This window comes from Frankia sp. CgMI4, assembly GCF_001756285.1.
Lineage (GTDB): Bacteria > Actinomycetota > Actinomycetes > Frankiales > Frankiaceae > Frankia > Frankia casuarinae.
Genome location: NZ_MAQZ01000053.1, coordinates 1 through 57,671, shown reverse-complemented (window position 1 = coordinate 57,671; position 57,671 = coordinate 1). Strand labels below are relative to the sequence as shown.

Genomic DNA, 57,671 nt, shown 5'->3' with positions numbered 1-57,671 from the left:
GCCGATGTTGAACGGCAAAAAGTGCGTCTTCTCCCCCTCCAACCTGGTGGTCATCGCCGCCAGGTCGTTGGAGACCGCGAAGTGCACCAGCGCCCGATGCCCGAACGACAGCAACGGCTCCGCCCGGCCGTTGGTGACCGGGCGCCGGTCCTTGCGGTASTGGCTGATCGCCTCGTCCAGCGACTGCGTGAAGTCCGTCTTCAGCTCCACCGTCGCCACCGGCAGCCCGTTGACGAAGAACACCAGGTCGATGCTGCGCTGATCGGCGGTGGAGAAGCGCACCTGCCGCATCACCCGCACCCGCATCGCCGCATACTGCGCCACCGTCGTCGCGTTCAGGCTGGTCTCCGGCCGGAACTGCGCCAGCTTCAACCGGCCACCACCGATGTAGACGACCCCGTTGCGCAGGATGTTCAACGTCCCGCCGCCGTGCTCCAGCGGCCTGTCGAGCGCCGTGGCCAGCACATCGAGGAACTTCGCCGCCGACCCGGCCGCCTTCAACGCCTTCCCGTACGCCGCCGGCTGAGTCTCCTCCAACCAGCCGAACACATCCGCGGGGAAGAGCGCCCGCTCACGGTCATACCCGGAGTCGCCCGCCGAGTACAGCCACCCATGAGCCTCCAGGTACGCGCAGATCTCGGACTCGAAGACGACCTCGTGGTAGTCGGCCATCAGACCATCCCCCGCACATCGACCTGCCCCGTCACCGCCGCCGTGATCAGCGCCGCGCGCCGCTCCTTCGAGAGTTCGATGAACCRCTCGGTCTCCGCAATGAGAATGTCGACCTTCGCCGCTTGATCGTCAAGATACGCTGCGACGCGATGCTGCTCGTCGAGTTCGGGCAGCCAGATCGGCGTTGTGCGCAGAACCGGAAGCCTGACGTTTGCGACCGTCGATCCGTTCGCCGAGAGTCGGAAGTGGTCTTGYACGCGGTCCGAGTAGATCTGCCAAAGCAGAAACCTGCCGACACATTCCGCGCGATCAATCCGCAACAGCACCATGCGCTGACCGAGACAGATCTGATCATGAGGGACCATACATGCCTCACCAGCAGGGGCTTCGCGCGTGAACAGAACGTCGCCAACGGCTGGCGCTCCTCCAGCGTTCCGGTCCTTCCAGGTCTCCCTACTGATGGGCAGCCCGTTCCCAGGGCGGAACTTTCCGTTCCTGACCGAGGCGGTTCGGACGGCTTCGTACTCGCCGTCGTCCAGTACCTCAGGAGTCGTGTGCGGACAGTCGACGACGTCGATACAGGCATTCTGAAGTCGCGAATTAGGCACCTGCATGTCGAAGACGCCGTCGATAAGCGAGTGGCGCCGCTCACGGAGCATTTCGATCAGACGCTGCTGTTCCTCGATAAGCGTGTCGATGCGGGCGGTCTCGCGGTCGAGGTAGTCGGCGATGGCGCGCTGCTCCCCTAGCGGCGGGAGCAGGATCGGCATCAGCCGGAACTCGTCGTTGTCGATCTCGGCCTGACCAATGCGCACGCCGCGCGAGAGCAGTGCGTAGCCGTTGGTGTAGGTAGTCGAGCGAAGAAGCCARTTGAGGTAGCGGGCGTCCTCACTATGGCGCGGCGCGAAGCAGATGTAGTGACCGGAAACGATCCCGCGGAGCGAGGAGATGCCAACCGAACCTTGCCATGCCTTCATCCGGTTGGCGACCAGCCAGCCTGGGTGGACGAGCTGGTAGATGCTGCGGTTCTCGGCAGTCTTGTTGATGTTGTCGCGCGAGTCCTTCGCCACGACGCCGTACTCGCGAAAGACGGACAGCATCTGCTCTTCCGGATGGTCCACATCCTTGATGCGTTCGAACATGGACCACAGTGGCTTTGTGGTCCAGTGCGGCGGGACCTTCCCGAGCCAGGACACACCGGAGTCGACGAGGTCGAGCCTCTCAGCGATCACCCTCGACCTCCCGCAGGAGGTCGAGGATCTTGGCGATCTGCTTGTCCAGGTCGGCGTCGATCTCGGCGAGGGGGCGGGGTGGGACGTACCTGTAGAAGTGGCGGGTGAAGGGGATCTCGTAGCCGGTCTTGACCTTGGCCCAGTCGATCCAGGCGTCGGGGACGTGCGGCTTCACCTCGGCGTCGAAGTAGGCGTTGATGACGTCGAGCTTGCCGGCCCGGCCGGCGGTCGAGYCACCGTAGGTGAAGGGGACGTTCTCGGTGTCGCGCTTCTTCGGGTCGGGCTTGCGCYGACCCTTGCGGTCGACGACCGGCTTGCCGTCCTCGCCAAGCAGGGGTCGCTCGACGGTGATGGTCCAGTAGCCGAACTCGTCGTTGCTCAGCACCTTGGAGTAGTCGGGGTCGGCGTCGAGGAAGTCGACGTACAGGCTGACGACCTTCTCGCGGTCGGTGTCGGAGATCTCACGGCCCTTGGAACCGAGGTTCTTGCGCATCTTGGTCCAGAACGAGGTGCCGTCGATGATCTGGACCAGGCCCCTGGCGTCGGGGTGCTTGGTGTTGTCGAGGATCCAGATGTACGTGGCGATGCCGGTGTTGAAGAACATGTTGGTCGGCAGCGCGACGATCGCCTCGACCAGGTCGTTCTCCAGCAGCCACCGGCGGATCTCGGAGGGGCCGGACCCGGCGGCGCCGTTGAAGAGCGGCGAGCCGTTCATGATGATCCCGACCCGGCCGCCGCCGTCCTTGGGCGCCCRCATCTTGTGGGCCAGGTGGAGCAGGAAGAGCATCTGCCCGTCCGAGGTCGCCGGCAGGCCGGGGGCGAACCGGCCGTACGGGCCCGCCTCGTCGCGCTCCTCGGTGACCTTCTTGGCGTACTGCTTCCAGTCGACGCCGTAGGGCGGGTTGGACATGCAGAAGTCGAACTTCCTGCCCTTGAAGGCGTCGTCGGTGAGCGTGTTACCGAAGGCGATGTTGGTCGCGTCGTGGCCCTTGGCGAGCAGGTCGGACTTGCAGATCGCGTACGACTGCGGGTTGTACTCCTGGCCATACAGGCTCAGGTTCGCGTCCGGGTTCTGCGCGAGCAGGTGCTCCTCGGCCAGGGCGAGCATGCCGCCGGTGCCCGCGGTCGGGTCGTAGAGGGTACGCACGATGCCGGCCTCGGACAGGTCGGCCTCCTTCTCGGCGAAGAGCAGGTCGACCAGCAGCCGGATCGCGTCGCGTGGGGTGTAGTGGTCGCCGGAGGTCTCGTTCGCGGCCTCGTTGAACTTGCGGATGATGTACTCGAACGCATCGCCCATGTCGGCGTTCGACACCACATCGGGGTGCAGGTCGATCGCCTTGAACGAGGTGATGATCTCGCGCAGGAGCCCCGCCTTCTCCAGCGCGAGGATCTCCTTCTTGAAGTCGAAGTACTCGAAGACATCCACGTCCGTCGAGAACCGGTCGAGGTAGTCGGCCAGGTTGTCCGCCAGCCCGTCGGCGTCGGCCAGGAGGTTGCTGAATCCGTAGTTGGAAGTGTTGTAGAACGGCCTGCCGGTCGCCTTCTTCACCTCGATCTTCAGCCGGATCGGGTTGTCGAACGTCCGCGCGAGCTCGCGGACCGTCTCCCGGTCGGGCTCGAGGATGCAGTCGAGCCGGCGCAGGATCGTGAGCGGGAGGATCACGTTGCCGTACTGGTTGGGGCGGTAGGGACCCCGAAGCTGGTCGGCGATCGACCAGATGAAACTACCGAGGGTGCTCACAGGGCTCCTTGAGGGGATCTCACGCGAAGACGGGATGCCGGATGCCCGCGTCCGGGCCATGGGCTACCGACGCCGCCGTGCTCGGGGCCGAAGTTCCTGGCCAGCCCGTACCAGCAGCCGAGCGGTCTGGCGGAATCGTCGACTCTGATCTCAGCCGATCCCGATGTCACTCACCCCGCCACGGCCAGGCCAGGCTGTCCACTGCCAGACCTCGGAGAACCTCTCGGTCCACCCCGGGTCGGCCTCCAGGTACGCCTTGATCAGCGGCTCGCACATGTCGCCCTCGTCCCGCTCCTCCGGCAACGCGGCACGAAGGTCGCCCGGCAACTCGCGAATCTGATCCCCACGGACGATAGTCTGCCGCACAGTTCTGACGATCATGCCAAGACCCTCGTGACACGGTCCRCACCCGGCTACAGACCGCCCTACACTGCGGCGGCCAGGTCCGGAGCAAGGCCCCAGCGAATGGCCGGTTTCCAGCCGGGCCAGAGGCCGGCCAGCAACGCCTTGTCCTTCTCCACCTGGTGGCGGCGGGTTCCCAGCCACGTGGTGAGGCCTGCCGGCTGGTGATCGACCATGACGCCAACGCCGCGTTCGACCTGGGCGGTTCGTCCACCGCGAGTACGCCAGCGACGTCAATCCCGCCCGTGGGAGARCGTCCGGCGCCGAGGCACAGCGAACATGACCCGACTGACAGTGTGGAGCGGTGCGTGAGGTTATGCCCCGTTGATCCGGTCAGCCCCCGCTGCAGGGCGCGGTCTGTGCGACAGCGATGAGCAGCAGGTGCTGGGCCGCAGCCCCGGTCCGCGTGTTGGCGGCTGCCGTCAGCTTGAGGCGGTCCAGGCGGGCTACTGAGTTTTAATCCGCGAAGTTGTGTGGAAGCACGATTATCCTTCACCTTATTGTGATCTCTGGGTGAGTGGTGCGCGTTCTGTTCGGGTAGCCGGCTGGTACGAGGTACGCGACGGGTGGCGGGCTGACCGCCACGGAACGGGATCGCCGGGAACCGGTCCGGAGGGACGCGGCCGAACGGTTCGCCCGGGACGAGCCGGTCGCACAGGTTGAAGCGGACCGGTGAAACACCGGGGCCGCCGCGACGAGCCGAAGTCGTTCTCCTGGCGGGACTATCCGGGATCTGGTCGTGGCCGTGCACAAGCGGCTGGGCCGGCCGGTCGTGCTGGTCTGGGACAACCTCAACCGGCACCTGTGCGCGGAGATGGCCGCTTTCATCGCTGCGAACACACTGTGGCTGACTGTGGTGGCGCTGCCCTCGTACGCGCCCGACCTGAACCCGGTGGAAGGGCTGTGGTCGGTACTCAAAGGCGGGCAGATCGCCAACCGGGCCTTCGACGACGTCGATCTGACCTTGAAACCATCATGATCCACGAAGTCATGATCCGACGACATCACGCATTAAAAATCAGTATTCCCGTCCACGCGGCCAGCGACCGACCACGCACTGCCGAAACCACACCGCCCGACTCTCAGCCCCGCGAGGGAGCTACCAGAGCCGCCACGCTTCGTAGTCGATCAATGCTGATTTGCTACCTCGCCGCAGCCCTGGGCCCCGGCCCACCCGCGCCAGGGGTCGGCGCGGGGCCCGTCCGGACCGGCGCTACCCGCCGAATGCGGCGAGCGCCTCGTCGATAACCGCATGACGATGGTGCAGCCCCGGCTCGTTGCGTCCGAAGACAAGCTCGGGCCGCACCCCCGACGCCATGTTCTTCTGGATGTCGATCGCCATGCGGTAGTCCTCGTCGCGCACCGTGGCGTGCGCGTACTCGAAGATCTCGTCCGCGGCGGTTCGCGTCGCCTCGTCCGTGAGATCCATCGGCGACGCGTTCTGGTGATAGGTGATCGAATGACCCGGTCCGCTCCCGGGATAGACCCGGAACACCTCGCCGTTGGCGACAGTGACCGACAGGACGATGTTGGGGAACAGTGCGTAGATCACCACGAGGTTGTGCAGTGGTTCCCATTCTTCCTCGGGCTTGTCCGCGAGGTCCGTGATGTGCCGCATCGGGAAGACCAGCCGATGGTGCGGGCCGAAGGAGTCGAACAGCGCGCAGTTGCTCTTGGTGATCAGCGCGAACGTGTCCCGGTGCACCGTGGCAAAATSATAGTTCTCGGCGAACGTGTCGAGCGCGAACTTCCAGTTGATCGGGAAGTCGAGCACCTTCTCGCCCACCGAGGCCCAGCTACCGATGTCCCAGGACGCGAGTTCCGGACCGAGCTCTCCCAGGTGGGCATCGATGTCCAGGGGACCGCTGTCCGGCTGGAGACCGACCCACAGGAATCCGGAATGCTCCGCGGCGGGCAGTTGCGTGAGACGGGGCTTCCCGGCCATCGTCGAGGGGAAACCTTCACGGCCGGGTCCGCCGACGAAGTCACCCTGGGCGTCATACACCCAGGCGTGATACGGGCAGACGAACCGCTCTGCCGCGCCACAGCCCTCCGCGACTGGCGCCTGGCGATGGGCGCAGACGTTYTGGAAAGCCCTGACCGTGCCGTCCTCGCCCCGGGTCAGAAGCACGGGAACGCCCATGACGGTCTTCGTGCAGTAGCTTCCGGGGGCCGGCAACTCAGAGCGGTAGCCGACAAGCTGCGGAGAGCGCAGGACAAGCTCGCGCTCGCGCTCGAAGCGTCCCTGGCCCGTGTACGCCAAGGCCGRCTGGCGGCGCTCCGCGGGCACCATGTCGGTCGTCTTGTCCATCGCGATTTTGAGCGCCCGTCGAGTGAGATCGATGAGCTCGTGGCGGTCGATCTGAGGCCTCCTTGATACGGCAGTCCTGATGCGGCGGTTACGTCATGCCGAGAGCACCGAAGTATCGGCACAAGATCGCATATGACGTGATAGCGGAATCGTATGTGCCTTCGGCCAAACGCCGTTGAGCCGGCATCGTCGAATTTCCAAAAGGAGCGACGGCGTCACTCTATGTGCAATATCTACAGTCATCCCGGAATGAATAGGCACCCTATGTCCTGGATATATCACCCTGCGTAGACGACGTCCGAGCGGGTGGTCAAGCCACGCGGGTGGTCAGGGCGTGCAGGTGCTGCCGGGCTGGCCGAAACCCGGYCGGGAGAGATCGAGGTCGATCCTGCTGTCCGGGCCGAGGACGCGCGGGCGTTCCAGGACGCATTCCCGATGCGTCGCGGTGTCGGTGACGGTGATGCGCTGCGGGCCGGCGTAGAGCGCTCCGCTGCTCCAGTCGGATGACCCGGTGCTGGTGCGGACGGCGAAGGAGGAGATCGGATAGCCGGTGGAGGAACGGGCGTGGCCGCCGAAGATGACGATCCGCACCCGGCCCGGTGCCGGCGGCCGGCCGCGGTCGGTCAGCTGCCCGCTGATCCGAGCGGTTCCGGGGTCGCCGAGGGCGGTGAGGGCGATGCGGCCGATGGCGACGGAGTACGTCCAGCCGTGTGTCCAATGGTCGAACCGGTCGATGTAGAAACGCGAATGGACGATCTCGGCGTCATGCGCCTGATCCGGGTAGAACTCGAACGACAGGCCGGCGGTGCGCGCTCCCCAGCCGGTCCGCAGCAGACCACCCCGGACCAGGTCGGGCTGGCTGTTGCTCATGAAGTAGCCAGCCGGGAAAAGCAGGCCTCCGCCGGGAGGGAAGCGGGAGTAGGTGGTGTAACTTCCCCGTTCCTGGCAGGCGTTGACGAAGGCGTCGCCCGTACGGGCCCGCGGGTCGTAGTTCTGGCAGGGAAGGTACGGTCGGCTGGTCGACCCGAGCACCAGGTCCACACCGACCGCACCGCCGATCGATGTCGGGCCCCCGTTTCGATCCGTGAACCCCTCGAAGGGAACCGCGACGCCCTCGCCGCGGGTGGGACCGCCGGCCGCCCTGACCGGCGACGATGTCGCCATGGAAAGTAAAATGATTACGGCCGCGAGCAGGAAAGCTCTCCTCCCGTCACGTGTCCTCGCGCTCCGGACCCGGGTACGAGCCAGCCCGCGGATCATGTCGACGTCCTCTCACCTGGGGAGCCTCTGCCATCAAGCCGATGACACACGCAGGGAGGGGTCGCGCCGGCGGTGCTTTCCATAACCGACACGCAGTCGTTGCGAAACCGCAAGGAGAATGTCCGCTCGTGATCAGCCTCCTGGAGCCCCTCGATACCCTCTCCGGCACGCGATTACGGCACGCGATTACGGCACCTGGGGAGCCGATCAGATGACGCATATGGGATGAGAGGGATGAAATGACCGGTCGGATTCCGACGGCAGTGCGGCCGCCCAGGTCAGCGGCCGGCGGAGGTCTCCGCAAGCTCCGAGACGAACGGACGGCCCTCCCGCCACGCGGCCACCTGCTCCGGCCGGCCGAAGACCTTCAGGTAGTTCTCGACGTTGGTCTCGTCGATCTCGCCCAGGACAACGGGCTCGAACTCCGTGCCGTCCTCCCCGACGAAGGCCGGCAGCGGTTCCAGCACGGTGTCCAGACTCGGATGGTAGAAGATCCCGGTCGACTGCCGGGTCGCACTGCCGCCGGCCACGACCCGGTGGCGGACGGGCCGGAACAGACCGTTGGTCCAGCGGGTGAGGATTGTCCCCGAGAACACCTGCAACGCCCCGGGCACGACGGGCACCGGAATCCAGGTGCCGTCGGCCTGTTGCGCCTGGAGCCCGGAGTACTCGCCGTGCTGGTGCAGGATGGTCACCGCCGAGCCGTCCGTGTGCTCCAGCAGGAGAAGCTTCTCCTCCTCAGCGACCGTGTCCGGGTAGGTCCAGGTCGGGTAGTCGTTGACGATCATGTTGATGTGGTGCGGCTCGGCGTCCGGGAAGCTGCCTGCCGGTAGTCCGAGYAGCCGCTCGTACAGGCCGAGCACCCGCTGGGCCAGCACCACGGCCGCCTTGGCGTAGGCGAAGGTGACCCCGCGCAGGTCGGGGTCCTCCKGCGGCCAGACGTTGCCGTGTTTGTAGAGCCCGAGCCACCGTTCGGACACGCCTGCGGCGGCGGCATCGGCCGGGTTGTCGAACTGGCCCACGGAATACCGTTCGAGTTCGAGGCGGCCGAGGTCRTCGGGCCACTGCCGCCAGCCCCGGAAGGGGTGTCCGGTGGGKCTGGCCAACTTCGCCTTCTCCGGCCGCGGCAGACGCAGGACGCGCTCGACCCGACGCTCGAAATCCTCGATCAGCTCCAGCGGAACGCCGTGGTTGACCACCTGGATCAGGCCGATCCGCTCGGCCGCCTCGCGCACGCGCAGCAGCAGGTCCGCGGGCGCGTCCTCGGCCAGCGCCGCTTCCAGGTCGATGGCGGGAATCTCGTCGGTCATGGCAGGGGCGTCCTCTCCGGTTTCTCCGACATCAGACATTCTCCTTCTCCGCCATCACCCCGGTGCCCGCCGCCGGCAGTGGCGGGAGCACAGGCAGATCGGCGGCGTCCAGATGGCAGTGCACCGCGCGGCCGCCGGGGGAGTCGGCGACGGGGGCGAGCGGCGGCTCGGACGCATGGCACACCTCGTCGGCGAGCGCACACCGGTCGGCGAAGGTGCAGCCCACCGGCCGGTCGGTCGGCGGCGGCGGTTGCCCGGGCACCGCCGGCATCCTGCGTTCCCGCCTGCTCACCCCCACCCGCGGGACGGCGGCGACAAGGCCGGTGGTCGGCTCGTCCAGGACGAGCAGGCGGGGGCTGCCCGAGGGCCGCTGCGATGCCGACCCGCTGCTGCTGGCCCCCGGAGAGTTCGTGCGGCCAGCGTCGCGCGATCGTCGCGGGCGCTGGCAGCCGCACCGCGCCGAGCAGCTCGACGGCCCGGGACCGGGCCTCGGCCCGGGATAGCCCCGCCAGCCGGCAGGCCTCCGCCACCTGCGCGCCGACCCGCACGGTGGGGTCCAGGCTGCTGCTCGTGCCCTGGTGGACCATAGCGAAGGCGTCGGCCCGCCACCGCCTGCGCTCCCGGGCGGACAGGGCCCGCACGTCCATCCCGTCGAGCACGATGCGGCCGGCGTCGATGGCACCCCCGCCGGGCAGCACGTCCGCGAGCGCTGCGGCCAGCGTGCTCTTGCCGCACCCCGACTCTCCGACCAGGCCGTAGGTCTCGCCGGGTCGGACCCGCAGGCTGACGCCGTCGACCGCAACGGCCGGTCCGCCGGACGATGGGTAGCTCACCGTCAGTCCATCGACGACAAGCCCCCCGGCGGCCACGGCCTCGCCCACCACCGGGCCGCCCACCGCCTGGCCATTCATCGCCTGGCCATTCATCGCCGCGTCGCTCATCGCCGGGTCTCCTGTTCCCGCAGGGTGTCGGCGATCAGCGCGACACCGATGACGAGACTTCCGACGGCGAGCGCCGGGAACAGCACCGTCCACCAGCCCTGCTGGAGGAAGACCCGGTTGTCGGCCACGGAGGCCCCCCACTCCGGGGATCCCGGTGGCTGGCCGAGTCCGAGAAAGGACAGGGTCGAGGCGGCGAAGACCGCGTCGCCCAGCGACGACGGCGCCTCGACCAGCACGGTTCCGGTCACGTTGGGCAGCACCTCCCGCCACAGCAGCGACCAGAACGGCTCGCCGCGCAGCCGGGCGGCCTCGACATAGGGCTTCTCCCACTCGACCAGCACGGCCGCCCGCACACTGCGGGTCACGATCGGGACGAAGAACGTTCCGATGACCAGGACGAGGGTGGTCGTCGAGCGGCCCACGAGCGCCACCACCACCACGGCCGCGACCAGATTCGGGAAGACCGCGAGCACGTCGACGACCGCGAACGACGGCCGGCGGACGAGCCGCCGCTGGTCTAGCGATCCGCGCCGTCGGCGGTGCGTCGGATCCGCCGCCGACCGGCCCGGCGCACCGCCGACCGCGGGGCCAGCCGCGACGCTCGCCGCGGAATCCACCGTGATGTCGTTCACCGCGCCCTCCCCACCCGCACGCGCGGATCGAGCGGCGCGTACACCAGGTCGGCGACGACGTAGATGCCCATTCCCACCGCGCCGAGCACGATCGCGCCGGCCTGCAGGGTCGGCACGTCCTTGCTGGTCGCCAACGACAGCAGCTGGTCGCCGACGACAGCAGCAGGTCGCCGACGACAGCAGCAGGTCGCCGATGCCCTGGTAACCGAACAGCAGCTCGACGGTCACCAGTCCCGCGAGCAGGAACTGCAGCTGCACGGCGAGCGCGCTCGTCGCCGGCACCAGCGAGTTGCGCAGCACGTGCCCTCGCACGAGCTGCGCCTCGGACATGCCACGCACCCGCATCGCCCGGATGAACGGGCTAGCGAGGACCGCGGCTGTACTCGCCCGCACGTGCCTGGCGACATAGCCGGTGCACAGCAGGACCAGGCAGACCGCGGGCAGCAGCAGATRCCGGATCGAGGTCAGCGGATCAGCCCCCGGCGGTGCCTGCGCCGACGAGGGCAGCCAGTGCAGCTTCACGCTGAAGACCACCAGCAGGACGAAGGCGAGCAGGGCAAGCGTCGCGCTGTCGAGCAGACGTTCGATCACCAGCGGGCGAACGTCGACCCCGAGCGTGTAGGAGCGCCCCCAGTCACCGGTGACGAACCCACCCAGCCAGTGCAGGTAGCGGGGCATCAGCGGCTCGTCGAGACGCAGCTGGTGGCGCAGCGCGTCCACCGACGCCTGGCTGGCCTCCCGACCCAGCACGACGCGCGCCACGTCGCCGGGGATCAGTTCGGTGGCGATGAACACCAGGAAGCTGACCGCCAGCATGGTGACGGGGATCGCCGCCAACCTCCGGGCCAGGAAACGCACCATGCCGGATCAGGCCCGGCTCACGGTTGTCAGGTCGAGGAAGGCCGACGGGTGGGCGCGTAGCCCCCTGACCCGGTCGGACCGGTAGGCCCGGACGGCCCCGGACCACACGGTGATGATGACCGGCACGTCCTCGTGAAGGGCCCGCGCGATGATCTCGGCCTGCTTCTTCCGCTCGGCGGGGCCGGTCGCGGCGTCGTAGGCGTCGGCCGCGGCGTCCAAGGCGGGGTTGGCGTATTTCGAACCGTTCCAGACCCCGTGGCTCTTCACCATCGGGATGATGAACTGGCTCGGCGTCGGGCGGCCCACCCAGCCGACGAGGTTCGCGGTGGTGAACAGCCAGGGGGTGTCGGTCTCCTGATTGCCGCCGTAGAACACGTCGGAGGTCTGCTGGTCGAGATCGACGGTGATCCCCACCTGCTTGAGCTGGTCCTGGATGACCAGCGCGTAGGCCTTGTTCGGGGCGTCGAAGCTGAGGGTGAACCGCAGATTCTCGACCCCGCGGCGGACAGCAGCGACCGGACCTTCGCCGCGTCCTTCGCGCGTTGCGCGAGGTCCTTCGGTGCGGCCGCGAACGCGGGCGCGAGAAGGTGGTCGTTGCCGATGACGCCGACCCCGTTGTAGACGGCGGTGAGGACACCCGGCCGGTCCAGCGCGTAGGAGATGGCCTGCCGGACCTCCTTCTTCGTGAACGGCGGCCTGTCGACGCGTAGGGTGAACGCGGTCAGGCTGGTACCRCTGGCCTTGTCGACGGCGATGGAGTTGCTTCCGGCGATCGGGACGACGAGGTCGGCCTCGGACAGGATCTGCGCGTCGATGGCGCCGCTCTGCAATGCCAGTAGGTCGGCCTGGGCGTCCTTGTGGAAGGTCACCTTGACGCCGTCGAGGTACGGCTTGCCGGCGTCCCGGTACTTCGGGTTGCGGCGCAGTGAGGCTCCCTGGCCGACGTCGTAGGAGTCGAGCCGGAACGGCCCGGTGCCGATCGCCTTCGTGGCGAACGTGCCGACCTTGTAGTCGCTCTTGAGCACGACCGCGTTGTAGTTGCCCGCGGAGACCAGGTAWGGGAAGTCGGAGAACGGCCGCTCGAGGTGGAAGACCACCGTGTCCGCCCCCGACACBGCCACGCCGCCGGCCTTGAGGACTGACGCGAAGGCGGACAAGGCGGCGGACTTGTTCGCCGGGTCCAGCAGCCGGTCGAACGACGCCTTCACGGTCGGCGCGTCCAGCGGGGTGCCGTCAGRGAAGAGCACGCCCTTGCGCAACGTGAACGACCAGGTGCGTCCCGCGGCGCCTGACGCGCCGGCCGCGCCCGTGTCCGCGCTGGATCCGGAGCTGCCGCAGGCCGCGAGGAACGCGGCGATACCGCCCGCGCCGCTAATAGCCGAGGGTCGGGCACAGTGCAATGACACGTACCCATACAACCTTAAGTACACGAGCGATATACGTTCCGTATGCCATGCTCGACCGATCGCTACGTCGCTACGCTAAGACCGCGGTGTGCGCACTACGATTGACCTACCTGACGATCTTCATCGGCAGGCGATGTCGATCGCGCGAGACACATCGCGGACCTTGAGCGAGACCGCCGCCGATCTCATGCGCCGCGGGCTGGGGCAGGGCCGGCCCACCCATGCCTACCTGCCCTTCGATCTGACCGTTCCCCCGGACACGCCACCGCGCGAGGTKCTCCAGGTCATCACCGCGTGCGGTGGACTGCTCAGCAGCGCGCTGGCCACCGCCGACCCCGCAACGCAGGCCTGGCATTGGGGGCCATGCGATCCCGAAGGCTTCGCGGCGATGGGCGTCGCCGAAATCCTCCTCCATACCTGGGACATCGCCGCGGGGCTGACGGTCCCCTGCCGGTTCCCAGCACCCCYGGGCATACGGGTGCTTCGCCGTCTGTTCCCCGATGCACCGGACGGAGACCCGGCTCAGGTGCTGCTGTGGTGCACCGGCCGGAGTGAGCTCGACGGCCGGCCTCGACGCACTTCTTGGAGGTGGGAGGCGACCACCAGCGCACGGCCGTTCCAGCAGCCCGCTCCACAGGTCTGACCCGGTTCAGCGTCCTGTGAGCGGTCCACCGGCCTGCCCGCGAGGTGGGCGGATCCGCTCCACTCGGCCAACGGTTTCCGGCGGCCGGGTCTGGTCGCTCGGCCGGCTGGCGGAGTTCCGTGCCATCGCCGACTCCGCCGGCGTGACGCTGCACTGCGACGGCGCGCGGCTGTGGAACGCCGCGGTCGCAAGCGCCGTCCCGCCGCGGCGCCTCGCGGCCGCTTTCACGACCCTGTCGGTGTGCCTGTCCAAGGGGCTGGGCGCGCCGGTCGGCTCTCTGGTCGTCTGTGATACCGGCCGCGTCGGCACCGTCCGGGAGTGGCGCCGCCGGCTCGGCGGCGGGATGCGCCAAGCCGGCGTGTTGGCCGCGGCCGGCCTGCACGCGCTGCACCACCATGTCGACCGGCTCGCGGAGGACCATCAACGCGCTGCCGAGCTCGCCGCGCTGCTGGCCGACGCCGCACCCGGCCGCGTCGACCCGAAGGCGGTGGAGAGCAACATGGTGCTGGTCCAGGTCACCGACGCCGGGGCCGACGGTAACGGGCCAGCCCTCGGTTCCCGCAACGACAGTGCCGTGCCCCAGGCACATCCGCGGCGGGAACCAGGCCGGGCGGGTCAGCTCGCGGCGGCGGGGGCGGGCTCAGACTTGGTCGGGCCGACCAGCTTGAACACGGCGCCGGTTGGGTCGGCGGCGACCGCGAGGCGGCCGTAGGGGGTGTCCTCGGCGGGCAGCACCACCGACCCACCGAGTTCGGCGGTCTTCGCGAGCGCCGCGTCGGTGTCCCGCACGGCGAAGTACACCGACCAGTGCGCCGGGACGCCCTCGGCCAGGAAGCCCGCCGCGTCCATGATGCCGGCAAGCGCGCCCTCGTCCTTGCCGAAGGTCGCGTAGCGGAACTCCGGGGTGTCGCTGACGACGTGAACGTCCCAGCCGAACACGTCCCGGTAGAAGCCGACAGCCGCAGCGTAGTCGCGGGTGAGCAGTTCGAACCAGCCGGGGGCGCCCGGCTCGGCAAGCACCCCGAAACCACGGTGCAGCCCCGGCTGCCACATGCCGATCGCCGCGCCGGCAGCGTCGGTCACGACGGCCATGACGCCGAGCTCTCCGACGACCATCGCCGGGACGATCACCTGACCCCCGTGGTCCACGGCGGCGGCGACGGTCTTCTCGGCATCCGGCGTGGCCAGGTAGACCRACCAGCCATCCGGGACGGCCTCGTCCGGCTTGGGYATACAGCCGGCGACCTGGACACCGTCCTTCGTGAAGGTGAAGTACCCGCCGAACTCCTCAGCGGGATCCTCCGCCGTCCAGCCGAACAGCTCGCTGTAGAACGTCCGAGCCCGGGCCGGGTCGGAGGTCATCAGGTCGACCCAGCAGGGCGCTCCGGCCGGGGCGGTCTCTCGAGTGGGCATGATGTGCTCCTTCGTGTCGTGCGGACCCGTATCAGGCGGACCGTGCCACATCACCTTGGACCCCGGCACCGACAAAAATTCCTCGGCGGCCCGCGGCGCTTCTCCGAGCTCCAAGTGCTGCCGCGTGGCATCACGCCCAGGGTGCTCACCGAGTCCCTGCGCGGCCTGGGACGCGATGGCCTCCCCACCGGTCCACATATGTGGAGGTACCCCCGCTGTGGAGGTACCCCCGCGGATCGAGTACACACTGACCCCCCGCGGGCACTCGGTCGTCTTCGGCGGGTTCGCCCCCGCGCCCGGCGCCCGGCTCAGTGGTGGAACGATGACTCGCCGGGCCGGTCGCCCGCGGTGCGCCGGCCCGGATGGGCCAGCCGGTTCACCACCCGGCGCAGGTCGGCGATGAGCAGCCCGGCGAGGTCCCGGCTGAACTCGTGACGCACGACGACCCGCAACACCGCGAGATCGGTCAGCCCCGGCGGGAACCGGTAGGCGGGCACCAGCCAGCCACGGGTGCGCAGCAGCTCGGAGACGTCGAAGACGGTGTAGTCCGTGATGTCGTCACGGAGCTTGAACGCGAACGCCGGAATGCCGCTACCGTCGGAGACCAGTTCGAACGGCCCCATCGCCGCCACCTCGGCGGCCAGCCAGCGGGCGTTGTCCCGACACGCCTGGGCCACCCGGYGGTAGCCCTTATAGCCCAGTTGCAGCAGGGTGTAGTACTGCGCGACGACCTGTGCGCCCGGCCGGGAGAAGTTCAGCGCGAAGGTCGGCATCGTCCCGCCCAGATAGTCCACCTGGAAGACGAGTTCGGCCGGTAGATGCGCCCGGTCGCGCCACAGCACCCAGCCCACCCCCGGATAGACCAGGCCGTACTTGTGCCCGGAGGTGTTGATGGACACCACCCGGTCGAGCTGAAAGTCCCAGACCAGATCGGGGTCGCAGAACGGGGCGATGAACCCGCCGGACGCGGCATCCACGTGTACCGGAACATCGGGCCCTCCGGAGGCGGCGAGGTGGTCCAGCGCGGCCACGATCCCGGCGACCGGCTCGTAGCTGCCGTCGAACGTCGAGCCGAGGATCGCCACCACGCCGATGGTGTTCTCGTCGCAGTGCGCCACGGCCTCGTCGGCGGTCAGATGCGTGCGCCCCGGCGCCATCGGCACCAGCCGTGCCTCCACGTCCCAGTACCGGGCGAACTTCTCCCAGCACACCTGCACGTTGACACCCATGACGATGTTCGGCCGGTCGGCCGGGGCGCCGGCGGACCGGCGACGCGCCCGCCAGCGGCGGATCATGGCAAGCCCGGCGAGCATGYACGCCTCGGACGACCCCGTGGTCGAGCAGCCGACCGCGTGCTCGGCGTCGGGGGCGTGCCACAGGTCGGCGAGGATGTTGACGCAGCGTTCTTCCAGCRCCGCCGTCTGCGGATACTCATCCTTGTCGATCATGTTCTTCGGGGCGCACTCGGCCATCAGCCGGTCGGCGTACGAGTCCATCCAGGTGGTCACGAACGTGGCCATGTTCAGCCGCGCCTTGCCGTCGAGCATCAGCTCGTCGTGGACAATCTGGTAGGCCGTCTCCGGCGCAATCGACTCCTGCGGCATCCGGAACCGCGGGACTACGACCTCCTCGCCCAGCGGGGCCAGGTGCGGCCGTACGTCGACCGTCTCCTCCGCCCGATCACCACTCGCCTGACGATGTAGAGCCATCCTGGATAAAYCTCCTAGCCGCGCCGCTGCGATACCGGTTTCAGGCCATGGCCCCCGAGCGGCGCAGCGAGCGGAGCACCTGCTCCTGCTGATGYGGGAGCAGCGTCGGATCGCGTGCGCCGAGCGCGCGCCGCAGCAGGTCGTCCGCTCGAGTGTCCTCGCCGGCGGCCGCGCCACATCAGCGGCACGCCACCGGACCGGACCACTATCCGGCCCGTCCGGCAAGGCGACCGTACCGGCCGCGACCGGCACAAAGTAGCTCGACKGGCACGCTCGATGTTGCCAGCGGTGGACCACTTTCGACTTCTCTCCGCTGCCGACCAATCCGAAGGTTCCCCACGGTGTGTTTCTCGTATGGATCACCTACACCGATGGGGCGGTGAATCTCAGCGGCGAACGCTGGATCAACCACCCGGACGGCTATGCCATGACGAATCTCTCCGTGCGGCCCCGCGCCGGCCATCCCGATCAACTGATGGGCCGGGTTCATCTGCAGGGATGCAGCGGTTACGCCGTCGACCCGATCTTAAAACCCGGCCGGTGACCGAACCACCGAACGCCAGGATGGGTGACTGCCGCGGGTTCAGCGCTCCAGGCCGTTACCTTCCGGCCCGGTGAACAGGCAGGATCGATCTGTGCGGACACGGCGGGCATCAGAGGAGGACTGGGGCGCGATCTGGCCGATCTGGCGGGCCGTTGTGGTCGAGGGCGAGACTTGCGCCTGGACACCGGACACCGACGAGGAGGTCGCGAAAAGCGCGTGGATGCTGCCCCCGCCGGCCGAGGTTCTGGTGATGGAGGAGGACGGCCCGGGCGACACCTCGATCGTCGCGACCGCGCTGCTCACACCGAGTCAGCCGGGTCTGGGAGATCATGTCGTCCAGGCGATGCTGCTCGTTGATCCTAAGCGGGTGGATCACGGGGCTCCGCGCGGCGGGGCCGGAATGTACCGGGGCTACGGGCCGTACGGGGGACGTAGCTACTACGGCGGCCGGGGAGCCGAAGGCGACCGCTGGGAGAGCGTCAGCCGGCAGGCCGCGGAGCAGATGATCGAGTACGCGGCCGATCTCGGCTACCGGGCGATGCAGCTCAACGCCGTCGTCGCAGCCAATCCACGGTTGGTCGCGCTGTGGCGCTCGCTGGCGTTCCGCCTCGTCGGGACCCTTCCGGCGGCCTTCCGCCATCCTTGGCTCGGCGACGTCGACCTCCACGTGATGTACCGCTTCCTGCCCCCCCGGGAACATTGATCTAGCGACAACTGCTACGAACACCGGCGTCTCCACGTAGGCGGGGCGATACCCCAGGTCCGCCAGCGACACACTCCCATACCCCTTCCGCACCTGGACGAACGATTCTACAGCAGGAGCATCGCCTCCAGTCCCACTTTCGTCGCCGTGAATGGGTKGCRGTCGCATTCTGGTCCGCGTCGAACTCGACGTGTTCCACCACGGCCGGCTCGGCGCCGAGCAGTTGACACCATATCTTGCAGACCCGCGTACCTTTCTTCCCTGCCAGGTAGCTATTTTCAACGAGACACAATCTGGCGACGGAGGACGGCGTGTTTCCGCGAAGGACCCGTTCGTGTCACGATCACACCTATGGCGACGCCGGTAGAACCACGTTTTTCTTGTCCGCACCACACGTCTATATTCGTGAACGAAGTCGGATGGGGACCCACCGCAATCGTCCGCCCCACCCTTCAGGCAGACGTGATTCGGATCACTTCATTGGATCTGAATGTTCCGGGCAGACCAACCCCATGCATGTGACTGCTACGCCCTCGCTGCGACTGCCATCGGAGCCCTGCGCTGGGCCMCGGCRCGGGGAACGGCAACCGGGCACACTGTGACCCGGACCCGTATCCCAGGCCGACATCGAGCCTTTTCATCCCTGACCATGGCCCAGGACGAGKAGCCTGTCTGTGCGTCTGAGCGCCGCGCCCGATCTGTCCTTCTCCGACATGCAATCGACCGTCGCCGTCCTGACGATCCTGGGCGGTGCGGTCCTGCTGGCCCTGGCCGTCTCCGTATTGCTGCACCGCATGGCCAGACGGATCGGCCGCCATTCGGAGATCGTCGCCGATCTCGCACAGCGCGGTAAGCGGCCGACGCGACTCACGCTCGTGCTGGTGGCCCTGCTCGTCGGCCTCACCTCCACGGCTGAACAGACCTGGACCGGGGCAGCCCTGCGAGTGTCTAATGTCGCCCTTATCGCTGGAATCGCCTGGTGCGTCACGGTGCTCGCGTTCGCCTTCGAGGACCTCGCGCTCGCCCGCTACCGAATGGATATCGTCGACAACCGGCATGCCCGCCGGGTGCGCACCCAGGTCACCCTGCTCCGACGGATCACGGTGGCCATCATCTCGATCATCGCGGGCGCCTCGATGCTCATGACGTTCCCGAGCGTCCGCGTCGCCGGCGCCAGCATCTTCGCCTCGGCCGGCGTGGTCGGCATCGTCGCGGGGTTGGCCGCCCAGACCTCACTGTCCAACGTCTTCGCCGGACTCCAACTGGCCTTCACCGACGCCATCCGGGTCGACGATGTGGTGGTGGTCGAGAAGGAGTGGGGCAGGATCGAGGAGATCACTCTCACCTACGTCGTCGTCCACATCTGGGATGACCGGCGGATGGTCCTTCCGTCGACCTACTTCACCACGACACCGTTCCAGAACTGGACCCGCAAGGAGTCCGCGGTCCTCGGTGCCGTCGAGCTGGACCTGGACTGGGCAATCCCGATCGACGAGATGCGGGCCGAGATGCACCGGGTCCTGGACGCCACGGACCTGTGGGACAAGCGAGTCTGCGTCCTGCAGGTCACCGACGCCATCGATGATCACATCCGCATCCGCGTCCTGGTCAGCGGCAAGGACGGACCGACCGTGTTCGACCTGCGCTGCCACATGCGCGAGGCACTCGTCCGATGGGTCCAGCACAACCATCCGACAGCTCTGCCCCGGACCCGCATCGAGTTCGACGCCTCCGCGCACCTGCTCGGTCTGCGCATCCCGGATCAGGGCCGGGCCGATGACCGCGACGGCCGCCACCCCGATCCGTCCGGCAACGGCCGGCACAACTATCTCCACGGCCGCGACCATCCCCACGGCGACCATCCCGATGGAGACCATCCCGACGGCAGGTCCGACCGGCTCCGCAAGACGAACGGCATCCGCCGCGGCGAAGAACCAGCGCGGGCGGTTCCCGTCCCAGTGCAAGGTCTCCTCTCCCCCACGATCATGGATGCCACGAACTCGGCCGCGGTTACCGCCGCCGGCAGCGCGAGCCGGGAGGCGGAGACCGGTACGGACGGCGGGACGAGCACCGCGCCCACGGGTGCGCCTGCCGACGCCGCCGAGGACGCCCGGCTGTTCTCCGGCGCGAGTGCCGACGCCGCGGAACGGGCGCGGAACTTCAGCGAGACCAGCGAGACCAGCGAGCATGACAGCTCCGCTTCTTCTCCACCGCCCCGCGACGACGACGACGATGACGACGCGGCGCAGCCAGGGGAATCGACCCGACGCCAAACGACACCGCAGGCGCCAAACGACACCACAGGCGCATAACGACACCACCGAAGGCTCCGGCCCAGCTCCTCCGCAGGTGGAGGACCCAGGCCGAAGCAGGCGTCGGGTCAGAGCAGGTGCTCTGTGTGCTGCTGACCGGATCGCGGTCACCCGGTCGCCGGCGGGTATCGCGATTACCGGCGGGCGTAACGACGGCTGCGGGTCGACCCCGACCGGCCGCCGTGGCCCCCCACGTTCCGCCACACCAGGAGAACCAGGATGGCACCGATGATGGACCCGAGAATGCCGGACGGCTGCAGAGCGCCTTCGCCGACATCCTTATTGAACAGGACGTAGCCGAGGAATCCTCCGACGAAAGATCCGATGATTCCCACCACAATGGTGCCGAGAATCCCGATGGGATCCCGGCCGGGCAGCAACACGCGTGCRACGGCCCCGGCGACAAGTCCGAGCAGAATCATGACGACGATGAAGGTGATCATTAGTTTTCTCCCTACGAGGTGGTTGGATTACTCATCCCCGGCGCCGCCGTCCCCGCCGGACCACCAGCAGCAGCACCACCGTGCCGGCCAGGACCCCACCCGTGGCCTTCGGGTTGCTCCGCATCCGCTGCCCGACGGACCGCGCGGCTTTCCCGCTGGTGGCGAGGGTCTTCTCGGCCGCCCCCTTCGTCTTCTCGGTGGCGACCGACACATGGGGAGCAAGGGTCTGGACGGCCTCGTTGACCTTCTGGCGCACCTCGGCGGCTCCGCCGGCCACTCTGGCCCTGGCGCCCGGGGTGGTCATGTCCGGGCCGGCCAGGTCCGGGCCGCTGACGTTTCCCGGCTCCCTGACGTTTCCCGGCTCCCTGACGTTTCCCGGGCCGGTGACGTTTCCCGGGCCGGTGACACGTGAGGCGGAGGTGGTCGCGGCGATGACGTCGGGGCTCGGCGCCGGGGAAGCGTGACCGTTCAGGCCGGGTGCCGGGCCGGCACCTACCCTCTCGGTACCGGTCGGGACCGGGGGGACCGGAGGGCACGCGAACGGAGCCGTGGTCGTGTCGTCGGCGGGAAGCGACGCGGTCCGTGCGGGCTCCGGCATCACTGAACTCGGGTCCATTGGCATCGTTCGGTTCCTCCCTGGAAGGTGTCGGTGTCTGACCTGGAGACCGGGTCCGATCTGGAATCAACGGCTGAGCTGGTCAACGGCTGAGCTGGTCAACGGCTGAGCTGGTCAACGGCTGAGCTGGCATCACGCTCGGCCCGTCCGACCGGGACCGACGCGGACCACCTCGCCGAGCCACATCTGCGATCAGGCCACATCTGCGATCAGACCTGCCGCCGGCTCCCCGTGACTCGCGGAGAAAGCCGACCGGGCGGGATGTTCACTAGCCGTACTTCTCATCGTCATACCCGGAATCAATGCGGATAACCCGATGTAGACGCCCTGACAGGACACGGGGCCGCGTCACCGATGCCCAACACTATCCACAAACACATAAATGCCACATAACGGCTAATATATCGATCATGGCTCATCTCTCCCCAACCTGCCCACAGCAGGGGACAATGGGAGGTATCAGGCGATCGACGGTGCGGACGACCCGGCGTCGGCTACGGTTCGGACAGCAGCCATGAGCGTCAGGGGGTGGCTGATGTCGGATGTGCCCACAATGCCCTCCGCAGCCGACCGGAACGGTCCGCTCGAAGGCATCCGCACACTGGCCGCACGCCTCGCCTCCGGCGAGATGACGTCCCGCGAGCTCGTCGAAGCCGCGTTGGCCCGGACAGCGGCGACCCAGGCCACCCTTAACGCCTTCCGCTGGGTACGGGCCGAGGCGGCCCTGACAGAGGCCGAGGCGGCGGACGTCGCGCTCGCCGCCCGCCGCGGCCGTCCCGGCCGGGACGGCCGCGGCGGCTGGTGGAGCACGCCGGGATGGCGACCGCTACTCGGCGTGCCCATTGCGATCAAGGATGACACCGACCTGACCGGTACCCCCACGGCCTTCGGCGCCATGGGGGAGTTCCCCCCCGCGGTCCGGGACAGCGAGATGGTGCGACGGCTGAAGGCGGCCGGTGCCATCATCATCGGCAAGACCAACACCCCCGAGTTCGGGCAGTGGCCGTTCACCGAGGGCCAGGCGTTCGGGGTGACCCGCAACCCGTGGGATCTCGACTACTCTCCCGGCGGTTCCTCCGGAGGCGCGGCGGCCGCGGTGGCCGCGGGGCTGGTACCGGCTGCGATCGGTTCGGACGGGGCGGGCTCCGTGCGCATCCCCGCCGCCTGGACCCACCTGGTCGGGATCAAACCGCAGCGGGGGCGCATCTCGAGCGCCCCGGTCCGCGAGCAGTTCAACGGGCTCACTGTCTACGGCCCGCTAACCCGAACCGTCGCCGACGGGGYCCTGCTGCTCGACGTCCTGTCCGGCAGCCTGCCCATCGACCGCGCTCGACCGCCGGCGCCGGCCGAGCCGTTCCTCACCGCCGCCGGCCATCCCCCTCCCCGCCTGCGGATCGGGCTCTCCCTGCACCACCCGTACAGCGGGATGCCGGTGGCCCTCGATCCGGCCGTCCGGGCCGCCGTGGAACGGATGGCCGAGATCCTGGCCCGCTGCGGGCATGACATCGTGCCGGTGGAGCCGCCCTACGGCCTGCTTGGCACGATTTTCCTGCCGCGGTCCATGGACGGCATCCGCGACTGGGCCGGGCGGGTGCCCGATCCCACCCTGCTTGACCCGCGGACCATGGCCAACGCGCGGACCGGACGGATGCTGCGCCCGTTCCTCCCGCTGACACGCGCCGCGGAACCACTGGCCCGGCTCAACATCGGCCGCGTCTTCCGGCGGGTGGACGTCATACTCGCCCCGACGACCGCCACTCCGCCGCCCCGGGTGGGCGAGCTCAACCGGGAGAGCAACTGGGCCACCGACCAGGCGATCGTGGCGGCGTGTCCCTACACCTGGCCGTGGAACGTCCTCGGTTGGCCGGCCGTCAACGTACCGGCCGGACGCACCGCGGCGGGACTGCCCGTCGGCGCCCAGTTGATGGGGCCGGCGAACAGCGAGACCCTGCTGATCTCCCTCGCGGCGCAGGTGGAGGACAGCGAGCGCTGGCACCTCCATCAGCCGGGAGAACGCTCGGCCCACGCGATCTGACGATCTGACCCGACGGGCACCCGATCCGACCTGGTCCACGGCCCGACCTGGTCCACGGCCCGATCTGACCTTACGGGTAGCGGGATGTTACCGAATAGCCGAAATGCGAGGCCCTCTCACGGGATCCCGATCCGGCCGGGACAATGACCCATGCGAAGACGTCGTTCAGGCGCTGGCGGACTCGGCGGACTCGGCGGACTCGGCAGGGTGGAGGGGCCCGGCGGATTAGAGGGGCTCGGCGGGGTGGAGGAYGTCCGTCCCCTCATAGCCGGAACGCTCGTCCTCGTCACGGTCGTCATCCTCGACGCGACGCCCGGGCTGATCCTGGTCGGGTACTTCGGTCTCGGGCCACTGATCATCGCGGCGGCCAGTCCACCCCGGGTCACCGCCGCGGTCGGAGCGCTGGCAGTGATCGCRGCGCTCCTCTCCGGCTTCTGGGATCATTGGTTCGGGACCGGTCCGCATCTCGCCGCAACCACGCTGGTCGCCCTCCAGTCCGTGATCGCGGTCTGCATCTGCGTGTGCCGGGAACGGCAACGCTCACAACTGCACCAGGTCAAAGCGGTCGCCGAGGTCGCGCAGCGGGCACTGCTACCGGCGGTCCCGAGCCGGCTCAACGGGGCCGGTTTCGCGGCTCGGTACCTCTCCGCCGCCCAGGAGGCGTCGGTGGGTGGCGATCTCTACGAGGTCGTCTCCACCTCGCAGAGCATCCGGATGATCATCGGCGATGTCCGCGRCAAGGGCCTGCCCGCGGTCCGGCTGGCCTCGATAGTGCTCGGTGCCTTCCGCGAGGCGGCAGTGACCTGGCTCGACCCGGAACAGGTGGCCGCCGCCTGCGCCCGCGCGGTGGGTCGGGAGGCCGAACCCGAGGACTTCGTGACGGCGCTCATCGTCGACATCCACCCGGACGGTCGGCTGGGCCTGTGCTCGGCCGGGCATCACCCGCCACGACTGGTCTCGGCGGACGAGTGCACCACGCTGGAACTGAAGTCGCCGAGTCCGCCGCTYGGGCTGGCCGAGCGTTTCTCCGTCACGATGGCGAGCTGGGCGGTCGGCGATCGGATGCTGCTGTTCACCGACGGTCTCACCGAGGCCCGGGACGGCCGGGGGCGGTTCTTCCCTCTGGACGATCATCTGGACCTGCTGCGGGGCGGCAGCCAGGACGACGCGCTCGACCGTCTCGCCGGGGCTCTGCGCGCCCACGTGGATGGCAGGCTGCAGGACGACCTCGCGGTGCTGCTGGCCGAGCGGGAGGCGGGACCGAGTGGCGGGATGGGAGCCGGGACAGGAGCCGGGACAGGAGTCGGCGTCCTGAGCTCTTGAGCCCGRCGGGACCCGGCGGCCCCTCGACCCGAGATCCGACTCCCATCCGGCGTGCCGCTGTCCCTTSGAGCCCGTCGCGATCCGCTACGGTCACCCAATGCGGAGGGATTCCGTGGCCGCCGCCCGATACCGACGCCTACAGTTGTGCTCACGGGTATTCACTCCAGGTATCGATATACCGGACGGTCGGAGACGGTCGTGAGCGTTCCGGTGGATTCCGGTGACCGTCGCACCGTGCGGCTGCTCTTGGCCCTACTCGTCGTCGTGAGCGCCGTGGCCGCGTTCGCCGTCGGYGGTCTGATCGCGACGTCCGGGTTACGGGTGAGCTGGGGACGCGCCGAGGGCGCCGCGGCAGCGGCCGACCTCGCCATCGCCAAGGACGGCTCGCTGCYAGCGGCGATCGGCAGGCTGGGCATCGGCGGCGGCTCGGATCCCTCGTCACTCACGGATCCCTCGTCACTGACGGCGGGCCCCTCCCTGAAGAGCGGGCCTTCGTCGGCCACCGCGTCACCGACGCCGACGGAGGTGGGCGGGGCGAAACACCCGGTGCCAAGCCCGGTGCCGAGTGGCGAGTATCCGCCTACACCCACGGCACCGAGCCCGCGACACAGCTGCACGGCCCCGGCCACCTCCGCACCCGGGGGGTCGGGCGCCCCCATCCTCATCTACCCATTGTGCTGATATCCGTTGTGTCGATATCCCTTGTGCTCTTGTGCTGATATCCGTCGTGCCGAGCTATCCGCCGGATCCGGGCCGCCAGTCGGGCGAGCGGCCGGTGAGGGCCAGCAACCTCGTCCACTCGTCGGCGTCATCCGGGACCGGCACCGGGCGGGCGAAGATGCCGGCCGCCCGCCAGGCGTCGATCTGCGACGCCAGCTGCTCGTGGACCCGGTGCACGAGGTCCCGGTCAGAGCCGACACCCGCCACCGACGAGGTGTCACCGGCCCGCCGGCCGTGCATGTCGATCGCCCGCGCCAGATCCCAGCCGTGGATCAGTAGATCGGCGGTCAACTGGAAGGCGTACTCGCTCGCCGGCGTGGGGCCGAAGGAGAGGACCGGCACCGACGCCCAGGCTCCCGGGCGGTTCCAGGAGTCCCGTGCCCCACGGGCCGCCGCCGTCCAGCTCGCCACGGGATGCGCCCCTGGCGCGGACGCTCGTCACGATCGCAGGTCTCATTAGCGCCACATCGTGAGGCTGCAATCATCTCCCTTCATGARGGGTCACCCCCTGCCGTCGCATCCCGTCAACCGGGACGCCACACGCCCGATGCCGCTCGTTCAGCCCTGTCGCCGGCCGGACGACGCGTGAGGGAACTTCCCCTCCCGCCGGGCCCCACCGATGATCCGAACGCGCCGATCCGCCCTGCGAGGAGCGGACCGGCCTCAGGTACCGATCCTGCCGGGGCCGGTACCGCCGGGGCCGGTACCGGCCTGGTCGACGTGCCAAGCATGCTGGTGGTCGCCGACAAGTTCCCCCCGGTGCTCGGCGGCATCCAGACGTTCGCCTACCATCTCGCGGCCGGGCTTCCGGCTGACCGGGTGGTGGTCGTGGCGCCGGCAGCCCCCAGCGCCGCCGCCTTCGACCGGACGCTGCCCTTCCCGGTGATCCGCATGGACGAGAGGATCCTCACCTCCCCCGGATCCCGGCGCCTCCTGCGATCGGTCGTGCGGTCCGAGCACTGCGAGGCGGCCTGGTTTCCCACCGCGGCGCCGCTCGGCCTGCTCGCCCCGACGCTGCGAACGGCCGGGATCTCCCGGGTGGTGTCGTCGAGCCACGGGCACGAGGTCGCCTGGTCCCGGCTGCCCGGCGGGTGGTCGCTCGTCCGAGCGGTCGCCGCCCGGGCCGACGTCCTGACCTATCTGACGGCGTTCACCCGGCGCCGGCTGCTCGCCGTCGCCCCGCCGGGCACGACACTCGCGCGGCTGACCGGCGGGGTGGATACCGGACGGTTCCGGCCGCGGGTCGGGGGCGAGGAGATCCGCCGGCAACACGGCTGGTCGGACCGACCGGTCGTGATCTGCGTGGCCCGCCTGGTGGCGCGCAAGGGGCAGGACATGCTCATCCGAGGCTGGCCGGTGGTCCTGCGACGTCATCCCGCCGCACGGCTGCTGCTGGTCGGGCAGGGTCCCGCCGCGGACCGGTTGCGACGGCTCGCCACCCAGGTGGGCGTCGCCGACGCGGTGCATTTCGCCGGCGCGGTCACGGAGCAGGATCTTCCGGCCTATCTCGACGCCGCCGACGTCTTCGCAATGCCGTCCCGCACCCGCCTGCTCGGCCTGGACCTCGAAGGTCTCGGACTGTCCGCCCTGGAAGCGGCGGCGAGCGGCCTGCCGGTCGTCACCGGTGCCCAGGGYGGGGCACCCGACGTCGTCCTGCCCGGTCGCACCGGCGTCGTCGTGGACGGCCKCGACCGGCACGCCGTGGCGACGGCCGTCGCCGACCTGCTCGACGACCCCGAGAGATCCGCCCGGATGGGCCTCGCCGGACGGGACTGGATGTGCCGGAACTGGAACTGGGGTGAGTTGAGCCGGCGGCTCGCCGGACTGCTCGCGGGCGGGCCAGATTCCGATCTTGAGGGTGTCGCGGGACACTCTTTCGGATCCTCGGCGGCGCATCGGGAGGTCCCGGATGGCGTCGTCTCGAGCAACATCGGGCCCAGCGGCATGATTTCGGACGACATCGTTCCAGACCGGATCGATGTGAGCCAAGGCGGTTGAATTCCATGGCGAGACGGCGGATGGGATACATCCGGGCGAAGGGGGTTGCAGCCGTGGCCGCGCCGCTGCTGGCGGTGGTCTGGCTCGCGCGTTCGTGGACAACGGTCGAGAGCGGTGTCGACGCGTTGACGCGCGCCCACCCGTCCTGGCTGGTGGGCGCGGTCGCTGTCGCCCAGTTGACCTGGATCGCGGGAGCGGCCTGCCAGCAGGGCACGGTGGCCCGGCCCCTGCCAGTGGGTCCGCTGCTCGCGGTCCAGGTCGCCGGCAGCGTCGCCAACCACGTGCTGCCGGCGGGCTTCGGGGTCGGCGCGGTGAAGCTTCGTTTCCTGCATCGTGCGGGGCTGACCCTGCGGGAGGCGGTGACGGCGGTGGGCCTCGACACCGCCGCCGGTGTCACCACGCACCTGGCCGTGCTGATCATGCTCCTGGCGGGGGGATTCCTGCCGGTGGACGTGGCACGCCTACCCCGCGGCGAGCCGGTGGCCATGGTGGTCCCGGCGGTGCTCGCCGGGCTCGCTCTGCTCGGCCTGCTCGGCTGGCTGATCGCCCCGGTCCGCCGGGCGGCCCGCCGGGCATGGGCGGGCGTCGTCGACCACCTACGGTCGATGAAGACCACCCTGCAGTCGCCGAGCCGGGCGGCCCTGCTGTGGGGCGGCTCGGCCGCCATCCCGATGCTGCACGCCGCGACCCTGTGGGCGATCATGCGTGCGCTGCACCTTCCGCTCGGGGTCGGCGCGGTATTCGCGATCTACTTCGCGGCGAGCGCGGCCTCGGCCCTGGTGCCCTCGCCGGGCGGCTTCGGCTCGCTCGACGCGGCCCTGACAGCAGCGATCATGGCTGCCGGCCAGTCCGCCGCCATCGCGCTCGCGGCGGTCCTCGGCTACCGGATGATCACGGTATGGCTGCCGATGGCCCCGTCGGCCTGCGTCCTGGCCCTGCTGGTCCGCCGCGGCCACCTCTGACCCGCGCACTCACCCCCGCACCTCTGACCCGCGCCACTCACCCCCGTCGGGGGATGGTCCCGCACCACGTCAGGCCCACTCGTCCCGTCCGGGTGGACCCGCGGGCACCGAACCCAATGGTGATTACTCTTCGAATCAATGGGAATGCACAACGTCAGGATGCACAACGTACAGCTAGTTCTCGTGCGTGCACCGTCATCTACCCATGCCATCCACCCGTCGGTCAGGGCCGCACCCGCGGTCCTCAGAGGGGGGAGACTTCATGAACTGGTCCCGTACATCACGTCGGTGCGCCTCGCGCGCCTTCGTCCTGACCGCCACGCTGGCAGCAGCCCTGGCCGCGCCGGGGCTGCTCAGCTCGGTGGCCGAGGCGGCAGCACCGACCGGCAGCCCGACGAGCAGATGCCCGTCGCTGCCCCAGATCGCCGGCCCACTGCAAAGCTGGGAGACGGTTACCGCCCTGCCGACTCCCCGTGTCCATCTCGCGGCCACCACGGGATGTGACGGACGAATCTATGCGATCGGCGGCCAGGCCGCCGAGACGGGCGCCGGCGGCGGCGCCCCGGGATCGCCTACGGGGACGCCCGGCCCGACCGCGTCACCGACTACACCCACTTCACCAACCACCACACCCACTTCGCCAACCGCACCCGCATCACCGACGCAGTCGCCGGCCCCCACCGGGACGCCCGGAAGTTCCGCGACGACGACATCGACGGTGGGTCCGGCGAGCCTGACCCGGAAGCCACTGGCCGGTCCGCTCGGCCCGTCAACCGATGACCCGACCACCAGCCCGACCACCGACCTGCCCACCGCGACGTTGACCGGATCACCCGGCGCGAGTCCGACCGGTTCACCGACCACGCCCGGGACACCGACGGGCACCGGCTCACCCACGTCACCGCCGGGCGTCGCACCCCTGACGCCGGTGGGGACGGTCCAGGTCTACGACCCGCGGAAGAACGCCTGGACGGACGCGCCCGATCTGCCGACCGCGCGTACCCACCTCGCCGCCGCGACCGACCTCGATGGCCGGATCTACGCGATCGGCGGCCGGTCCGGCAGCTCGAACCAGCCCACGGACATCGTCGAGGTGTACACCCCGTCCAGCGGAAGCTGGTCGACGGGGAAGCCCCTGCCGAGCGCCATGGGTGACCCGAGCGCGGCCCGCGGCACCGACGGCAGGATCTACGTTCTCGACGCGAAGACCCTGGCGATCTACGACCCCGGCTCGGACAGCTGGTCGACGGCCGGGGCGCCGCCATCCGGGAACAGGGCTCCGGTCCTGACGGCCCTGCCGGACGGCCGGATCCTGGCCGCCGGCGGCATCGGGGCTGGCGGCGGCTCCGCAGCGCGGGCAGCCACCGACGTCTTCGCCTATACACCGGGTTCGAAAGCGGCCGAGAAGGGTTCGTGGGCCCAGATGTYCGACCTGCCGGACGGCGTCGCGGGTGCCGCCGGGGCGACCGGCCCCGACGGCCGGGTCTACATCATCGGCGGGCGGGACAGCGCCGGGAACGTCACCGGGGCGGTGCAGGTATACACCCCGAAGGACGACCGGTGGGCCGCCGGACCGACCAGCTCCCCCTCGACCCGGGCCGGGCATGCCGCGGCGACCGGTGGTGACGGCCGGGTGTACGTGCTGGGTGGAACGTCCAGCTCCGGCAAGACGCTGAACACCGTCGCCGCACTAAGCAAATAGCGAATAGCGAATAGCGAATAGCGAAACAAGTAACGAACAACGCCGTCAGCCGGGCGCCGGCCGTCCTGTCCCATGAGGCCGGCCCCGGCTGCTGGCCGCGTTTACTGAGGTCAGTCCCGCTTGAATGCCTCCCGGCGCAACATCTGAAATAGCGTCGGGGCGCCTTCGCGGGTCGTCACGGCGACCGCCTTGTGTACGAACCGTACCTCGATCGCCTGTTCGAGCAGGCTCGCGGCCAGGTCCGCGCGGCTGGTGAAGATACCCGGCGCCTGGTCCTCGTGAAGCTCGTAGCTCGTCACGGCGGGCGCGTCGAACAGACCCGAGGGACGCATGATCGTCCAATCTAGGTTGCTATCGCGCAGAAGTTCCTCCATGCGGCGCATATCGCGGTAGGTCGTCTTGCCGATCGTCGCGGTGATCAGCGGCTGGAGGACCCGATTGAGCAGGAAACCGCCATCGGCATGATGATGCGGCTCGGTGGCACTCGAGCTCACCACGACCACTCGCTTGACCCCGTGCCGGAACATCGCCGCAGTGATGTTCCGGATTCCGTCGCTGTAGATGTTGATCGGTTCGCGCGTAAACGGCACGCCAAGCGTCGACAGCACCACGTCGGCTCCTTCGACGGCCCGATCGACGGCCTGGGCGTCGTGCACGTCGGCCCCCACGACGTCGAGCCGTTCGTGCGTGATCGGGAATTCCGCCGGGCGCCTGGTCACCGCGACGACGTCGTAACCGGCGGCCAGCGCCTGCTCGGTCAGCAGCCGGCCAGTCGGCCCGTTCGCTCCGAACACGACAATCCTCATTGCTGCGCTCCTCCTGACCCGCGGGTACGCGGATCACCTGCCTGTCGGATGTCCGTCGGATGTCTGTCGGATCCCGCCGGACAGATGTGACCGCCRTGCCCACCGGCCACCGGCCACCAGCCACCAGCCGTCCCCCGGACCCGGACGGGTGGCGTCGTCACATCGGCGGTGCCGCGTTCGTCAACTGCTCAGGAGAGGCTGGTTCGGCGGGGTGCAAGCGAGAGGTGYAGGCAATGGAGGATGCGACGTGGCAGGCCGAGCAGTTCGAGCGCCAGCGCCCGCGGCTGCAGGCGGTCGCGTACCGCATGCTCGGTTCGCTCAGCGAGGCCGAGGACGCCGTCCAGGAGGCATGGCTGCGGCTGAGCCGCTCCGGCGACGAGGCGATCAACAACCTCGGCGGTTGGCTGACGACGGTCGTGGGTCGGGTATGCATCGACATGCTGCGTGCCCGCCAGGCGCGCCGGGAGGACTTCGTGGGCACCTGGCTGCCCGAGCCGATCGTCAGCGCCGAGGACGGTGACGGCCCGGAGCAGCAGACCGTGCTCGCCGACTCCGTCGGCCTGGCGCTGCTCGTCGTGCTCGAGACGCTCACCCCGTCCGAGCGGCTCGCGTTCGTCCTGCACGACATGTTCGCCGTGCCGTTCGAGGAGATCGCCCCGATAGTCGACCGGACCCCCGCCGCGGCCCGCCAGCTCGCCAGCCGCGCCCGACGGCGGGTGCGAGGCGCCCCGACGGTCCCGGACCCCGACCTCGCCGCACAGCGCAAGGTCGTCGCCGCGTTCCTGGCCGCAGCCCGGGCCGGCGACTTCGACGCCCTCGTCGCGGTGCTCGATCCCGACGTCGTGTTCCGCGTCGACACCGGCTCACGCACCCGGCTCATGCCCACGCTGCTCACCGGCTCCGCGGACGTCGCACAGCACACCGCCATCCAAGGCCCCCGCTTCGCGCGGCACTGCCAGCCAGCCCTGGTCAACGGCACCGCCGGGATCGTCGCGCGCGCATCGACCGGTGTCATCGCCGTCGCCGGCCTCACCGTGCGCGACGGCCGGATCGCCACCATCGACCTGATCCTCGACCCTGACAAACTCCACCGCCTGGTTCTCGCCGACTAGGGGTGTTTTTGACCGGGGTGTTTTTGACCGACCCGGAGACAGTCTCGGATGTGTCAGTCTCGGATGTGTCAACCTCGAATGATGTCAACGGCCGGTGGGAAGATAGGCGGCGGTGATCGCGGTGGCCAGCGCACGCTGCCCCTGGCCGTTGGGGTGGAACGCGGCGGAGAACGGCGTTCCGAGGAGGTCGACGTCGGGAGGGCTGCCTGTACTGCTGCAGAACTCGTGCCCGGCGAAGGCGTTTTCGGTGTCCACGTAGGTCACGCCGGCCGCCCTCGCGGCGGCGCGGATCGTGTTGTCGAGGTCGTGGACGGTCTGGTTGAACCAGGCCGCGTCGGCCGGCTGGATGCGTACCCCCAGCTTCCCGAGGACGCTGACCGGGCAGGGTGCGTCCAGAGCGTCGGGGAACAGCCGGGGATAGCCCAGGACGAGGATCCGTGCCCCGGGGGCGAGGCTGCGGGCCCGTCGGACAGCCCGGTAGGTCGCGGTGAGTTGTGGCTGCAGGGTGTTCAGAGCGGCCCCCACGGCCGGTGCGGAGTGGTCCCGACAGGACGGGAGAAGTGTGGTCACGTGCAGTGCCGCACAGTAGACCGCGATGTCGGCGAAACCGATGTCGTTGCCGCCGACGGTGAGGGTGACCAGTCCGACGGTGTCGGCCGACCCGTCCAGATAGGTGTCCTGTGGTGGGGTGCCAGGCCCCTGCGACGTGGAGAAGTCCCGAGTGCGTGCGCCCRCGCAGGCCCCGAAGGTGAACAGTGGATCAGACGTCGCGGACGGCGGCGGGTCCTTGGTGGCCAGGGCGGCGTGGACGAGAGCCGGGTAGGCATCGGTCGAGCGTCGGCAGCCACCGAATGGCCGGTAGCTGCCCGGGAGGTAGTCGGCGACGGGGCCGGCTCCGTCCCCGGAGGAATACGAGTCACCCAGCGCGACGTAGCGCAGCGCGGTCAGCCTGGTCCGCGAGGATCGTGAACGGCCGGACCGGTCGGTCGCGGTCAGTTGGAACACGTAGTTGCCCGGAGCCGGGAGGGTCACCGTCGTGTCCGGCGCGTCACCGGCGAATCGGGCCGGGGCCGGTCCCGACAGCATCGTCCACGCTGTGGATGCCGCGGGCCCGGTGACCCTGCCGTGCAGGGCCACCGCGCTCAGCCCGACGACTGTGCGCGAGCGTCCCGCCTGCACGGTCACCATCGCCTGCCGCGAACGTGTCACCGTCGTCACAGAAGGTTGYGATGTCGCTGCCGCGACGTTCTGCCGGCTACGGGATACCTCCGCTGCGCCCGTGTCACGGCAACCCGCGACCACCACGGCCGCCACCAGACCCACCACGAGCATGCTCCACCGGCATCGCCCGAGATCGCTACCCGTCATACCGTCATGATGACAGGCCGTGGAGTGGAGTCCACGGATGTGATGCACGTGGAGTAGCAGTCCTGCGACACCCCAGAACAGTCCTGCGCCACCCCAGAACAGTCCTGCGCCACTCCGCGACGGTCCTACGACACCCCAGAGTGGCGGTCTGTAAAGGGGACGGCCACCGCATGATCCCTTCGAGAAACATACGAAGCAACTCGACAAGGAAGAACCGCGATTACACGCACCGATGGTAAAGCGTAATCATATGTCCGTTAATGTCGGTCTATGGATCGACGGATGCTCCTTTCCCTACTGGGCATCGGCGCCGCGCAGGCGCTGATCGGATGCTCGGCCGGCACGGCGCCCGCCAAGCCCGACACCCACGCCACCGACACCGTGYGCGGCCCTGGCCCCGTCCCAGCGGTCGCACCCGTACCCACGCCCGGGAATTCCGTAGCCACGCCCGGGGATGGAGTGGTCACAGGTCCGTCGCCCTCGTTTCCGCCGATGCCCCCGCCGCATCCAGGCCGACCCACCGTGACCTTCCAGGCACCCGCCCGGACCCAGCAGATCGCCCTGACGATCGACGACGGCTACGATGCCGCGACGGTCGCCGGCTACGTGGCGTTCGCCCAGCGATCGAAGATCCCCATCACGTTCTCGCCGAACGGCGCCTACCGGGCGATCTGGKACCGCCACGCCGACGTCCTGCGTCCGCTGGTGGAGTCCGGCCAGGTGCAGATCGGCAACCACACCTGGACCCACAAGAACCTGCTGCACGAGACGGACACCGCGATCCGGGCCGATATAGAGCGGAACGAGCAGTGGATTCAGCGAACCTTCGGGATCACCAGCCGGCCCTGGTTCCGTCCGCCCTACGGCGCCCACAACCCCCACGTCGACGGGCTCGTGGGCGAGCTCGGCTACACCCGGGTCCTGCTGTGGAACGGCAGCTTCGGCGACTCGACCACACTCACCCCGCAGCAGCTCATCGGGCTTGCCGAGCAGTACCTCAAGCCAGGCACGATAATGCTCGGCCACGCCAACCACCAGACCATCCTCGGCCTGTTCGACAAGGTCCAACAACTGATCGAGCAGCGCAACCTTCAGCCGGTCACCCTGGATACCATGTTCGGCACCTCCCGCGCCGTCGGCTGACAACGGCAACATTTCCGCGGAAGCGACGATCTCGTCCTGGTCGGAAGGGCCCGAGGAATGCCCGGTCAAGRAACTCCCGGTCAAGAAATGCCCGGCCAAGGAGCCAAGGAGTTTCACCCGGGCCGGCCCTTCCGAGGTCAGGTGAGCAGGTCGTGGACCGGTACCGGGGTGAGGCCGGCCGTGCGCAGGTTCGCGACGATCCGGGGGAACGCGCTGACGGTGCCCGGGTAGCCGAAATGCATGCTCACGATGGAGCCTGGCCGGGTGCCGGCCCGCACCCGCGCGACGACGGTGTCGGCTCCGGGGGAGGTGTAGTCGAGCGGGTCGACGTCGAAGTCCACAACCGTGCGGTACCCGGCGGCGCCGGCCTCGGTGAGGATCAGCGGGGTGGCGGTGCTCGTGCCGGAGGGCCGGAAGTAGCGGCCCTGCGTCGGGGCCAGTCGGGCCAGGACGTCCCGGCAGCCGGTGATCTCCGCGGTCACCCGATCGGCTGGAAGCGTCGTCAGCGCCGGGTGGGTGTAGGTGTGGTTCGCCAGTTCGTTGCCGGCCGCGAGGATGACGGGGACGAGGTCGCGGTGCCGGTCGAGCCATTGCCCGACCGCAAACACGGTGATCGGTGCCGAGAGCCTGGCGGCGTCGGTGAGGAGCTGATGGGCCAGGGACAGATCCTGACCCGCCTCGTGCGGGCCGAGATGGAAGGTGAGCGCGACCCGGGACCGGTCACGCGGTCCGTGGGTGACCGCCGCCGCCGCGCCTCCCGGCACCAGCTCCGGGCCGCCGGCCGCGCCGGCAGCGGAAGAGGCCGCCGCGGTCTCACCCGATGTGCCGCCAAGGGCAGGGGCGAAGGGTGACGGCGTTGCTCCTGAGGACGCTGGTGGCGCCGAGGGGGTCGAGCCACCGGTACCGCAGCCCGCCAGCCCCGTAGCCGCCGCCGTACCGGCCACAGCCAGGAACTGACGACGAGAGGTACCACGACCGGCCGGCTGAGACATGACGCTGAGGGTATCTCGGCTACGGGGATATCCCGGCCACTGGAGGCGCCCGATGGGCACCCAGGATCACCAGCCGGGTACCGTGAGGCCACGGGCGGCCAGACCCCGACACGAGCCTTCTTGTCGACGATAGATCACAACCAGGCAAGCGATCAGCAAAACCAGGCAAGCGATCAGTAAAACGCCTTTCTACCATATTCGATTATGCGACCGTCCGACGGGGTCGAAGGGCCCCGCGTGAAAAGACGGTACTAGCGTGTCGGCATGCCAACCAGGGCGAAATCGCATCAACCCCGGCCCGGGAAGCGGCCCCGGCCGTACGGCCCGATCCTGCTGGCCGGCCTGGTGGTCCTTGTCGTCGCCCTGCTGGCGGGCTGGGCCCTCCGTGACCCGGGCAACCAGGCTGCGAACGCTGGAGCCCTCCCGCAACCGCCTGCGTCCCCGGGCGCGTCCCCGGGCGCGTCCCCGGCCGCGTCCCCGGCCAGGGCGGGAGCAAGCCCCACCGCCGCCGTTGCTGGTGGTACCACCGTTGCTGGTGCTACCACCACTGCTGTGGATGTGTACGCCCACGCCCATGCCGGGATGCTGAGCCCGGTCGTGCGCGACGATCCGCAGCTCGTCTATGTCCCGAACCTGTCCGACGGCACGGTCAGCGTCATCGACCAGCACACGCTGCGGGTAGTGGCCACCTACCCCACGGGGCGCGGCCCGCAGCATGTGGTCCCGTCCTGGGACCTGCGGACACTGTGGGTCAACAACAACGTCGGGAACAGTCTGTCACCGATCGACCCGCGGACCGGGCGCCTCGCCGGCCGGGCCATACCGGTCACCGACCCTTACAACCTGTACTTCACCCTCGACGGAAAGAGCGCGATGGTCATCGCCGAGGCGAACCACAGCGTCGACTTCCGCGACCCRCACACCTTCGCCCTGCGCCACAGCCTCGACGTGGGCAGCCGGTGCGCGGGCGTCAACCACGTCGACTTCTCCCCGGACGGCACCTATGCGATCGCCACCTGCGAGTTCGCCGGCCAACTGGTCAAGATCGACCTGGCGCACGAGCGGGTCCTCGGCTACCTCGATCTCGGACGCACCGCGGCCCCCCAGGACATCAAGATCGATCCTGCGGGCCGGGTCTGGTACGTCGCCGACATGAACGCCGGCGGCGTCCACCTCATCGACGGGGACACCCTCACCAAAACCGGCTTTGTCCAGACCGGCCCGGAGGCCCACGGCCTGTACCCCAGCCGCGACGGCCGCTATCTCTACGTCGTCAACCGGGGCGGCATGATGACCTCCGACATGGTCCCGTTCCCGCATACCGGTGATCGGGGCTCCGTGTCGGTCATCTCCTTCACCACCAGGAAGATCGTCGCAAACTGGGCCATCCCCAGCGGCGGGACCCCCGATATGGGCAACGTCAACGCCGACGGGACCCGGCTGTGGCTGTCCRGCCGGCGCAGCAACGTCGTGTACGTGTTCGATACCGGCGGGAACGGCGGGTCGGACCCGACGACCGGCCGGCTGTTGACCGAGATCCCGGTGGGCCACGAGCCGCACGGGCTCGCTGTCTGGCCGCAGCCCGGGCGCTACTCCCTCGGCCACACCGGAATCATGCGATAAGCCCTCGCGTGTTCGATACTCCTGTCCATCGGCTGTCCAYCGGCTGTCCACCGGCTGTCCACCGGCGCACCGCCAGCACGATCACCTCCGGGGGAAAACCGGAGCCCCCCTACCTGCCAAGATGAGACGAGACAGGCAGTACGTTCCATCTGGGCTGGCTTGGGCGGGGCTGGGATAGGTAGATCGGGTGATCCTCGCGGCGCTGTCCCGGCTGTTACCCCGGGCCCGCTGGGACGTCTTCTTCGTCACCCCGGCCACCGTGCTGCGGTGGCCGGGGTGACCTCCTCCGGCAACTTTCTTACCGGCGGCACGTTGCCTTGACGCCGGCGACAAGGTTTAGCGTCTTGCCCCGGGCGGGTGAAGGAGGTCGGATGCTGATCGGCGAACTGGCGGAACGGGCCGGCACGAGCACCCGCACGCTGCGCTACTACGAGTCACACGGGTTGGTACGGCCACGGCGCTCCGCCAACGGCTACCGCGTCTACGACGAGACAGAGCTGCGAGTCGTCCACGAAATTCGGGCCCTGCTCGCTGTGGGCTTCGACCTCAACGACATCCGCCCGTTCGTCGCCTGTTTGCGGGCCGGCAACACGTCGGGACACGTTTGCCCGGACTCTGTGCTGGTGCTGCGACGCAAACTCGCCGAAGTCGATGTCTGTATCAAGCGGCTCGACGCGGTACGGCAGCAGTTGCAGAGCCAGCTCGCTCAAACGATCGCGATGCGGCCGTAGTAGCCGTCGCTGACCGACGAACAGTCATCGAGCTCAACGTCCCTGTCCGCCCGGCCAACGGCGGGCGGGGAGCAATGGGGTATCAGCAGATCGGAAGAATGAGATGAAGTTCGCAATCGGCTACAGCACGCCCTACTACGGTGTCGACCCGGACCGGATCACTGCCTACGCCCAGCATGCGGAGGAATGCGGCTTCGAGGCACTGTATCTGCCGGAGCACATCGTGCTGTACCCCGGGGCGATGGTCGGGTCCATCGAGATCCCGCCGTCGCTGCCCTACGCCGATCCCCTCGATTGCCTGAGCCTCGTCGCCGCGGCCACGAACCGGATGCTGCTCGGCACGGGCGTGCTGCTGCTTCCCTACCACCATCCAGTGGTCCTCGCCAAGCGACTGGCCACCATTGATGTGCTGTCCAAGGGGCGGATGCGGCTATTGACCGTGGGGCTGGGAACCTTGCCGGGCGAGGCCCAGGCGGTGGGGGTGGATTTCAGCACCCGTGGTCGCCGCGCCGACGAGGCGATCGACGTGATGCGACTGCTCTGGGCCGGGGGCGAGGACGGGGTCAGCTTCCGCGGGGAGTTCTTCGACTTCGACAACCTGTGCAGCTTCCCGAAGCCCTACGGCGTTACCCAGCTGCCCATCCACGTTGGTGGATCAAGTCGGGCGGCTGCACGCCGGGCCGGGCTGCGAGGCGACGGCTACTTTCCCGGCGGTGCGCTCGGTCCTGATGAGCGTAGCCTCCAACTAGACCTCGCCCGGTCGACCGCCTTCGAGGCTGGCCGTAATCCGGATGCTCTGGAGTACACGCGATGGGGGTCGATCGACATGACACCGGAACGGGTGGAGGCGTTCGCCGCGCAGGGTGTGACCCGCATCGTCGTGGGCGCCACGGCCATCGATCCAGTTCAGCAGCGCGACGAGATATCCGCGTTCGCCCAGCGGTTCGGCCTCCTCGACCGCCTATCGACCTGACGGTTCGGCCAGACCAGGTCGGCGGCGCGTATGTTCTCGACGTCCGCCAGTAGGCGGAGTTCACCTCCGCCTACTGGCCGGGTGCGACCTCATGTCGAGCTCGGCGACTTGCCCGCCCACCTCGCCGACGTCGCAGCCGGGCTACCGGCCAGCGGCACAGGTCCGGGTCGGTGTGGGCATCCCACCTGCACGCCGGCGCTTGATCCCACCCGCCGCCGGCTCCTGCCCCAGGACCGACCCACCCCCTTCTGCAGGGAGTCTCCGCCTTGACCAGCGACAACCACGGCATCATCGAAGCCGGCCGTGCCATCCGCCCCTACCTCGCCGACTGGTTCGCCCCCCAGGACGCCGCAGCCTTCGACCAAGGGATCGCCGCCCTGCTCACCACTGCCAACCCGGCCGACGCAGGAACCCAGGCTGGTCAGCTGCGCGCCCTCCTCGAAGGCCACCCTCACACCGGCCGGTTCCTGCGCGATGTTCTCGCCGACGCCCCGCACTACAGGCCGCCCGACCAGCAGCCCCGCTACCAGCGCACCCCCCGCCCCAGCCCCCTCGGCGACCCAGGTCCAGTCGCCGCCGACCGGTACAACTGCCCGCGCGGCGACTACACCTGGTACCGGCCCGACCTAGGCAGCGCCATCCCCACCTGCCCCACCCACCAGGTCACCCTCGTACGAGGCTGACAGGCATGCTCGAGGAGTTCTGGAAAACAGTCGGCGAGAAAGTCGCCGACCGATGGGCATCGATCGCCGCCCCCGCCCTGGTGTACTGGCTCRCCCTCCTCGCCGTTTGGACCTACCACCACGGCGGCCTTCACACCCTCAGCAACCACACCAGCTGGCTCGACCGGCAGACCCCCGCAATCCAAACCCTCGCCATCCTCACCGCCCTACTCGGCATCGCAGCCACCGCGGTCCTGGTCAGCAGCGCTGCCACTCCGCTGCTCCGACTGCTTGAGGGCTACTGGCCGGCCATCGCCGACCCCCTCCGCCACCGCCTCGCCGCCCGCGCTGCGGCACGCGCCGCCGCAGACGACCTCGCCTGGCAGACAGCACACACTGCCGTGCAACCCCCGAACACCCCCACAAACCGGCAGCTCGTCGTCTACACCCGCCTCGAACGGCGTCGCCGACAGCATCCATCCCCAGGCGCCCCCGGCTTCTTCCTAGCCACCCGCACGGGCAACATCCTGCGCGCCGCCGAACGACGCCCCACTGACAAATACGGCTTGGACACCATCATCTGCTGGCCCCGTCTCTGGCCTCTGCTCCCTGACACCCACCGGACCGACCTCGCCGCCGCCCGCACCGCCCTCGACACTGCCGCCACCATTACCCTGTGGGCGCTGCTCTTCGCCGCCACCGGTGGCCTCTACACCCTGCTTGCCATCCCTGCRGGTCTCGCCGTCGCCACCATCACCGTCACCGTCGTCATCCCCGCCCGTGCGCAGGCGTTCGGYGAACTGATCGAAGTCGCCTTCGACACTCACCGCACCCAGCTCTACACCCACCTTCGTTGGCCGCTCCCCCACACCCCCGCAGAAGAAAAACCCGCGGGGCAAGCCCTCACCGCCTACCTCTGGCGCGGTTCCGACAACAACACCCCTAACTTCACACAGCCCACCCCGTGATCTYCCTCTGATCTCGCTACAACAACATTGCCAACACCGTCACGCGTCCTTTTCCTCAAACGTCGAGGTTCTCAAACGTCGAGGTTCTGGACAGACACTGCGGACAAAGGGGAGACTCTGCCACATTCGAAACCAGCAAATTCGGCAGGTATGGGTCCGGCCCRGAAGGCCGGACGTTGAGGAAGCCTCGTCACAGAGGAGAGGGGAACGAGTCGATGCGGGACGATCTTCTTGCCAGGGTCCAGGAGCGACTKGAGCTGTTCGCCGCCGAAAGCTCCCCCGAGATCGTGTTGGCCAACGATGCGGTGTTGGAGGTGATGGGTCTCTTGAACGCCGTCCCGGATCCGTCCATCGACACGGATGTTCTGCTCGCGGCCGGTCTTCTGTACTGGTGTCGTTATCTTGTGCTGGGAGGTGACGATGGCCGGYCGGACCTGGCGCGGGCACGGGAACTRCTGGCATCGGTCCACCGGTCGAATCCGACCCTTCTACCCAGCGAGATCCGTGACGCCCTTGACGAGGCTGACATGAACCCGAGCAGCCGGGAAAGGTTGGCACTTCGCGCCGAACACCTGTACGGCCAGTCGACGAAAACCGGTGACGTCGACGGTCTCAGCGAGGCGATCGCCCTGTTCCGACGCGCGTCTGCTGTTACGCCCGTGAGTCATCCGCTTCACGTYGGGCTCCTTTCCAATCTCGCGACGGCGTTACAGACGCGGTTCGCCTGGACGGGTTCGGACTCCGACATCGACGAGGCGGTCGACCTCGGCCGGCTGGCCGCCACCCGGGCACCGGAGAACCACCCTTCCCGCTTCCTGGTGCTGTCGGGTCTCAGTGGTTCGCTATGGGCGCGATGTGTGCACCGGAAGTCGCCGGCGGACCTGGAGGAATCCCTGCAGGCAATCCGGCAGGCGGTCGCRGTCATCCCGCCACAAGATCCTAATAGCGGYCGTTATCTGTCAAACCTAAGTAACATTCTGCGTTCCCGGTTCGAGTGGACGGGCGCGCGAGCCGATCTCGACGAGGCAGTGGAACAGGGTCGACGCGCCGTCGATGTGACGCCGGCCCACCATCCTCAGTACGCGACGATGCTCACCAATCTGGCCGTCGCGCTGCAGACGCGTTTCGTGCAGGCCGGGGTCTCGACGGATCTAACGGCCGCCATCGATATCTTTGGCCGCGCGGCCACAGTAACGCCTCCCAGCCATCCGCACTTTCCGGTCGTCTTGGGAAACTTGAGTGCTGCGCTGCTGGTCCGGGCGCTGCACACCGGGACGGACTCCGACCTCACCACGGCGGTGGAGACGGCCCGGCGGGCAGTGGCTGTGACTCCTCCCGGCAGCCCGGACCGTGCCCGGCGTCTCTCCAATCTGGGCAACATTCTCCGGGCACGTTTTGATCGGGTCGGGCTGCTGGTTGACCTGGATGAGGCTGTGGAGGTCTGCCGGCAGGCGGTAGTGGCGACGCCGGCCAGCCACGCGGAACGGGCCGTGATACTGACCAATCTTGGGGCCGTGGTGGGTCTGCGCGCGGATCGAATCGGGCGCGCGGCCGACCTGGACGAGGCAGTCACCGTCGGCCGGCAGGCGGCGGCTGCCACCTCGACGGAGCACACGGCTTGGGTCCCCGTCATGGTGAACCTCTGCAGGGCGCTGTCACGACGCGCCCGGCTGGCTGGTACCTCCGCAGATCTGGACGAAGCGGTGGAAACTGCCCGCGCGGCGCTCGCCGCCGCCGAGGCCAAAGAGAACAGAGCCTTTGTCGCGGCCGCGGCGTCGAATCTCGGCGAGACCCTCCATCTCCGCTTTGACCGGACAGAAGACATGCCCGACCTGGACGGTTCCGTGGCGGCGTACCGGATGGCGGTCGATGCTCGCGGCGATGACCCGGATGCTGCCACTTCCCTGTCCGGCCTCGGTCTTACCTTGTGGGGCCGTTTCGAACACACTGGGAGGCCGGCGGATCGGGATGTCAGTATCGCCGTGTTTCGACGTGCCGCCGCGCTGGCAACGGCAGCACCCAGCATCCGAGCGAAGGYGGCGGGAGCATGGGCGAGCCTGGCGGCCACCGCGGGCGACTGGCAGCAGGCTGTCGCCGGCTACAGCACCGCTGTGGACCTGCTGGGACAGGTCGCGCCGCGCAGCCTTGACCGCGAAGACCAGGAGTATCGTCTCGTCACCCTGTCCCGGCTGGGATCGCAGGCCGCCGCAGCGTGTTTACAGGTCGGCAAGGTCGAACGCGCCCTGGAACTCTGGGAGCAAGGACGCGGAGTCATCCTCGGCCAGATTCTCGACGCCCGTACGGACCTCGCCCTCCTTGCCGCAAGAGACCCGGAGAAGGCCGCGCTGTTCAGGCGGCTTCAGGATGAGTTCGACGCTCCTCCCGCCTTCGACGGATCCGACATACCGCTGGCGGAGCAGGCATCCCCGCCATTCGTCGGAAACGACGCGACGGGCACGGCACGACGCGGTGCCGACCGGCGGCATGCCCGCGCGGCGCGGTTCGCAAGCCTCGTCTCCGAGATCCGCAGCCTGCCGGACTTCGAGCGTTTTCTTCTGCCACCAACCATCGACGATCTTCGGCACGCCGCGAGCCAGGGGCCGATCGTGGCCGTCAACGTCAGCGAGATCCGTTGCGATGCCCTGATCCTGACCACGGCCGGCGTGCAGCTCCTACCCCTGCCGGACCTCACTGAAGAAGCCGTTGGTGACCAGGTCCTCGCTTTCCTGACGGCTGTCGAACGCGGCGACGAGAAGGGGCTCTCGAACGTCTTCGGCTGGCTGTGGGACGTCCTCGCCGGACCGGTGTTGGAACGCCTGGACATCCACGGACCACCGGCAACGGGCACCTCGTGGCCGCGGATGTGGTGGTGCCTGTCGGGGCTGTTGTCGTTCCTTCCCGTGCACGCGGCAGGCCATCACCAGGCTCGATTCGATCCGGCGCCGGACACGCTGATCGATAGAGTGATCTGTTCGTACACTCCAACGATCYGCGCCTTGGGCCATGYTCGGCGCACCGCGCCCGACGCGGCGACGCTTGTCGGCCTTCCGTCAGCGAACGACGAGGGCAGGCGCGCGCTGGTCGTGGTGATGCCCCACACCCCCGACGCCGGCGACCTGCCCGGCGCACACCTCGAAGCCGCCATCCTCACGCGGATTCTGCACGAACGGGTGAGCACGCTGGTCCAGGACAAAGCGACCCGCGCTGCGGTGCTGGCCGCCCTGCCGCAGGCACGCTGGGTGCACTTCGCCTGCCATGGCGAGGCAGCCATCTCCGCCCCATCGACCAGCCGTCTGCTACTACACGACCAGCCCCTCACCGTTCTGGACGTCAACCGCCTCAGGCTCACCGACGCCGAACTTGCGTACCTGTCCGCGTGCGAAACCGCCCGCCCGGGCGGCGAGCTTTCCGACGAGGCGATGCACCTCGCCTCCGCCTTCCAGCTCGCCGGCTATCGGCATGTCATCGCCACGCTGTGGCCCATCAACGACCAGATCGCCGTCGACCTCGCGGAAAATATCTACAGGTTCCTAGCCGACGGTAGCGACGTGGCCGCGGCCGTTCACAACGCCACCCGTGCCCAGCGCAACTACGCGCCGCGATCCCCGTCACAGTGGGCGTCCCACATCCACGTCGGCGCCTGACGCCGCCACGCCCACACCGTAGCAGCCCACCAAGCTGCTACGTGAGGTTCTTGACAAGCCGTCGCGGCGACAGGAGGTGCACAGAGCGCCCGGGCGGGGGTTCCGAATCCGGTCACCGGCAGGCCTGCGCCGGGAGCGAAAGTAACTGGCGGTGGTTTGTTGTGATCGGTAATGGGAGCGGGAACAGGGAATAAGGAGAAGTGATCGCCTGCGGTCATGGGGGTGAGCAGTGATGACAGCGCGGCTGCCGTGCCCGCCGGCACCGGCGCCGTGGAGGCGTACGCGTCCCGGTTCGATGACCTGTTCGCGTCGCGGGCGCAGCGGCAGGGGTTCCGGGACTGTCTGGTTGGTCTGGCTGGCGCCGCGGGACCGGAACAAGACACTGACCTGCCTGGCCGGGGCGGAGCCGGTGGTCGGCGCCCAGCACCGGCAGGCCCAGCGGCTGCAGTGGTTCGTCTCGGAGTCCTCCTGGGACCACCAGAAGATCAACAGTAGGCGGGTTGAGCTGCTCGCCAGAGCGCCAGGCACAGCCCCGCAGCCGGGCGGGGCCCTGGTCATCGACGACTCCGGGGACCGCAAGAGCGGGCACGCCACCGCGGGAGTCTCCCGCCAGTACCTCGGTTCCCGCGGGGCCATCGAGCGTGGCGTCGTCGCGGTGACCACGGCATGGGCCGACGAGCGGGCCTACCACCCGCTGCACACCCGGCTCTACCTGCCGGCCCCCTGCCTACCCGAGGGGCGCAACGACCCGTCGTTCCAGACCAAGGGGCAGATCGCCGCCGGCCTGGTCACCGACGCCCGCACAGCCGGGATCCCGTTCCGCGCGGTGATCGCCGACTGCTTCTACGGCCCGTCCGAAAGCCCCGGCCTCGTCCTCGAAGACGATCCAGGACCCTGTGGCCGCAGCGATTTTTTTGCCCGCGGCCACGTCTCCCGCGGCCACGTCTCCCGCCGCCACACCCCCACCGCACCGTCGTCGCGTTCAACCGCCCGCCGGGCGGGCCGCTGGCACGACCAGCCCCGCCGCAGCAGCCGCTCACATCGCAGAGCTGGGCAGGAACCTGCTACTCAACGTCTTGGGCCTCCCTGCCTTCACCGTGGCCGCGCTGGAGGTAGTACCGAAGCAGTCGATCTTTCAGCCGGGATCGCTGGYGATCGCTGGTAGGGCGCCGGATTGGGAGCAATACAAGCCCCCGGCTCCTGGTCGGGCCAGCCGGCTGGTGGGCGGGTCGGGTCGATACCAGCGGGAGTTCGACGCGGCCCGAAGCACGTGGGAAGCCGACACGGCCGAGTTCCAGCGGGTCGAGACCGACCGGCTACGACAACTCACTGCGGCTCGAACCAGACACGACCAGCAGGTGGCTGCGGCCCTCGACCGTGCCGCGGCGCACAACGCCCGCATCGCGGCACAGTGGGCGGCGTGTCTGGACGGTGACCCGGAAGCGGTCGAGTGGTTCGTCGGCCAAGCGCTCGCGGCCACGTCCTATCCCGACGGCTTCCCCGTAGCACGCAAAATCGCCTACCGGCCCCAGGAACACGACATCGTCATCGAGATCGAATTCCCACAACGATCCGTGATCCCCGAAATCAGGGAATACAAGCTATTCAAGACCGCACCCGAGGTCAGGCCGGTAAAGTGGAAAGAGCCTGAAGCCAAGAAGCTATATGCRCAGCTCGTTGCCTGGATGACGTTGCGGATAGTGCACGAAGTCTTCGAGGCCACGAAGACGCTTGACCTCATCGATGTTGTTGTCTTCAACGGAACCGTCATCGATGTAGCACCCACGACCGGCAAAGACACTCTCTACCATCTGGTAAGTCTCGAACCCGAACGATCCCTGTTCGAGGCGAGCCTTGAACTCGACCGAGTCACCGATCCGATCGGATGCCTGCGCGAGCTGGGCGCGGAAGTCTCACCCAACCCTTACGATCTAGAAGCCGTGAAACCCGTTGTCACGTTCGACCTCCGTCGATTCAGACGTACGTAGTCGGAATTCCCGTGGGTGCATGGTCGCGGGCGGCGTGACGGTCGGTCACGCCGCTGGGTGTTGCGAGGAGTTCGCTGGTCAGCTGGGTGGCTGTTTCCACGCCTCAAGGTCGTCGGGGCTGGCGGCCCAGGGCAGGAACCGTTCGAGGTCGGTGCCGGTGAGCGCTGTGTCGTCGGTCTGGCCGCAGGCGTCGAGGTAGCTTTCCAGGTAGGTCAGCAGGTTCAGTCCGTGCAGCGTCGTGGTCGCGGTGACCGTGAAGATCGTGGCGGCGTCGCGGGCGGCGTCCTCGGTGCGGGAGCCGCCGGCGTTGCGCCGGGTCACGACTGGCCCCCTGATCGCTCTCTCGGCCGGGTTGTTGTCCAGACCGATCATGGGATAGCCGCGGTGGGCGGTCAGGCCGTCCCATTCCCGGTCCATCGTGGCCAGGGCCTTCTTCGCGGGTTCCTGCAGGCCCGGGGAGGTCATCTGTTCCTGTCGGACGGTGTCGATCATGCCGATCGCGGTGTCCCAGCCGGCGTAGGCGGCGGCCAGGGCGCGCTCGGCGCGCGGGGACGGGGCCGTGGCGGCGGTGTGCCAGGCCGCGGCGAGCGCGTCGTGCGCGGTGTAGAGATCGCGGATCCGGTCGACCCGCTGGCGGGCCCAGATCCCGAGCTGGGCGGGGTTCGCGTCCCCGGCTCGTACGAAGTGCCGCCGGGCGTGCGCCCAGCAGTACAGGTTGACCAGGCCGTCAGCCCGCCGGCCGGCGGAGGCGTACACGGTGTAGAAGTCCGACGACAGCACGAGCCGGCGCGCCGCGCCGCCCGGGGGTGTCGCTGAGCTGGCCGATGTCCGGGTCGAGGCCGACATGGTCGGCGAGGACCGCACTCGAACGGGTCGCGTCCATCACGAAGCATACCGAGTCCTCACCGAGGAAGACCCACAGCCAGAAGCGGGCCGGCCCGCCGCCGGGGAAATCGCAGTCGACCTCGTCACGGGTGAGATGGTCATAGTTCCGCCGGCCCATCAGTGGTCCGCGCTGGTGACCGCATGGTTGATGTTGGAACATGCTCCGACCAGCCGGGAGATCCGCGGAGACAAGGAACTGGCCCCGCCGCTGCCCCTGGCCTCGGCCGCCGGTGGGCTACGACGCGCCATGCTGTGCGCGGCGCGCGGTGGGCTGTCGTTGCGGGTGGCCGGCGAGCACGTCGACTGGTTCTTCCCGCACGGGCCAGGCGAGCTGCGGGACAAGGCGGCCGCCGCGATACGGGAGTTGGAATATCTGGTCAAGGATGTGGCTCGCCTCCACGGGAAGATCCGGGTGCGGGGAATGCGCTCGTGCGTCGTGGCCGAAGAGGCCTTGATCAGCGAGATTCTGCATACCCGGTCATTGGCGAAGCTGTCCTTGGCGCGGGTGGCGCCGACGGTGCTGTCCAGCTCGCACGAGCCGCACGAGGTGCTGGCACGGCTGCGTGCGGCCGGGCTGTCCCCGGTCGCCGAGGACGCGACGGGCACAGTGATCGTCGAGAAGCAGCAGGAGCACCGCGCGGCTGCGCCCCGGTCGCCGACGCGGGCCGCGTCCCGGGTCCGGCCCCGGATGGACGCGGAGAAGCTGGCCGCACGGCTGCTCGCGGACCCGGATGGCACGGACAGCGGCGGGTCGGATATCTCGGAGACGTCCGCGCGGCTGGCGCAGCTGAACCCTGGCCTGACCGATACCGAGATCATCCTGCTTGCCGACGCGATCGAGGCCCAGCGCGACGTGTTGATCAGCTATCGGAACAAGGCAGGAAACCGGACTGCCCGGGAGATCCAGCCGCACCAGCTGTACGGCCGATGGCTCGAGGCGTGGTGTCACCTGCGGGACGCACAACGGGACTTCACCGYGGCCAACATCGAGTCGGTCGCCCCGGTCGGCTGACCCCGTCGGTGGCCCTCACCGACTGCCTGTGCCCGCGCCCGACATCAGGCGACCAGGCCACTCACGCTCCAGCCCTCGGTGGGTTCAGGTGCCTTCGCGTACAGCTGCGAGGACTCGACGCAGGTCGACAGAGAACTGGGGTAGTTGCTCTCTGGCCGCGGTGTGCAGTATCTCGAGGTCGACGGACCAGTAGCCGTGGACGATCCGGTTGCGTAGCCGGACGGGCTGCTTCCAGGCGATGTCGGGATAGCTCTTGGTGATCTCTTCGGAGAGCTGACTGGCGGCTTCGCCGAGCACGGTGAAGTTCCACAGGAGTGCGTCGCGGCGCTGCCGGTCCGCTTCCAGGGCGCTGACGGTGATTCCGTCGKTGAGTTTCTGTGCCTGGTCGGCCGCTTCGATCATCTCGCTGAGAAGGAGGACGTCACGCCGCATAGACGGGCCGTGCCTCAGCCAGGACGGACGAGCGGAGMAGCGGGTGGAGCCCGCGGGCGGAGACCAAATCGACGGGCCGTCCGAACAGGCCGGTGAGGTCATCGGCGAGCTGCTCGATGTCCCAGCCCAGACGCCGGCCCGGCGCAAGGGTGTACAGGATGTCGATGTCGCTGTCAGCGGTCGCGGTGCCGCGCGCCTGCGAGCCGAACACCTGGAGTTCCGCGATCCCGTAACGAGCGCAGATCGCGGCCAGGCGTGCCCTGTCGATCTCTACTCCGGCGATGGACCCCACAGGTCAAGGGTAGCCGCAGGAAGCTCAAGGTCCAGGGCGCACCGTTCCAACGCGCATCGCCGCTGATCATGACTGCCCGTTGACCAGCCGCACGGGCAAACCGCGACTCACTGGCATCACGCCCGCCCCGGCGACTCGGACCGAGGCCAGCGGCACCCCGAGGCGGTTAAGGGGTTAACTCAACACCGGCAAACGAGCTCTGGACCACAGCGCCCGCCGGGCGAATCAGGCGACGGTTCGGATTGTGCGAATTTTGCACCAAGAAAAAAGTTCAACAAAATGCCAGGTCACACCAAGACGACGGCGCCCGCGAATGGAACGCCCGCGACGGCCGTGTCACCGATCTCGGGCTGCACTGCACCGTCGCCCCCGCGGCCGGTAACGAGATCACGATCGCGATTCGGGCATCCGCAGGCAGCGAGAACACGACCGGGTGACAGACGCCGGGTATTCGTGGTTCACAGATCCACCGGCCGTGCCCTCCACGACCCGGTGGACCTGACTCCCGCCACGGCGTGGCCATGGCTACTGAGAGCCTGTCCTGGATCTTGAGTGATGTTAACGCTCTGTAGTATCGCGGGGTTGCCGGCGTGGGACGGGATTCCCGCGAACGAGACGGCGGACCATGGTGCGGATCATCGCCCAGTGGATGAACGATGCGGAGGTGGCGGGGTGGCGTTCGTAGTCGCGGGCAAGCCGCCGGTGGGCGGTGAGCCAGGCAAGGGTACGTTCGACCACCCATCGTTTCGGCAGGGCCTCGAAGGTTTTCTGACCGGGTTTCTTCCGAACGATCTCGACGGTGGTCCTCATGATGGTCCGCGCCCATGCAACAAGCTGGCCAGCGAAACCGCCGTCGGYGAACAGATGACGGCAGCGATGATGGGTGAAGTAGTGGTCTATCAGGAGGCGCCGGCCGCCGTCGCGGTCCTGGACGTTGGCAGGGACGACGAGGACGGTCAGCAGGAGACCCAGCGTGTCGACGATCACGAACCGCTTGCGGCCGTTGACCTTCTTGCCGGCATCGTAGCCGCGGGAGTCGGCGCCGACCGTCTGGGCGCCCTTGACCGACTGGGAGTCCACCACCCCCGCGGTCGGCTCCGCGCGAGCCGGACCCTGCCCCGCAGCGCGTCATGGATCCCGGCGGTCACGCCTTTTTTCTTCCACCGGTCAAAGAAGCCGTAGACCGTCTGCCACGGCGGGAAGCCCGCCGGCAGCGCGCGCCACACGATCCCGTTGTGTGTCACGTACAGGATGGCGTCCACGATGTCCCGGCGAGAGTGCGCCTCGGGCCGGCCGTCCTTCGATACCGGCGGCAACACAGCTTCGACAAGCGCCCACTCGGCGTCGGTCAGATCCGATGGATACCGGTGTGTACGTACCATGACCAGCCCCTGCCGCCATCACCCCCGTCCAAACCCCACCAGCAACATCCACACCAACTTTCCGTCACGCTCCGCATATGCAAAAAGATCCAAAACAGGCTCTTGGAGCCTTGCCGGTCGACAGCGCAACGGACATACATCCACCTCTCCCGTGGTCTTCGGCGTGAGTGGCTCGTCACCCTGCAATTCTCCGCGACAGCGCTGAAGTTTCGGACGACTGGGCATCGCGCTCACCGCGCGCTGAAGAGATAGCGCTCGAGTACCCGATCGACGAATATCCGGCCGACACCAGGGCCGCCGGCCTCTGCCTGGGGGTCGGCGTCGGCGTCGACCTCGGTCTCGGCGTCGGCCGCGCGTCGGTACCGGTCCGGGTCGGCGAACAGGCCGTCCGTCACCTCATGCTCGACCAGCTCCGCGACAGCGTGCGCGGAACCGCCGAGGGCACGCAGTGCCCCGCGCAGCGTCTCCCACTCGACGTGCCGGTCGTTGTCGTTCCACAGCTCGGCTGCCAGGTCGTGGACGAGGGAGACGACCAGCACGGGCGTCCGGATGGCCGAGGAGATCACCATGACGTCGACCRCCGCAGCCGAGTGGCGTGCCGCGGCTGCGTCCCTCACGCCAGCCGGTTCGGGGCGTGCGGGAGCCCAGCGCCGCATCCCGGCGGACACCGTGGCCGCCGTGGACGTGACGAAGACGGCGAAAGCCATCAGATCGAGCAGAATGGTACGAGGCCCACGCCATGGCAGTGACGGCTCGGACAGGCCCGCTTCGGCAGCGAACACCGCGGCCAGGGCCCCGTCGATCGGGCCCGGTACCTCTTCCCGCGCCGCCGCGAGCGGCGCCGGTACCTGGAGGGTCAGGATCCCCTCGAACGGGGCGGGCAGGCCGTCGGCGACGAGGCGGGCCAGGCGGTCACGGGCGTCGAGGACGTCGTTGAGCCAACCGGCGGCGACCGTCGGAAGACTGCGCGCCGCCCGGCCCGGTGCACCGGCCCCGTCCACGGCCGACCCGCCCGGCCGCCGTCGGTCGACCAGTTCGGCGAGTCCCGCGGCCACCCGCTGCAGATCGGCGTCGGCGAGGGCGAGGACATGGGTCGCTACGACCAGCGACGCGGCTGCAACGACATCCGCATCGGTGAGATGGCGGTGCACATGCTCGGCGGCGGYGGGGTGGATGCGCCGCGTGGTCTCGGTCAGGGTCGCCACCAGCCCACCCACCGGACTCGCGGACCACTGCCCGCCGGTGGCGAGCCGCTCGACGTCCGCGGAGCATTCCGCGACGGCCTTGTCGATCGCGGCGACGCAGGCGGCAGGCACCAGACCCAGCCGGCCCTCMGCACGCACGACGGCCGCCTCCACGTCCAGCATCGCCCGCAGCCACGCCGCACCGCTCGTCGCCGTATCGATGAGAGTTCCGGCCCAGGACGCCGCCCGCCCGTCACCGTGTCGTAGGTCGTCCATCGTGCCGCTTCCTCTCGCAGACGGAGGTCCGGTCGCGGTCACGGCCGAGTGCGGGGCGGACCGGTCCGGGCGATGTGCACTCGCCGCCTCCGCCGCCCGGTCGGGCGCCTGCCGTGGCAGCGGTAGCGGTAGCGGTAGCGGTAGCGGTAGCGGTAGCGGTAGCGGTAGCGGTAGCGGTAGCGCCAGACCAGACTGTGCGGCTCGGCTACAGCGACGCTCGAGAGCCGGCCCGGGCCGCGCTCACCCTCGGGCCTCCAGGGCCCGCAGCTGATGGCGCACATGGCAGCCACCCGGATAGACGGCGGCATCCGGCCCCACGCGCAGCACCCGGTGGCAGGGGATGAGGATCGGCAGTGGATTGGCCGCTACCTCCAGCCCCACCGCCGCCGCCTCCGCCGGTCGACCCGCYGCGACAGCCAGCTCACCGACCGTCACCGCGGCGCCGAAGGGCACGGCGCACAGGGCACGCAGGACCTCCCGCTGGGCCGGGCCAACCAGCGACGTGTCCAGCGGCACCGCGAACTCCCGGCGGTCGCCGTCCAGGTACTCCACGATCTGGCGGTACACGTCGTCGAGCTGGCCGCACCTGGCCTCGGCGGCCGGCCCGACCTGCCTGGTCACGCTGTCCAGCACGAAGTCGGCGTCCTGGTCGCGGAAGGCCACGCGCACCACACCCCGCTGGGTCCGCACGAGGAAGAGCCGGCCGACAGCCGTGTCCACGTGGCGGTAGGTCACGGCGRCGTGAAGCGGGGCTCAGTGCACAGGCATCTCGCTGATCGCCGGCCTCCGGAATGCGACGGTTCGTGCGTTCACCCCTACGACGTCCGGGCCGGGCYGTTTGTGAGCCCCGGGCAGGTCCTCGCGTCCTCGTCCGCCCGGGACGGGCCCCGGCCGCTGCGCCGACCGGATCCGACCAGGCCCGAGCCCGGGCTCACACTTGGGCCGTGTGGATCGTTCTTCTGGCATGGAGCGCGAACCGTTCGACGCCGTGGTCCAGCGGTGCGGGCCGATGGTGCTGCGGGTCTGCTGGGCGGTCGCCGGGCCGGATCTGGCCGAGGATGCCTGGTCGGAGACGTTTCTCGCGGCGCTGCKGGCGTATCCGGAGCTGCCTGCGGGCAGCAACGTCGAGGCGTGGTTGGTGACGATCGCGCGCAACAAGGCGATCGACCAGCTGCGGGCCCAGTCACGGCGGCCCGCGCCGACGGAGCGCCTCCCGGAGCCGGCCCGGTGGGAGGAGCGTGACACGCAGCTGGATCTGTGGGACGCGCTGAAACGGCTCACGCCCAGGCAACGGGAGGCCGTCGCGCTCCACTATCTCGCCGGACTCCCGTACGCCGAGGTCGCCCGGCTCGTCGGTGGCAATCCCGCCGCCGCGCGGCGCGCGGGCGCTGACGCCATCGCATCGCTGCGGAGCATGCTTGCACTGGCGAAGGAGGACGAGTCGCGATGACCAGCGACGATCTTCGGGCGCCCGATCCGTTCGCCGCCATGCCGGACCTCGATGCCCGGCTCAGTCGCCTGCGCCAACGGCTCGCGGCCGAGGCCGAGCGGGAGGGTCTGCTGGACGTGGCCTACCGCAGCGTGGACTCGCCCGTCGGGCGGCTCCTGCTCGCAGCGACCCCGCAGGGGCTGGTCCGGGTCGCCTATGAGGTGGAGGACCACGACGCCGTGCTCGCGTCGCTGTCCGAGYGGATCAGCCCCCGCGTTCTGCGGGCGAACGGGCGGCTCGATCCCGTCGCCGTTCAGCTCGACGCGTACTTCRCCGGGGCCCGGTCACGCTTCACACTGAGCCTCGATCTGCGGCTCGCGACGGGATTCCGGCTCTCGGTGCTGGAGCACCTGCGCGACATCCCCTATGGCAGCACGGCCAGCTACGCGGCGGTCGCCGCGCTGGCGGGCAGCCCTCGCGCGGTCCGGGCAGTGGGGACGGCCTGCGCGACGAATCCACTGCCCGTGATCCTTCCATGTCATCGCGTCATATACAGCGACGGCCGGATCGGCCGCTACCTGGGCGGCGAGCAGGCCAAGCAATCCCTGCTGCGGCTCGAGGGGGCACTCTGACGCGGCGCGGAGAGGTCACAGGGCATCGGATCGCAATCGACACCTCACGTTCCGGCCTGTCCGGGCGTCTCCTTGCCGAGAGCCTCGTCAACGCTCTCGCCGCCGCCCCGGCGGCGGGCCGAACCCCTGGACGGGACAACGCATGTCTGCAGCACTTGTCACCGGGAGCAACCGTGGATTGGGCTTCGCAACCGCGCAGGCGTTGGCGCGGCTCGGGCACCGGATCCTCGTGACCGCGCGGGAGCAGGCCGCGGCGGACAAGGCCGCGGCCGATCTGACGGCGCAGGGATTCGACGCCGACGCCATCGCGCTCGACGTCACCTCCCCCGACAGCATCGCGGCAGCCACCAGGCGGGTCGCGGAGCTGCCGGCCGGCCTGGACATTCTGGTCAACAACGCGGGGATCCTGCCCGAGGCCACGGACGGCGAGCAGCACGAGTTCGCCTCCCTCGATCTGTTCGGGAAGACGTACGCGACCAACGTCTTCGGCCCGGTTGCCGTCACCGAGGCGCTCCTTCCGCTGCTGCGCAGGAGCCCGGCCGGCCGCATCGTCAACGTCTCCACCACGATGGGCTCGCTCAGCGACCAGGCGAACCCCRCATCGCCCTACTACGGCCTGATCGTGCCGGCGTACCAGAGCTCGAAGGCGGCGCTGAACAGCATCACGATCTCGCTCGCCAAGAAGCTCGCCGACACCCCCATCAAGATCAGCTCAGTCTGCCCGGGCTTCGTGCAGACCGACCTGACCCCGATCAACAGAGAGCAGGCTCAACTCACCGCCGACCAAGCCGCGCAGGTCGTCGTCCGGGCCGCGACCCTGCCCGACGACGCCCCCTCGGGCACGTTCTTCGACCAGAACGGCATCGTAGCCTGGTAGCAAACACCGCGCCCGGGTAGCAGCGCGCCGCACCCGACCGGCATGACCCACCAGGCGTGACGGGGTTCGGTCCGGCGGGAGTCGCTGCGGCCGCCGGGTGCCGGCCTGCCCGTGGAGGACAGGCCTGGCACTCGACGGCCCAGGCCGCAGGCCGCGACGGAGCGCCCAGGATCAGCGGGCGCGGGTCAGCTGGCGGCCCGTTCCCTGCCGAAACGCCTGCGGCGACGACTCCCACCGGTCGCCCAGCAGCAGGTCGCTGCCGGCGAGGATGGCACGCATGAGGTTGGACGTCCGGAACGTCGGCTCGATGCCCATCGTGTCGATGAGCGTGGAGCGGAGGCGACGGAAGACCGAGGCGGCTCGCTTCGGATGGCCGGACCGGGAGTGGGCCACCATGAGCTGGGCGTGCAGGTTCGTGCATCGGATGCAGGCTGATCAGGTCTTCCAGTTCGGGCACGAGCTCGTGGTGCCGCCCGAGCGCCAGGTCGGCCTCGATCCTGAGCTCGGTCGCGTGCAGCCTGGCCTCCTCCAGCGCCATGACGTGCGGTGCGCTGAGGCTGCCACGTTTGACATCCGCGAGGGCAGGGCCGCGCCACTCGCGCAGCGCCTGGCCCAACAGCCGGCTCGCCGCCTCGGCATCGCGCCGAGCCGCGGCAGTCCGCCCGGCCCGATATAGATCATCGAATCGGCACCGGTCGAAGTCGTATCCGTCCGCCACGATCTGGTATACATGGTTCCGGGTGACGAGAACCTCGCGAGAATCCTGGACCGACGGCAGCCGGAGACTCCGCCGGATATGCAGCACGTAGAGGGTGCGTCTTTTTGAGCACGTAGAGGGTGCGTCTTTTTGAGCACGTAGAGGGTGCGTCTTTTTGAGCACGTAGAGGGTGCGTCTTTTTGAGCACGTAGAGGGTGCGTCTTTTTGAGCATTCCTGGCGGCGTGGCCGCCACCTGATCGGATGAGAATTCTGTGGGGCTGCGGTGGCCTGTTTGTCGCGTTCGGGGTTGTGTCTGGGATGATGGTGGGGCGTTGCCCGGTCGACGTCGGCTGTCTCTGGTGCGGACGCAGGGCTGCGCGGAGGTAGCTGTCGGTTACGATCAACTACGTCTGGTAAGTGCCCGGGCGTGATGGCTCACGCGTCCTACGTGGTGACGTAGAAAGCCTATGCCRCTGCGCGGCGACGGCAGTGGCGACCTATTCGAAACCGTCGATTCGATGTAAGTAGTCGGAAGTCGCGTGGGGGAATGCTGACGGGCGGTGTCACCGGGTGTGACACCGCTGGAGTCGGGCTGGCGTGGCTGGGTCAGCCGGGAGGCTTCCTCCAGCGGGCGAGGTCGTCGGGGTTGGCAGCCCAGGGCAGGAACCGGTCGAGGTCCGTCCCGGTGGGTGCTCTGGCGCCGGCGCGACCGCAGGCGTCGAGGTAGTCGGCCAGGTAGGTCAGTGGGTTGAGGCCGTGCAGGTCGGCGGTCGCGGTGACGGTGAAGATCGTGGCGGCGCGGCGGGCGGCGTCGTCGGTGCGGGAGCCGCCGGTGTTCCGCCGTGTGATCACCGGTTTGCGGATGATCCTCTCGGCCGGGTTGTTGTCCAGACCGATCATGGGATGGTTGCGGTGGGCGACCAGCCCGGTCCACTCCCGGTCCATCGTGGCCAGCGCCCTGCGCGCGGGTTCGGGCAGGCCGGGGGACGCCATGTGCTCGCGGCGGGCGGTGTCGATCGCGTCGATCGCGCGGTCCCAACCGGTGTAGGCGGTCGCGAGACGCCGCTCGGCCGGCGGGCTCGGGGCCGTGATCGCCGCCTKCCAGGCGGCGGCGAGTTCGGCGTGCGCCGCGTAGAGCGCGGCGATCCGCTCGCGCCACTGCCGGGCCCAGATCCCCAGCTGCGCGGGGTTCGCGTCGCCCGCGCGCAGGAAGTACCGCCGGACGTGGACCCAGCAGAACAGGTTGACGATCCCGTCCGCCTTCGCCCCCGCGGACGCGTAGACGGCGTAGARGTCCGAGGAGATCACCAGCCGGCGCGGGCCGCCGGCGCCGTCGTCGCCCGTCAGCTGCCCGGTCTCGGCATCGATCCCGACATGGTCGGCGAGCACCGCGGCCGAGCGGGTCGGGTCCATCACGAAACACACCGAGTCCGGCCCCAGGAACACCCACAGCCACCAGCGCGCCGAGCCGTCCCCGCCGGTCGGGGTGAACACCCGCCAGGTCGTCTCGTCGGCGTGCAGGTGCCACGMCCCCCGCGACCGCCCGACGATCTTCTCCGCGAGCGGGGCGAGTAGGTCGCCGACCTGGGCGCACGCCCCGGTCAGCGTCGCCGGCGAGATCTCCGCCCCCTGCCGGGACAGGCCGGTGACCAGTGAGTTCTGGGAACGGCCCGCGACATAGCGCTCCACGACCAGCAGGGCGAGGAACCGGTGCGTGAACAGRCCCTTCCCGATCGCCTTCGACGGGCCCGGCGCGGTCACCGTCACCGGCCCCCCGCACCGGCAGCCTCGCCGGTAGCGGCGACGCCGCGTGACCCGCAGCCGCACCGACACCACCCAGTCGAGCTGCTCGACGACGTGCTCACCCCACGGCGTGAACGACGCCCCGCACGACGGGCACGTGTAACCCCCGCCCTCGAAGTCGCCGTCGACCTCGTCACGCGCCAGGTGGTCGTAGCTGCGCCGGCCCGAACGCGCCCCCGGCCCCCGCGGCCGGCCCGTCGACCCACCAGCCCCCTCACCAGCCGCCCCGTCCCGACCATCACCGCTGTCCCCTGCGCCGGCGCAGGCCGGCGGCCCGCCCGACGCGCGCTCCGACGACCGGCCGAACAGCATCCGACGCAACGTCGCCAGTTCCGCCCGCAACGCCTCAAGCTCGGCCGCGGCCGCGGTCTCCCGCGCGAGCAGCCGGGCATGCTCCGTCCCCAGCTCCGCGAGCTCGACTCGCAGACGGCCGTTCTCCACCAACACATCCGCCAGCGCCTCACCACCAGCAACGCCGCAAACACCCGACTCGACAACCGCCACGCACCACAGCAAACCATCCCGACCAGCGAACCGTCACCCACGGARAYCATCAGGCCACACCCAGTCCCCGCAGCCACCGCCAACGTCGATCAACTCAACGGGACTTCCGACTACGTACGTTCGGGCGGTGGCCGGAGGGGTGCCGTAAATAGAGAAGTCCCCGGTAGATCACAGGGTGTCTACCCCACTGTGCCCTTGACCGAGGACTTCCGTTGCTAACCTACCCTGGTGTCGTCGACCTGCCCGAGTCGACCCTGACCTTCCTCGCGGGGCTGCTGGCCGAGGACCGCGCCCAGCGTCGGACCTGGCGCAAGCTGCCCCCACCCGAGCAGGCACTCCTGGTGCTCGTCCACCTCCGCAAGGG

General features: G+C 69.1%; 51 protein-coding genes and 7 pseudogenes (1 of these 58 running past the window's edge). 28 read left to right on the top strand and 30 right to left on the bottom strand.

Features of this window, described 5'->3' with window-relative positions; translation table 11 throughout:
* The 5 genes from Manayef4_RS07560 to Manayef4_RS24815 all read right to left on the bottom strand — a co-directional run.
* Window positions 1-672 carry the 5' end (the start) of a DEAD/DEAH box helicase family protein gene (locus Manayef4_RS07560; RefSeq protein ID WP_070131101.1) on the bottom strand. It extends 2,454 nt beyond the left edge of the window, so the window shows 672 of its 3,126 coding nt (coding positions 1-672); its start codon is at window positions 670-672; its stop codon lies beyond the left edge, outside the window.
* A complete protein-coding gene (locus Manayef4_RS07555; protein WP_070131100.1) occupies window positions 672-1,904 on the bottom strand; it encodes a restriction endonuclease subunit S in 1,233 nt (410 codons plus the stop codon). The genes Manayef4_RS07560 and Manayef4_RS07555 overlap by 1 nt, the downstream gene beginning before the upstream one ends.
* Window positions 1,894-3,645 (bottom strand): class I SAM-dependent DNA methyltransferase, encoded by a 1,752-nt coding sequence (locus tag Manayef4_RS07550; protein WP_070131099.1) that lies wholly within the window; start codon window positions 3,643-3,645, stop codon window positions 1,894-1,896. Before Manayef4_RS07550 ends, Manayef4_RS07555 begins: the two co-directional genes overlap by 11 nt.
* 150 nt (window positions 3,646-3,795) lie before the next feature.
* Window positions 3,796-4,026 carry a hypothetical protein gene (locus Manayef4_RS07545; protein WP_023840169.1) on the bottom strand — a complete coding sequence of 77 codons (231 nt, stop codon included), beginning with the start codon at window positions 4,024-4,026 and terminating at the stop codon, window positions 3,796-3,798.
* Window positions 4,027-4,070: 44 nt separating this feature from the next.
* Window positions 4,071-4,223, bottom strand: a complete 153-nt coding sequence (locus tag Manayef4_RS24815) for a hypothetical protein (RefSeq protein ID WP_157493328.1) — start codon at window positions 4,221-4,223, stop codon at window positions 4,071-4,073.
* A gap of 526 nt (window positions 4,224-4,749) precedes the next feature.
* On the opposite strand from Manayef4_RS24815, the pseudogene Manayef4_RS07540 reads away from it, so the two are divergent.
* Window positions 4,750-4,993 (top strand): annotated as a pseudogene (locus Manayef4_RS07540) (transposase); the annotation flags it as partial.
* Between the two features lie 267 nt (window positions 4,994-5,260).
* Here the strand turns inward: Manayef4_RS07540 and Manayef4_RS07535 are convergent.
* The 8 genes and pseudogenes from Manayef4_RS07535 to Manayef4_RS07495 form a co-directional block, all read right to left on the bottom strand.
* The gene (locus tag Manayef4_RS07535; protein WP_070131098.1) at window positions 5,261-6,409 is read right to left on the bottom strand and encodes an SRPBCC family protein; all 1,149 of its coding nucleotides are present in this window, start codon (window positions 6,407-6,409) and stop codon (window positions 5,261-5,263) included.
* Between the two features lie 276 nt (window positions 6,410-6,685).
* The gene (locus Manayef4_RS07530; RefSeq protein WP_254665511.1) at window positions 6,686-7,522 is read right to left on the bottom strand and encodes a hypothetical protein; all 837 of its coding nucleotides are present in this window, start codon (window positions 7,520-7,522) and stop codon (window positions 6,686-6,688) included.
* A 374-nt stretch (window positions 7,523-7,896) separates the two neighbouring features.
* On the bottom strand, window positions 7,897-8,928 hold the full coding sequence (locus tag Manayef4_RS07525; protein WP_070131096.1) for a 2OG-Fe(II) oxygenase family protein: 1,032 nt from the start codon (window positions 8,926-8,928) through the stop codon (window positions 7,897-7,899).
* Between the two features lie 31 nt (window positions 8,929-8,959).
* On the bottom strand, window positions 8,960-9,199 hold the full coding sequence (locus tag Manayef4_RS25800; protein ID WP_035941046.1) for a hypothetical protein: 240 nt from the start codon (window positions 9,197-9,199) through the stop codon (window positions 8,960-8,962).
* Window positions 9,200-9,341: 142 nt separating this feature from the next.
* Window positions 9,342-9,839, bottom strand: a pseudogene (locus Manayef4_RS25795) (ATP-binding cassette domain-containing protein); the annotation flags it as partial.
* A 26-nt stretch (window positions 9,840-9,865) separates the two neighbouring features.
* Window positions 9,866-11,362, bottom strand: a complete 1,497-nt coding sequence (locus Manayef4_RS25790; protein WP_254665510.1) for an ABC transporter permease subunit — start codon at window positions 11,360-11,362, stop codon at window positions 9,866-9,868.
* Window positions 11,363-11,368: 6 nt separating this feature from the next.
* Complete coding sequence (locus Manayef4_RS07500; protein ID WP_070131095.1) at window positions 11,369-11,632, bottom strand: hypothetical protein; 264 nt, start codon at window positions 11,630-11,632, stop codon at window positions 11,369-11,371.
* The gene (locus tag Manayef4_RS07495) at window positions 11,626-12,768 is read right to left on the bottom strand and encodes an ABC transporter substrate-binding protein (protein ID WP_175443341.1); all 1,143 of its coding nucleotides are present in this window, start codon (window positions 12,766-12,768) and stop codon (window positions 11,626-11,628) included. Before Manayef4_RS07495 ends, Manayef4_RS07500 begins: the two co-directional genes overlap by 7 nt.
* Before the next feature lie 187 nt (window positions 12,769-12,955).
* Between Manayef4_RS07495 and Manayef4_RS25785 the strand changes: the two genes are divergently transcribed.
* Together Manayef4_RS25785 and Manayef4_RS07485 are read left to right on the top strand one after the other, a co-directional pair.
* The gene (locus Manayef4_RS25785) at window positions 12,956-13,411 is read left to right on the top strand and encodes a hypothetical protein (protein WP_349257430.1); all 456 of its coding nucleotides are present in this window, start codon (window positions 12,956-12,958) and stop codon (window positions 13,409-13,411) included.
* A gap of 76 nt (window positions 13,412-13,487) precedes the next feature.
* Window positions 13,488-13,937, top strand: a pseudogene (locus Manayef4_RS07485) (beta-eliminating lyase-related protein); the annotation flags it as partial.
* A gap of 89 nt (window positions 13,938-14,026) precedes the next feature.
* Here Manayef4_RS07485 and Manayef4_RS07480 read toward each other — a convergent pair.
* Window positions 14,027-14,824 carry a VOC family protein gene (locus Manayef4_RS07480; protein WP_070131130.1) on the bottom strand — a complete coding sequence of 266 codons (798 nt, stop codon included), beginning with the start codon at window positions 14,822-14,824 and terminating at the stop codon, window positions 14,027-14,029.
* A gap of 308 nt (window positions 14,825-15,132) precedes the next feature.
* Window positions 15,133-16,533 (bottom strand): glutamate decarboxylase, encoded by a 1,401-nt coding sequence (locus Manayef4_RS07475; RefSeq protein WP_070131093.1) that lies wholly within the window; start codon window positions 16,531-16,533, stop codon window positions 15,133-15,135.
* Window positions 16,534-16,876: 343 nt separating this feature from the next.
* Here Manayef4_RS07475 and Manayef4_RS07470 point away from each other — a divergent pair, with 343 nt between their 5' ends.
* The 3 genes from Manayef4_RS07470 to Manayef4_RS22620 all read left to right on the top strand — a co-directional run bounded on the left by Manayef4_RS07470 (window position 16,877) and on the right by Manayef4_RS22620 (window position 20,092).
* On the top strand, window positions 16,877-17,077 hold the full coding sequence (locus Manayef4_RS07470) for a hypothetical protein (protein ID WP_011434652.1): 201 nt from the start codon (window positions 16,877-16,879) through the stop codon (window positions 17,075-17,077).
* A gap of 91 nt (window positions 17,078-17,168) precedes the next feature.
* Complete coding sequence (locus Manayef4_RS07465) at window positions 17,169-17,780, top strand: hypothetical protein (RefSeq protein WP_011434651.1); 612 nt, start codon at window positions 17,169-17,171, stop codon at window positions 17,778-17,780.
* A gap of 674 nt (window positions 17,781-18,454) precedes the next feature.
* Complete coding sequence (locus tag Manayef4_RS22620) at window positions 18,455-20,092, top strand: mechanosensitive ion channel family protein (protein ID WP_011434650.1); 1,638 nt, start codon at window positions 18,455-18,457, stop codon at window positions 20,090-20,092.
* A 134-nt stretch (window positions 20,093-20,226) separates the two neighbouring features.
* On the opposite strand, the gene Manayef4_RS07455 is transcribed toward Manayef4_RS22620, so the two are convergent.
* Both Manayef4_RS07455 and Manayef4_RS07450 read right to left on the bottom strand, forming a co-directional pair.
* Window positions 20,227-20,535 carry a GlsB/YeaQ/YmgE family stress response membrane protein gene (locus tag Manayef4_RS07455; protein WP_011434649.1) on the bottom strand — a complete coding sequence of 103 codons (309 nt, stop codon included), beginning with the start codon at window positions 20,533-20,535 and terminating at the stop codon, window positions 20,227-20,229.
* Window positions 20,536-20,566: 31 nt separating this feature from the next.
* Complete coding sequence (locus tag Manayef4_RS07450) at window positions 20,567-21,157, bottom strand: hypothetical protein (protein WP_023840176.1); 591 nt, start codon at window positions 21,155-21,157, stop codon at window positions 20,567-20,569.
* A gap of 547 nt (window positions 21,158-21,704) precedes the next feature.
* Here Manayef4_RS07450 and Manayef4_RS07445 point away from each other — a divergent pair.
* The 3 genes from Manayef4_RS07445 (at window position 21,705) to Manayef4_RS22615 (ending at window position 25,190) form a co-directional block, all read left to right on the top strand.
* Window positions 21,705-23,186 carry an amidase gene (locus tag Manayef4_RS07445; protein WP_254665508.1) on the top strand — a complete coding sequence of 494 codons (1,482 nt, stop codon included), beginning with the start codon at window positions 21,705-21,707 and terminating at the stop codon, window positions 23,184-23,186.
* Window positions 23,187-23,336: 150 nt separating this feature from the next.
* On the top strand, window positions 23,337-24,509 hold the full coding sequence (locus Manayef4_RS07440) for a PP2C family protein-serine/threonine phosphatase (RefSeq protein WP_070131092.1): 1,173 nt from the start codon (window positions 23,337-23,339) through the stop codon (window positions 24,507-24,509).
* A gap of 198 nt (window positions 24,510-24,707) precedes the next feature.
* A complete protein-coding gene (locus Manayef4_RS22615) occupies window positions 24,708-25,190 on the top strand; it encodes a hypothetical protein (RefSeq protein WP_083282330.1) in 483 nt (160 codons plus the stop codon).
* 54 nt (window positions 25,191-25,244) lie between these two features.
* Here Manayef4_RS22615 and Manayef4_RS07430 read toward each other — a convergent pair whose 3' ends face one another.
* A complete protein-coding gene (locus tag Manayef4_RS07430; protein ID WP_011434644.1) occupies window positions 25,245-25,640 on the bottom strand; it encodes a hypothetical protein in 396 nt (131 codons plus the stop codon).
* A 318-nt stretch (window positions 25,641-25,958) separates the two neighbouring features.
* On the opposite strand from Manayef4_RS07430, the gene Manayef4_RS07425 reads away from it, so the two are divergent.
* The 3 genes from Manayef4_RS07425 (at window position 25,959) to Manayef4_RS07415 (ending at window position 29,891) form a co-directional block, all read left to right on the top strand.
* A complete protein-coding gene (locus Manayef4_RS07425; protein WP_070131128.1) occupies window positions 25,959-27,227 on the top strand; it encodes a glycosyltransferase family 4 protein in 1,269 nt (422 codons plus the stop codon).
* 20 nt (window positions 27,228-27,247) lie between these two features.
* Window positions 27,248-28,189 (top strand): lysylphosphatidylglycerol synthase transmembrane domain-containing protein, encoded by a 942-nt coding sequence (locus Manayef4_RS07420; protein ID WP_235462892.1) that lies wholly within the window; start codon window positions 27,248-27,250, stop codon window positions 28,187-28,189.
* A 262-nt stretch (window positions 28,190-28,451) separates the two neighbouring features.
* Window positions 28,452-29,891 carry a kelch repeat-containing protein gene (locus Manayef4_RS07415; RefSeq protein ID WP_070131090.1) on the top strand — a complete coding sequence of 480 codons (1,440 nt, stop codon included), beginning with the start codon at window positions 28,452-28,454 and terminating at the stop codon, window positions 29,889-29,891.
* A 110-nt stretch (window positions 29,892-30,001) separates the two neighbouring features.
* On the opposite strand, the gene Manayef4_RS07410 is transcribed toward Manayef4_RS07415, so the two are convergent.
* Window positions 30,002-30,697, bottom strand: a complete 696-nt coding sequence (locus Manayef4_RS07410; RefSeq protein ID WP_011434640.1) for an NAD(P)H-binding protein — start codon at window positions 30,695-30,697, stop codon at window positions 30,002-30,004.
* A 233-nt stretch (window positions 30,698-30,930) separates the two neighbouring features.
* Between Manayef4_RS07410 and sigJ the strand changes: the two genes are divergently transcribed.
* Window positions 30,931-31,809 (top strand): RNA polymerase sigma factor SigJ, encoded by an 879-nt coding sequence (sigJ, locus tag Manayef4_RS07405; protein ID WP_070131089.1) that lies wholly within the window; start codon window positions 30,931-30,933, stop codon window positions 31,807-31,809.
* Window positions 31,810-31,893: 84 nt separating this feature from the next.
* On the opposite strand, the gene Manayef4_RS07400 is transcribed toward sigJ, so the two are convergent.
* Window positions 31,894-33,018, bottom strand: a complete 1,125-nt coding sequence (locus Manayef4_RS07400; RefSeq protein ID WP_175443340.1) for an SGNH/GDSL hydrolase family protein — start codon at window positions 33,016-33,018, stop codon at window positions 31,894-31,896.
* Window positions 33,019-33,699: 681 nt separating this feature from the next.
* Here Manayef4_RS07400 and Manayef4_RS07395 point away from each other — a divergent pair.
* On the top strand, window positions 33,700-34,320 hold the full coding sequence (locus tag Manayef4_RS07395; RefSeq protein ID WP_254665507.1) for a polysaccharide deacetylase family protein: 621 nt from the start codon (window positions 33,700-33,702) through the stop codon (window positions 34,318-34,320).
* Window positions 34,321-34,457: 137 nt separating this feature from the next.
* Here the strand turns inward: Manayef4_RS07395 and Manayef4_RS07390 are convergent, their stop codons facing one another.
* Window positions 34,458-35,084, bottom strand: coding sequence for a polysaccharide deacetylase family protein (locus Manayef4_RS07390; protein WP_023840184.1), 627 nt, complete (start codon window positions 35,082-35,084; stop codon window positions 34,458-34,460).
* Window positions 35,085-35,576: 492 nt separating this feature from the next.
* On the opposite strand from Manayef4_RS07390, the gene Manayef4_RS07385 reads away from it, so the two are divergent.
* From Manayef4_RS07385 to Manayef4_RS25780, 7 genes and pseudogenes are all read left to right on the top strand, one after another.
* Complete coding sequence (locus tag Manayef4_RS07385; protein WP_070131087.1) at window positions 35,577-36,935, top strand: YncE family protein; 1,359 nt, start codon at window positions 35,577-35,579, stop codon at window positions 36,933-36,935.
* Window positions 36,936-37,306: 371 nt separating this feature from the next.
* Window positions 37,307-37,666, top strand: coding sequence for a MerR family transcriptional regulator (locus Manayef4_RS07380; RefSeq protein ID WP_011434634.1), 360 nt, complete (start codon window positions 37,307-37,309; stop codon window positions 37,664-37,666).
* Window positions 37,667-37,769: 103 nt separating this feature from the next.
* Window positions 37,770-38,639, top strand: a complete 870-nt coding sequence (locus Manayef4_RS07375) for a TIGR03619 family F420-dependent LLM class oxidoreductase (protein WP_011434633.1) — start codon at window positions 37,770-37,772, stop codon at window positions 38,637-38,639.
* Between the two features lie 266 nt (window positions 38,640-38,905).
* Window positions 38,906-39,322, top strand: a complete 417-nt coding sequence (locus Manayef4_RS07370; protein WP_011434632.1) for a hypothetical protein — start codon at window positions 38,906-38,908, stop codon at window positions 39,320-39,322.
* 5 nt (window positions 39,323-39,327) lie between these two features.
* Window positions 39,328-40,269, top strand: a complete 942-nt coding sequence (locus Manayef4_RS07365; RefSeq protein ID WP_070131086.1) for a hypothetical protein — start codon at window positions 39,328-39,330, stop codon at window positions 40,267-40,269.
* Window positions 40,270-40,484: 215 nt separating this feature from the next.
* The gene (locus Manayef4_RS07360; RefSeq protein ID WP_254665506.1) at window positions 40,485-43,913 is read left to right on the top strand and encodes a CHAT domain-containing protein; all 3,429 of its coding nucleotides are present in this window, start codon (window positions 40,485-40,487) and stop codon (window positions 43,911-43,913) included.
* 232 nt (window positions 43,914-44,145) lie between these two features.
* Window positions 44,146-44,721, top strand: a pseudogene (locus tag Manayef4_RS25780) (transposase); the annotation flags it as partial.
* Between the two features lie 83 nt (window positions 44,722-44,804).
* Here Manayef4_RS25780 and Manayef4_RS25330 read toward each other — a convergent pair.
* Window positions 44,805-44,933 (bottom strand): annotated as a pseudogene (locus tag Manayef4_RS25330) (winged helix-turn-helix domain-containing protein); the annotation flags it as partial.
* Between the two features lie 200 nt (window positions 44,934-45,133).
* Between Manayef4_RS25330 and Manayef4_RS07350 the strand changes: the two are divergent.
* On the top strand, window positions 45,134-45,901 hold the full coding sequence (locus tag Manayef4_RS07350) for a hypothetical protein (protein ID WP_023840189.1): 768 nt from the start codon (window positions 45,134-45,136) through the stop codon (window positions 45,899-45,901).
* A 78-nt stretch (window positions 45,902-45,979) separates the two neighbouring features.
* Here the strand turns inward: Manayef4_RS07350 and Manayef4_RS07345 are convergent, their stop codons facing one another.
* Complete coding sequence (locus tag Manayef4_RS07345; RefSeq protein ID WP_235608660.1) at window positions 45,980-46,681, bottom strand: IS66 family transposase; 702 nt, start codon at window positions 46,679-46,681, stop codon at window positions 45,980-45,982.
* Window positions 46,629-46,904 carry a hypothetical protein gene (locus tag Manayef4_RS25775; protein WP_254665505.1) on the bottom strand — a complete coding sequence of 92 codons (276 nt, stop codon included), beginning with the start codon at window positions 46,902-46,904 and terminating at the stop codon, window positions 46,629-46,631. Before Manayef4_RS25775 ends, Manayef4_RS07345 begins: the two co-directional genes overlap by 53 nt.
* A 15-nt stretch (window positions 46,905-46,919) precedes the next feature.
* On the opposite strand from Manayef4_RS25775, the gene Manayef4_RS07340 reads away from it, so the two are divergent.
* Window positions 46,920-47,798 carry a WYL domain-containing protein gene (locus Manayef4_RS07340; RefSeq protein ID WP_175443339.1) on the top strand — a complete coding sequence of 293 codons (879 nt, stop codon included), beginning with the start codon at window positions 46,920-46,922 and terminating at the stop codon, window positions 47,796-47,798.
* Window positions 47,799-47,882: 84 nt separating this feature from the next.
* Here Manayef4_RS07340 and Manayef4_RS07335 read toward each other — a convergent pair whose 3' ends face one another.
* The 5 genes and pseudogenes from Manayef4_RS07335 to Manayef4_RS07315 all read right to left on the bottom strand — a co-directional run bounded on the left by Manayef4_RS07335 (window position 47,883) and on the right by Manayef4_RS07315 (window position 52,099).
* Complete coding sequence (locus tag Manayef4_RS07335) at window positions 47,883-48,230, bottom strand: HepT-like ribonuclease domain-containing protein (RefSeq protein ID WP_070131083.1); 348 nt, start codon at window positions 48,228-48,230, stop codon at window positions 47,883-47,885.
* Window positions 48,220-48,522 (bottom strand): nucleotidyltransferase, encoded by a 303-nt coding sequence (locus tag Manayef4_RS07330; RefSeq protein ID WP_011434627.1) that lies wholly within the window; start codon window positions 48,520-48,522, stop codon window positions 48,220-48,222. The genes Manayef4_RS07335 and Manayef4_RS07330 overlap by 11 nt, the downstream gene beginning before the upstream one ends.
* Window positions 48,523-49,080: 558 nt before the next feature.
* A pseudogene (locus Manayef4_RS07325) lies at window positions 49,081-49,904 on the bottom strand (IS5 family transposase).
* 230 nt (window positions 49,905-50,134) lie between these two features.
* Window positions 50,135-51,364 (bottom strand): hypothetical protein, encoded by a 1,230-nt coding sequence (locus tag Manayef4_RS07320; protein WP_070131082.1) that lies wholly within the window; start codon window positions 51,362-51,364, stop codon window positions 50,135-50,137.
* A gap of 240 nt (window positions 51,365-51,604) precedes the next feature.
* Complete coding sequence (locus Manayef4_RS07315) at window positions 51,605-52,099, bottom strand: methylated-DNA--[protein]-cysteine S-methyltransferase (protein ID WP_023840195.1); 495 nt, start codon at window positions 52,097-52,099, stop codon at window positions 51,605-51,607.
* Window positions 52,100-52,328: 229 nt separating this feature from the next.
* Here Manayef4_RS07315 and Manayef4_RS07310 point away from each other — a divergent pair, with 229 nt between their 5' ends.
* From Manayef4_RS07310 to Manayef4_RS25770, 4 genes are all read left to right on the top strand, one after another.
* Window positions 52,329-52,814, top strand: coding sequence for a sigma-70 family RNA polymerase sigma factor (locus Manayef4_RS07310; protein ID WP_070131081.1), 486 nt, complete (start codon window positions 52,329-52,331; stop codon window positions 52,812-52,814).
* On the top strand, window positions 52,811-53,425 hold the full coding sequence (locus Manayef4_RS07305; RefSeq protein ID WP_070131080.1) for a methylated-DNA--[protein]-cysteine S-methyltransferase: 615 nt from the start codon (window positions 52,811-52,813) through the stop codon (window positions 53,423-53,425). Before Manayef4_RS07310 ends, Manayef4_RS07305 begins: the two co-directional genes overlap by 4 nt.
* Before the next feature lie 142 nt (window positions 53,426-53,567).
* Window positions 53,568-54,302 (top strand): SDR family oxidoreductase, encoded by a 735-nt coding sequence (locus Manayef4_RS07300; protein ID WP_070131079.1) that lies wholly within the window; start codon window positions 53,568-53,570, stop codon window positions 54,300-54,302.
* A 277-nt stretch (window positions 54,303-54,579) separates the two neighbouring features.
* Window positions 54,580-54,978 (top strand): hypothetical protein, encoded by a 399-nt coding sequence (locus Manayef4_RS25770; RefSeq protein ID WP_023840197.1) that lies wholly within the window; start codon window positions 54,580-54,582, stop codon window positions 54,976-54,978.
* A gap of 628 nt (window positions 54,979-55,606) precedes the next feature.
* Here the strand turns inward: Manayef4_RS25770 and Manayef4_RS07285 are convergent.
* Window positions 55,607-57,307, bottom strand: coding sequence for an IS66 family transposase (locus tag Manayef4_RS07285; protein ID WP_254665504.1), 1,701 nt, complete (start codon window positions 57,305-57,307; stop codon window positions 55,607-55,609).
* 212 nt (window positions 57,308-57,519) lie between these two features.
* On the opposite strand from Manayef4_RS07285, the pseudogene Manayef4_RS25765 reads away from it, so the two are divergent.
* A pseudogene (locus tag Manayef4_RS25765) lies at window positions 57,520-57,671 on the top strand (IS5/IS1182 family transposase); the annotation flags it as partial.

Excerpts from the sequence above, each read along its gene's own strand:
- Manayef4_RS07545 (WP_023840169.1), bottom strand. The coding sequence starts at position 4,026 with ATGATCGTCAGAACTGTGCGGCAGACTATCGTCCGTGGGGATCAGATT.
- Manayef4_RS24815 (WP_157493328.1), bottom strand. The coding sequence starts at position 4,223 with ATGGTCGATCACCAGCCGGCAGGCCTCACCACGTGGCTGGGAACCCGC.
- Manayef4_RS25800 (WP_035941046.1), bottom strand. The coding sequence starts at position 9,199 with ATGCCGGCGGTGCCCGGGCAACCGCCGCCGCCGACCGACCGGCCGGTG.
- Manayef4_RS07500 (WP_070131095.1), bottom strand. The coding sequence starts at position 11,632 with ATGGTGAAGAGCCACGGGGTCTGGAACGGTTCGAAATACGCCAACCCC.
- Manayef4_RS07450 (WP_023840176.1), bottom strand. The coding sequence starts at position 21,157 with ATGCCAATGGACCCGAGTTCAGTGATGCCGGAGCCCGCACGGACCGCG.
- Manayef4_RS07420 (WP_235462892.1), top strand. The coding sequence starts at position 27,248 with ATGGGATACATCCGGGCGAAGGGGGTTGCAGCCGTGGCCGCGCCGCTG.
- Manayef4_RS07410 (WP_011434640.1), bottom strand. The coding sequence starts at position 30,697 with ATGAGGATTGTCGTGTTCGGAGCGAACGGGCCGACTGGCCGGCTGCTG.
- sigJ (WP_070131089.1), top strand. The coding sequence starts at position 30,931 with ATGGAGGATGCGACGTGGCAGGCCGAGCAGTTCGAGCGCCAGCGCCCG.
- Manayef4_RS07380 (WP_011434634.1), top strand. The coding sequence starts at position 37,307 with ATGCTGATCGGCGAACTGGCGGAACGGGCCGGCACGAGCACCCGCACG.
- Manayef4_RS07375 (WP_011434633.1), top strand. The coding sequence starts at position 37,770 with ATGAAGTTCGCAATCGGCTACAGCACGCCCTACTACGGTGTCGACCCG.
- Manayef4_RS25775 (WP_254665505.1), bottom strand. The coding sequence starts at position 46,904 with ATGGGCCGGCGGAACTATGACCATCTCACCCGTGACGAGGTCGACTGC.
- Manayef4_RS25770 (WP_023840197.1), top strand. The coding sequence starts at position 54,580 with ATGAGGTTGGACGTCCGGAACGTCGGCTCGATGCCCATCGTGTCGATG.